Below are 57,029 nucleotides of genomic sequence, written 5' to 3'. Positions count from 1 at the left end.
GGGTGGCCCCTCCGGCGACGCGGAGGTCGGTGCGGGTGTGCGCGGCGGTGACCGCGATCTCCCGCAGGGCCCGGGCCACCGCGTCGGCAGGCAGCGACGGCTGGGCGCGGTCGACGACCTGCTCCGGCGCGTAGGGCACATGGACGAACCCGCCGCGCACGCCGGGCAGTTCGGTGGCGATGAGGTGGGCGAGGCCGTAGAAGACGTGGTTGCAGACGAAGGTGCCCGCGGTGTTGGAGACGGAGGCGGGCAGCCCGGCGGCGCGGACGGCCGCCACACATGCCTTGACCGGCAGGGTGGAGAAGTACGCTGCGGGGCCGCCGGGCACGATCGCCTCGTCGACCGGTTCGGCGCCCGAGACGTCGGGGATACGGGCGTCGTCGACGTTGATGGCGATGCGTTCGACGGTGATGTCGGGGCGGCCGCCCGCCTGGCCGACGCACACCACTATCTCGGGGCGGGTCTCCTCGATCGCGGCACGCAGCACCGCCACCGACGCTCCGTAGACGCAGGGCAGCTCGACGGCGAAGGCCTCGATGCCGGCGGGCGGTTCGTCCGCGGCGGCGCGTACCGCCTGCCAGGAGGGGTTGGTGGATTCGCCGTCGAAGGGTGCAAATCCGGTCAGCAGTACCCGGGTCATACGGTCATCCTCGGTGCGGTGCGTCCGGCGTCGGAGGCAGCGAGCAGTGGTCGGGGGCACCGTGCCGCGGAGTGCGGCACGGCGCCCGGAGCCGGTTCAGAAGGCGAACAGCGCCATGATCAGGATGTTGCAGCCGAGCAGTACCCCCGCGGTGGGCAGCTGCGCCTTGATGGGCCCGTACTGGTCCTTCAGTTCCAGCAGGGCCGCCGGAACGATGTTGAAGTTGGCGGCCATGGGCGTCACGAGGGTGCCGCAGAATCCGGCGAGCATGCCGATGGCCAGGACGGCGGCGGGGTTGCCGTCGAAGTGGCCTATCAGGACCGGCCAGCCGACGGCGGCGGTCATCACAGGGAAGGCGGCGAAGGCGTTGCCCATGATCATGGTGAACGCGAACATGCCCACGCAGTAGACGACGACCGCGATGTAGAGCGAGTCCTCGGGCAGTACGGAGGTGGCGAGCTTGCCGACCTGGGCGCCGACGCCGGAGACCTGGAAGATGGCGCCCAACGTGGCCAGCATCTGCGGCAGCAGCATCGCCCAGCCCATCGCCTCCAGCATGGAGCGGCCGGACTGCACGGGCACGGAGACCCGCTTCTCGCGGAGCATGATCATGCCGACGACGAGGGCGACGACGGCCCCGATCCCCAGGCCCAGAATGGTCTCGCTGCCCTCCTGGAGGACCGGCTCGCCCCCGAAGGACAGGTGCTTGACGCCGATGGCGCACGCCATGGCGACGGCCGGGATGGTGAGCGCCGGGATGAACAGCTTGTTGCCGAGCTTGGCTGCGCTGGCGGCGCGCTGCTCCGGGGTGGTGGTGCGCGGGGTGCCGCGTCCGGTGAAGCCGAAGCCGGCCAGGCAGGCCATGACGAGCACCGCGACGCCCAGCGGTTCGGCCGGCGCCTGCTTGGTGACGACCCAGCTGCTGTAGATGAAGCCGGCGCCGATCAGGCCCCAGAAGGCGCCGGTGCCGAAGCGCTTGGGGTTGCTGCGGTCGGTGACCATCTGGGAGGCCATCACCAGGAAGCTGAGGCCGACCAGCCAGTAGAACCACTCTGCCTTGATCACTGGGCGGCCTCCGCTGCGGCGGTGTTGTGGACGTTGGCGGTGAGCAGCTCGCGTTCCAACTGGCGGTCCAGGCGCAGCAGTCGCCAGCCGTGGACCACGAAGGCGCACAGCGCGGTGGGGATCGCCCACAGCGCGAGCTGCAGGGGTTCGAGGTGGGTCCCGTAGGTGGTGTTGACGAAGCCGGTGATCAGCAGGATCGAGCCGACGGCGAGAAAGACGTCCTCGCCGAAGAAGAGGCCGATGTTGTCCGCGCTGGCGGCGAACGACCTGACCTTCTCCCGTGTCCGGTCCGGGAGTTCGCCGTATTTGCGCTCGGCAGCTCCCTCGGCCATCGGGACGGCGAGCGGGCGGACCGTCTGGGCGTGGCCGAAGACATTGGTCAGCCCGACCGCGGCACCGATCTGCCGCAGACCGAGGTAGAGCGCCAGGAAGCGTCCCGTGGTGAGCCGGGCGAACCGGGCGATGAGGCGACGGGCCTGCTCCTGGAGGCCGTAGCGCTCCAGGAGGCCGATGACCGGAAGCGTGATCGCGAAGATCGTCACCGCCCGGCTGCCGGCGAAGCCGTCACCGAACGCCGCGAGCACCTTGCCCGGCGACAGCCCTCCGAGGAGGCCGGTCGCCATACCGGCCACCCCCACGACCAGCAAGGGGTTGCGTTTCGTGGCGAAGCCGATCACGACCACGAGCACGCCGAGGAGCACGATCATGGATCCGCCTTCCGCGTACGGGGACCCACTCGGGTCCGCGAGGAGATGAAGAGATTGCAGCGGAGGCTAGGCGATTGTTCAACGATCCGACAAGGGGTCTGCGGGGACGGATCTCAAGCTGCCCCCACGGCACCGCTCGTGGCGGACCTCGCGGCGACCCCCGCCGCGGATCTCACCCCTCCGCGATGCGCTGCGCGTACGCCCCCGACAGCTGACTGCGCGAGTCCTCCAGGTATGACAGCAACAGCCGCTCGGCCTCGGCGGCATCACCCGCCTGCAGCGCCTCGACAATCTGTCGATTACGTGTCAAATAGGGCGCATGGAAGCGCCGGGGGTCGGCCATGACATGGAAGACCAGCCGGAGTTCGGCGAGCACACCCCGCATCAGCTCATCCGTGCGCGGGCTGCCCGCCAGGGCCACGACTCCCTGGTGAAAACGAATATTGGCGGTGGCGAGCGCCTGCCACTCCCGGCCCCCGGAGGCGGCCTCGCCGGCCTGCACAGCGGCCTCGATCGCCGCGATGGCGTCGGTCGCACCGGTGTCGTAGGGCCCCTGCCCCAGGCCCCGTACCGCCGCACACTCGACGAGCATGCGCACCCGGTAGATGTCCTCCAGGTCCTCGACCGTCACCATCCGGACGAACACCCCGCGGTTGAGTTCGTGCACCAGCAGCCGCTCGTGCGTCAGCAGCCGGAACGCCTCCCGCAGCGTGTTGCGCGAGACGCCCAGCGCGCCGCCGATGCTCTCCTCCGAGAGCCGGGCGCCGGGCGGGAAGTAGCCCTCGGTGATCCGGTCGCGCAGGATGTCGGCGACCCGCTCGGCCGTGCTGGAGCGCCCCAGCAGGGCGCGGTCTCCCTCCAGATCCGCGACCTCGGTGAGCCGCCACTGATCGTTCTTCGCCGCTCCGCCCGCCATACCGCTCCCCGCTCTCGCGCCGTACCGGGCGGCGATCGAGGCCGTCCCGGTGTCGTGTGAGCGAGAGTCAATCCCAGATGAGGGAACAAAACAACGCATCCCCTCTCGGATGCAGTGCACCTCTTGTCGGATCGTTCAACGATCCCCTACGTTGTCCTCCATGCCGGTCGGCTCTAGTTGCCCTCGGGGGCGAGTCACTACGGATACGGGCCGGCCGGCCCGGAACGCCCCCGCCCGCCCCTGCCCGCGAACGGGCCGCCGCGCCTGCGCCTCACGCCCGCCCGGCACCGAGCACCTCTGGAACGGACACACATGAGCGAGCGCAGCGAGCAGCCCACCGTGGAAAGGTGCCCGCCGCGCGCATGCGGGGCCGAGCGGAGCGAGGTTCCGGCATGACCGGCGGCGCGGCGCCCCCTCCCGTCATCGACCTCAACGCCGACCTCGGGGAAGGCTTCGGCCGCTGGCAGCTCACCGACGACGAGGCCCTGCTCTCCGTCGTCACCAGCGCCAATGTCGCCTGCGGCTTCCACGCCGGCGACCCGGCCACGATGCGCCGGGTGTGCGAACTGGCCGCCGAGCGCGGCGTGGTCATCGGCGCCCAGGTCTCCTACCGCGACCTCGCCGGTTTCGGCCGCCGCACGATGGAGGTACCGCCGGACGAACTGTCCGCCGAGATCACCTACCAGATCGGTGCGCTGGAGATCTTCGCGCGCGCCGCCGGCGCCCGGGTCGGCTATGTCAAACCCCATGGCGCGCTCTACAACCGCTGTGTCCATGACGGGGAACAGGCCGGTGCCGTCATCGACGGCATCCTCGCCGCGGGCGGCGGACTGCCGGTCCTCGGCCTGCCCGGCTCGCGGCTGCACGAGGCCGCCCGGCGGGCCGGACTGCCCGTCGTCGGTGAGGCCTTCGCCGACCGCGCCTATACCGACGAGGGCACCCTCGTCCCCCGCCGTGAACCGGACGCGGTGATCCACGACGCCGACGCGGTCGTCAAGCGGGCCCTCGGCATGGCCCGCGACCACACCGTCACCTCCCGCGACGGCCGGCGCATCGGCATCACGGCCCGCTCGCTGTGCCTGCACGGCGACACCCCCGGCGCCGCGGACCTCGCCCGGCGCGTACGGTCCGAGCTGGCCGCGGCCGGCGTACATCTGCGGAGTTTTGCATGAGGCCGCTGCCCGTCGGTGAACACGGCCTGCTCATCGAGCTGGACAGCGCCGAGGAGGTCGAGGCGCTGCACGCCGAACTGCTGCGCCGGGCCGCCGACGGCGCCCTGCCGCCGCTGCGCGAGATCGTGCCGGCCGCCCGTACGGTGCTCCTGGACGGTCTCGCCGACCCCCGCGGGCTGATCGCCGAGCTCGCCGCCTGGGACATTCCCCCGCTCACCACCGGCGACCGGCCCGCCGTGGAGATCCCGGTCCGCTACGACGGCCCCGACCTCTCGGATGTCGCCGCCCTGTGGGACTGCACCCCCGACGAGGTGGTGCGGCGGCACTCCACCACGGAGTTCCATGTCGCCTTCTGCGGCTTCGCCCCCGGCTTCGGCTACCTGACCGGACTGCCCGAGCCGCTGCACGTACCGCGCCGGGACACTCCCCGTACCAAGGTCCCGGTCGGCTCGGTCGCCCTCGCCGGCCCGTACACCGGCGTCTACCCGCGCTCCTCCCCCGGCGGCTGGCAGTTGATCGGCACCACCGACACCGTCCTGTGGGACCCGCGCCGCGAACCCGCCGCGCTGCTCACACCCGGCACCCGTGTCCGTTTCGTCCCGCAGGAGACCACCCGATGACCGACCGCGCCTTCTCGGTCGTCCGGGCCGGTGCGCTCACCACCGTCCAGGACCTCGGCAGGCCCGGCCATGCCCACCTCGGTGTGCCGCGGGCAGGCGCCCTCGACGAACCCGCGCACCGCCTCGCCAACCGCCTGGTCGGCAACCATCGTTCCGCCGCCACCCTGGAGACGACCCTCACGGGCTGCGCCCTGCGCGTCCGTACCACCACCACCGTCGCCGTCACGGGCGCGCCCTGCCCGGTGACCGTCGACGGCCGCCCCGTCCCCTGGGGCGCACCGGTCCGCGTCCCGGCGGGCGCCGTCCTGGACGCGGGGCCGGCCACCCACGGACTGCGCTCCCACCTCGCCTTCGCCGGGGGCATCGACACCGAACCGGTCCTCGGCAGCCGCGCCGCCGATCTGCTCTCCGGCCTGGGCCCCGACCCGCTCACCGAGGGCACGGTCCTCCCGCTGGGCGACCCGCACGGCCCGCCGGCCACCGCCGATGCCATCCCGCACCGCGGCCCGGTGACGGAGCTCCTCCTGCCGTTCCTGCCCGGCCCCCGCGACGCCTGGTTCACCGACGCCGGTCTGCACACCCTCACCACCGGCCGCTTCCGCGTCTCCCCGGCCAGCAACCGCATCGGCCTGCGCACCGAAGGCCCGCCCCTGGAACGCGCCCGGACCGGCGAACTCCCCAGCGAGGGCATGCCCCTGGGCGCCCTCCAGGTCCCGCCCGACGGCCTGCCGGTCCTCTTCCTCCACGACCACCCCACGACCGGCGGCTACCCGGTCGTCGGTGTCGTCCCCGAGCGCTACCTGGCGCCGGCGGCCCAGGCCGTACCGGGGACACCGGTACGGTTCCTCCGGATGCGCTAGGGCGCGTCCGCAGCGACGCCCTGGCCAACCGGGGAACTCGCAAGGCGCACCGCGTTGTTCTGGACGCGGTGCAGCAACTCCCGCAGCTGATCGCGTTCAGCGGGGGTGAAGCCGTCGTACAAGCCGTCCTCGACGCGTTCCTGTACCGCCCACAGCGCGGCGATGGCCTGCTCCCCCTCGCGCGTGATCGTGACGTCGTCCTGGCCTTGCGTCACATAGCCGCGGTCGCACAGCGGTGCCAGCAGTGCCTGCAACTCGTCGGTGCCGACGCCGACATCGCGGCGCAGCTGCTCCAGCGGGGTGCTGCGCTCGCAGGCGAGCACCATCAGCAGCACCGCCTGGGAGCTGTCCAGGTCGCCGATCCGGCGCAGATGGGCATCGAATGCCTGTCGCACCAGGTGAGCGGCCGCGGTGAGGTTGCGGCCGAGGGTGTCGCGGATCCGGTCGGTCAGCATGGCCAGGATCGCCTTCATTCGTAGTTCGTAGATGCTGATGCCGGCGGCCACCCCGACGTTGAGTGATTCCACCGCACCGGCCATCGGGATCTGTACCACCAGATCGGCCGCGGCCAGCGTGGCCGCACTGACGCCGTCCGTCTCGTTCCCGACGACCAGCGCCACCTTGCGACCGCGCAGTGGGGCCATCGACTGGAGATGCGTTCCCCGGGGGCTGGTCACCACAATCTGGAAGCCGGACTCCCGCAAGGACGCCAACGCGCCGCCCGGATCGGCGAATCGGCGGACGCGGCAGCCGAGTACGGCACCTCGTGCCGCGTCCAGGACCCGCCGGGAGGACAGATCCGTCGTCTCATCGGTGAGCACGATGTCCCGCACGCCGAGCGCGCGTGCGGTCCGCACGATCGTCCCGAGATTTCCGGGGTCGGCGACCTGCTCGCACACCACGGCGAAGTCGCCGTAAGCGTCCGCCACCGGGGTTTCGGCCGGCAGCGCAGCCACCGCCAGCCAGTCGACGGGCTTCCCACCACCGGTGACCTTGCGCAGCAGCCCGTCCCGTACGGCGTGCACGCGCACCTCCGCAGCGGTCAGTTCCGCATGCAGCGCGGGATCGTCCGCACCCGCCGAGCGGAGTACGTATTCCGGAGCGGTCCCGGCGGCCAGGAGCTGCCGGATCAAGCCCGGACCTTCGATCAGGCAGCGTCCGGCGGCGATCCGTCCGGAGCGGGTGGCCAACGTCCGGGCGGCGGCAATCCGCACGTCCTTGATCGAATCGATGAGCTCCATGGCCGACCAGACTATCGAGGCGCCGCGCGGGGAGGATGCCCAGGCCCGCGCGGCCGGTCCGTCAGCCCGCGTCCGCCGCCCCGTATCCGCCGCCGCCCGGTGTACGCAGCACCAGCACATCGTCCACGCCGACGTCCGCCGTGTCGCAGCCCGCCAGCTCCTCACACGAACCGTCCGCCCGCTCGACGGAGTTGGCGCCCAGCGCACCCGGGGCGCCGCCCGCCATGCCGTACGGCGCGATTCTGCGGTGGTTGGTCAGCAGGGCGACGGTCATCGGCTCCAGGAAGCGCAGCCGGCGCTCGACGCCGCAGCCGCCGTGCCAGCGCCCCGTGCCGCCGCTGCCGGAGCGGATCGCGAAGCTGTCGACGCGGACGGGGTAGCGCCACTCCAGCACTTCGGGGTCGGTCAGCCGGGAGTTGGTCATATGGGTCTGCACGGCGTCCGCGCCGTCGAAGCCGTCGCCGGCGCCCGAGCCGCTGGCGACGGTCTCGTAATACTGCACCCGGTCGTTTCCGAAGGTGAGGTTGTTCATCGTGCCCGAGCCCTCGGCCTGGACACCGAGCGCGGCGTAGAGCGCACCGGTGACCGCCTGGGAGGTCTCCACATTGCCCGCGACGGTGGCGGCCGGAAAGACGGGGGCGAGCATCGAGCCCTCCGGGATGCGGACCTCCACGGGCTTGAGACAGCCGCTGTTGAGCGGGATGTCGTCGGCGACCAGGGTGCGGAAGACGTACAGGACGGCCGCCATCACCACCGAGCTGGGCGCATTGGCGTTGCCGGGTTGCTGGGGCGAGGTGCCGGCGAAGTCCAGTACGGCGCTGCGGGCGGCGCGGTCGACGGTCAGCGCGACCCTGATCTCCGCCCCGCTGTCGGTCTCGTAGCGGCAACTGCCGTCCGATAGCCGCGCGATGATCCGCCGCACCGATTCCTCGGCGTTGTCCTGGACGTGCCCCATATAGGCCTGGACGACGTCCATCCCGAACTGCTCGGTCATCCGCCGGAGTTCCTGGATTCCCTTCTCGTTGGCGGCGATCTGGGCGCGCAGATCGGCGAGGTTGGCGTCCGGTGCGCGGGACGGGTAGGGCCCGGCGGCGAGCAGTTCGCGGGTCGCGCGCTCGCGCAGCTCGCCGTCGCGCACCAGCAGCCAGTTGTCGAAGAGGATGCCCTCCTCCTGGATGGTGCTGCTGAAGGCGGGCATCGAGCCCGGGGTGATGCCGCCGATCTCGGCGTGGTGGCCGCGGGAGGCCACCAGAAACAGCAGCTCGCTCCCGTCGGTGTCGAAGACGGGGGTGACGACGGTGACGTCGGGGAGGTGGGTTCCCCCGTGGTACGGGTCGTTGATCGCATACACATCGCCCGGCCGCATCTCGCCGCTACGGCGCCGTAGCACCTCCTTGATGGACTCCCCCATCGAGCCAAGGTGCACGGGAATGTGCGGGGCGTTGGCGATCAGATTGCCGTCGGCGTCGAAGAGGGCACAGGAGAAGTCGAGGCGCTCCTTGATGTTGACGGAGTGTGCGGTGTTCTCCAGCCGGAGGCCCATCTGCTCGGCGATGGCCATGAAGAGGCTGTTGAAGACCTCCAGCATCACCGGGTCGGCCTCGGTGCCGACCGCGACCCGGTCGGTGCGCGGCCGGGCCCGGGTCAGCAGGAGGTGCCCGCCCTCACCCATGGCCGCCTGCCAGTCCGGGTCGAGGACCGTGGTCGCGTCCTCCTCGGCGATGACGGCCGGGCCGGTGAGGGTGTCGCCGGGGCGCAGGTCCGTACGGCGGTAGAGGCCGGTGTCCTGCCAGCCGCCTCCGGCATACATCCGTACCGTGGCGGCAGGCGCCAGCTCCCCTTCTCTGCCGCCGGACTGCGGCTCGTAGCCGCCCGCGCCGCCGGCCGCGCCCAGCGCCTCGACCGACACCGCCTCGGCCACCAGCGGTTTGTCCATGGTGAAGGCGTAGCGCTCGCGGTGTGCCCGGACGAATTCCGCGGTCATGGTGTCGGCGTCGGCCAGCGGGACGCCGATGGTGGAGTCGGTCCCGGCGTAGCGGATCAGTACCCGGGCGCGGGTGGTGACCGACGCGTCCGGCACCCCGTCGTCGAGGAGTTCGCGCCGGGTCTGTCCGGCGAGGCCGTCGCACACCTCGCGCAGCCGGCCGAGGGCCGCGGGGTCGGTGAACTCCGCCTCGACGGCCTGCTCGCGCATCGCGGTGGCGTCGGCGACGCCAATGCCGTACGCGGAGAGCACCCCGGCCAGCGGCGGGACGAGCACGGTGTTGATGCCCAGCGCGTCGGCGACCGCGCAGGCGTGCTGGCCGCCGGCGCCGCCGAAGCTGGTGAGGGCGTAGCGGGTGATGTCGTGACCGCGCTGGACGGAGATCTTCTTGACGGCATGGGCCATGTTCAGCACCGCGATGTCGAGGAAGCCGGCCGCGACCTCCTCGGGGCCGCGGTCGTCCCCGGTCTCGGCGGCGGTCCGCGCGGCCAGCTCCGCGAAGCGGGTGCGGACCACCTCGGCATCCAGCGGCCGGTCGCCGTCCGGCCCGAACACCGCCGGGAAGTGGGCGGGCTGGATGCGGCCGAGCATCACATTGGCGTCGGTGACGGTGAGCGGTCCGCCGCGCCGGTAGCAGGCCGGTCCCGGGTCCGCGCCGGCCGAGTCGGGGCCGACCCGGTAGCGGCGGCCGTCGAAGTGCAGTACGGAACCGCCGCCGGCCGCGACGGTGTGGATGTTCATCATGGGGGCGCGCATCCGTACGCCCGCGACCTCGTTGCCGAAGACCCGCTCGAACTCACCGGCGTAGTGCGACACATCGGTGGAGGTGCCGCCCATGTCGAAGCCGATCACCCGGTCGTGGCCGCCGCCCGCCTCGGCGGCCGTACGGACCATGCCGACGACGCCACCCGCGGGACCGGACAGCACCGCGTCCTTGCCGCGGAAGTGTGCGGCCTGCCGCAGTCCGCCGTTGGACTGCATGAACATCAGCCGGATACCGGGGAGCTGGGCCGCGATCTCGTCGACGTACCGGCCCAGGATCGGGGAGAGATAGGCGTCGACGACGGTGGTGTCGCCGCGCGGCACCAGCTTCATCAGGGGGCTGACCTCGTACGAGCAGCTGACCTGGGAGAACCCGGCCTGCCTGGCGAGCTCGGCGACGGCCCGTTCGTGGTCGGCGTGGCGGTAGCCGTGCAGCAGGACGACGGCGGCGCTGCGCAGGCCGTCCGCGCGGGCCCGGATCAGCGCCCGGCGGACCTCGTCGACGTCCAGCGGCCGGACGAGTTCGCCGCGGGCGCCGATCCGCTCCGGTACCTCGATCACCCGGTCGTAGAGCGCCTCGGGCAGCACGATCCGCCGGTCGAAGATCCGCGGCCGGTTCTGGTAGGCGATGCGCAGCGCGTCCCGGAACCCTGCGGTGGTCAGCAGGACGGTCGGCTCGCCCTTGCGCTCCAACAGGGCGTTGGTGGCGACGGTGGTGCCCATCTTGACGACGGAGACCCGCTCGGCGGGCACCGGTTCGTCCGGGCCCAGCCCCAGCATCATCCGGATGCCGGCCACCGCGGCGTCCCGATAGCGCTCCGGGCGGTGCGAGAGCAGCTTGCCGGTGACCAGCCGTCCGTCCGGTCTCCGGCCGACGACGTCCGTGAATGTGCCACCGCGGTCGATCCAGAACTCCCAGCGTCCGGTCATCCTGCCATTGTCGCAGCGCCCTTCACCGTCGCGGCGGCTTTCCTCGCCAGGGCGCCGTCCGGCTCGGTCAGGGCGGCGAGCGCGGCCCGCGTGGCGTGGTCGGCCGCGGCGTCCAGCAACCGTCCGGAACCCACCAGTCCGTGGCGGCACTCCTGGAGCGCCAGGCCGAGCAGGCCGGGCAGCAGATCCGTGCACCGGTCGGCGACCCAGCGGGTGCCGCGGGTCGCCATCCACCGGGCGGATCCGGCACGGGTCGGCGGCGGGCCGTCGAGGGTGAGCGCGGGCGGCGGTCCGACGGGCAGGCCGGCGGCGGCCAGCGTCGTGTGGAAGCCCCGGGCCAGCAGCCGGTGGCCGCGCTCGCTGGGGTGCAGCCGGTCCACGCTCCAGGAGGCGCGTTCGGCGACCCAGGGGTGCTCGGCGAGGTGCAGATGAACGCCCTGGTACCGCGCGGACACCGCATGGACGACGGTGTTCACGGCGCGCATCCGGCGGGCCAGCGGACGGGCCAGCGGCGCGGGCAGCCCCAGCATCCGGCCCGGATCGGGCAGACATGCCGTCAGCACCACGGCCCCGTCGGCGCTCAGTGCGCCGTGCGCCCGGTCCAGCGCGGCCGCGACCCGCTCGATGGTGAAGGCCGCGCGCAGGGTGTCGTTCGCCCCGATGACCAAAGAGGCGAAGCGCGGCCCGAGCTCGCGCGCCGCGGGCAGCTGCCGCTCGGCCAGCTCCGCCGCCAGCGCCCCGCTCCGTGCCAGGTTGACCAGCTCCACGCCGCCCGGCCGCTCGCCCAGCGCCCCGGCGAGCAGGGCCGCCCAGCCGCGCCAGCCGCCGCCCGGTACGGGGTCACCGAGCCCCTCGGTCAGCGAATCGCCGAGCGCGACAAAGCGGGCCGGGCAGCGGCCGCCGCCCGCAGTCCGCCCCGGTATCACCGCCCCCTCGGCACGCACCGTCACCACCCGCCCCGCGGGCCGGCCGGGGACGGCGAGAACGGGGCGGCGACCGGCCTGCCGAGCGGTGCGGACGCGTCGTGCGCCGCCAGGAAGGCCTCGACGGCGGGCTGCCAGCCGTAGCCCTCGGCACGGCGGCGGGCCGCGGCGCGCCGGGCGGGCTCGGGCCGGGCCAGGACCCGCTGGACCGCATCGGCGAACGAGGGCCCGTCGTCGAGCGCCGTATCACCCCCGCTGCCGACCAGCCCCGCCAGCGCCGACGCCGCACTGGCGACGACCGGCGTGCCGCAGGCGAGCGCCTCCAGGGCGGCCAGCCCGAACGTCTCGGCCGGGCCGGGCGCCAGCGCGACATCGGCAGCGGCCTGCAGCGCGACGAGCCGGGACCGGTCCGCGAGATGCCCGAGGAACGCCACGGGCAGCCGCTCGGTCCGCGCCCGGGCCTCCAGGCGTGCCCGCAGCGGCCCGTCACCGGCCACCACCAGCGTCGCGTCGACCCCGCGCCGCCGCAGCTCCGCCAGCGCGTCCAGCGCCCGCCCCGGCCGCTTCTCCTGCGACAGCCGGGAGCAGAGCAGCAGCAGAACCTCCGCCCGGCCCGCCCAGCGCCGCCGCAGCGCCGCGCTGTGGCAGTCCGGATGCCAGACGGCGAGGTCGACACCGAGCGGAGCGCGCACCACATTGCGCACACCGGCCCGGGTGAACTCCGCCGCCGCCCATTCGGTGGTGCACACGACCCGGCTGTAGGCGTGCGCCGTACGGCGGTTGAGCCGGTCGGCGGCGGCGCGGGCCAGCGGCCGGGGCACACCCCAGGTGCGCAGCACCCCGTCCACGCTCTCGTGCGAGACCATCACCGCGGGGATCCGTGCCCGGCGCGCCCACTCCCCCGTCCAGCGCAGCGTCGTCCGGTCGGAGACCTCCAGCCGGTCGGGGGCCAGCGAGTGCAGCAGCCGTTGGAGCCGGGCGCGGTCGGTCAGCATGCGGTAGCCGCCGCTGCCCGGCAGCTCCGGCCCCGGCAAGGTGATCACCCGCCCCTGCGCGGTGACTTCGTCGCGCAGGCCGGCCGTCCCGTCCGCCCCTGGCGGTCCGGGCACGATGAGCACCGGCTCGTGCCCGGCGGCCCGGTAGCCCGCGCCGAGTGCGCGCAGCGCGGTGCGCAGTCCGCCGGAGGCCGGAGTGACGAAGTTGGCGATCCGGACGATCCGCAGCCCCGCCCCGGGGGCGCGTCGCGCGTTCATGCCGCCACCGCCGTCCGGTCGCTGAGCACGGCCTCGTAGTGGCCCAGGAGCTGGTCGCCGACCGCCTCCCACGTACGGTCCGCGACGGCCCTGCGGGCCGCGGCGCCGTACCGGGCGCGCAGCTCGGCGCTGCCCGCGAGCAGGCGCACCGCGTCCCCGAACGCGCCGCCGTCGCCCGGTGTCACCAGCAGCCCCGTACGGCCGTGGTCGACCAGGTCGAGCGGACCGCCCGCCCGCGGCGCGACCACCGGCACACCGGAGGCCATCGCCTCCTGCACGGTCTGGCAGAAGGTCTCATACGGCCCGGTATGGACGAAGACGTCCAACGAGGCGTAGAGCCGGGCGAGTTCGTCACCCGTACGGCGGCCGAGGAAGCGGACCCCGGGCAGTGCGCTGCGCAGTCCGGCGGCGCTGGGGCCGTCGCCGATGACGACGGTGCGTACGCCCGGCAGCCGCGAGGTCTCGGCCAGCAGCCGGACGTCCTTCTCCGGTGCGAGCCGTCCCACGTATCCCACCAGTAGCTCCCGCCCCGCGGTCAACGAGCTGCGCAGCACCGCGTCGCGCCGCCCGGGATGGAACCGTTCGGAGTCGACGCCGCGCGGCCACAGATGGACCCGTGGCACCCCGTGCTCGGTCAGATCCAGCAGCGCCGCGCTGGAGGGCGCCAGGGTGCGGTCGGCGGCGGCGTGCACCGCCCGGATGCGCCGCCAGGCCGTGGCCGCACCACCGCCGAGGTAGGTGCGGGCGTAGCGGCCCAGATCGGTCTGGTAGACGGCGATCGCGGGCACCTGGCGGCGGGCGGCGGCCGCCATCCCCCGGGCGCCGAGCACAAACGGGCTGGCGAGGTGGACCAGATCGGGGCGGTGCCCGTCGAGCGCCGCGGACAGCCGGCGCCCGGGGAGCGCGATCCGCACCTGCGGATAGCCGGGCAGCGGCATCGAGGGCACCCGGACGACGGGGCAGGGACTCTCGTGCGTACCGGCGGCCGGCGACGCGCCTCCGAGCGGTGCGACAACGAGGGGATCGTGGCCGCGCCGGACGAGGTGCCGGGCGGTTTCCAGGGCGCAGTGGGAGACGCCGTTGACATCGGGCGGGAAGGATTCGGTGACGAGGACGACACGCATACCGCTGTTCTCGGCGCGCCGTGCGTGGAGGGGGCCAAGGGGATCTTTCCAGCCGGAGAACGTCCCATGAGCGTTCCCCTGCGTACGACGGATGGCGCCCCCGCACACGGCGTGTCCGGGCGGCCGGGCCACCCCGGTGCCAGGCTTGGGAGCGGACCGGGCGCCGGACCGGCAGGCGGCGCCGCACCGGAGCGGATGACGAGGAGAGCCCTGTGACGGCTGGCGACGCGGAGACCGGTGAACCGTCGGACGGCATCCCGCCGCGGATCGGCGCCCCGGCGCGCCGGGCTCTGGAGCGGGAGGGTTATCTGCGGCTGTCACAGTTGACGGCGGTCAGCGAGGCCGAACTGCGGCAGCTGCACGGGATGGGGCCCAAGGCGCTGGGCATTCTGCGGGATGCGCTGGCGGCTCAGGGAATGTCGTTCGCCGGGGAATGAGACGGAGCGGCCGGGGCGAGACCGGGGCGTCGGGCCTGGCAGGAGCGTCGGGCGGTCCGGGGCATCGGGCCGGTCCGGGGTGTCGGGCCGGTCCGAGGCATCGGGCCGGTCCGGGGCATCGGGCGCCGACCCGCCGGACAGCGGAAGCCCCTCAGGGCGCCCCCGTGAACCGGCGGCCCTGACCGCGTCCCGGCCTCACACCGCCGAGGCGTCCGGCCCGAACCTGCTGCGCACGGCCGTCTGTACCTCGGCCTCCTCGGCCGGATCGGCGGCGAGCCGGCGCAGCTGCTCGACGACCCGGTCGTCGCCGGTGGCGGCGTGCCGGGCGGCCAGTTCCCGGGTGGTCTCCTCGCAGTCCCACAGGCACTCGACGGCGAAGCCGGCCGCGAAACCGGGGTCGGTGGCGGCGAGCGCACCGGCGGCCCGGCCGCGGAGGTGGGAGGAGGACGTCTCGCGATAGATGTGCCGCAGGACGGGGGCGGCGCAGCCGACGCCGAGGCGTCCGGTGCCGTCGACCAGCTCCCACAGGCCGTCCGCGTCCGGCCCCTCCTCGCGGACGGTCCGGCGCAGCGCGGCCAGCACCGGTTCGGCGTCCCGCCGCCCGCCGCGGCGGGCCAGCATGCCGGCGGCGGACGCGCCCAGCCGGTCCGCGCGCGGCGCCCAGACCCTGGCCCGCGCGACGGCCGCCACACTGCGCATACGTGCGAAGGCGGCGAGCGCGGCGGCGGCGAGCTGCTCGGAGGAGAAGGGGTCGATGACCGCGTCCTCGATCAGATCGAGGGCGTCCGGATCGCCGCGCTCGGCGAGGTGGTGCAGTACGGCGGCGCGGGCCGCGTCCGGTGCGCTGCGCGCGGCGCGCAGCAGCTCGGGGCGGTCCTCGGGGCCGGCGACGGCGGCCAGGCAGCGGGCGGCGGCGATGTGCCGGTGCTCCTCGGCCGCCTGCTCCAGGCCCTGCTCGGCCCACTGAAGCACCTCGGTCACGCTCCAGCCGGGGCGCGGACCGCGGGGCCGCAGCTGTCGCTGCCAGCGGTCGAAGGAGCCCTGTTCCCCGGCGGCGGACAGTCGCGTGCCGTACCGGGGGTCCTCGGCCCACAGGCGCCAGGGCCGGGGCTCGAAGGCGTCGCGGACGGCGACGGCCAGCTCGGCCTCGCCCTCCTCGGTCTCCGGGAAGCGGGCGAGGACGGCGGGGGCGAGGGTCATCAGCCCGGCGTCGTCGTCACGCAGCGCAAGCTCGTCCAGGGCCCAGCGCCAGTTGCCGCCGTTCGCGGCGTAGCTGCGCAGCAGCAGACGGGCGGCGTCCCTGCCGTAGGCGGCGAGGTGGCCGAGGACCGCGAGGGCGAGGCCGGTGCGCTCCTCGCCGGTGTCGACGAGGTCGTCGGGGTGGAAGAGGTGGCGTTCGATCTCCTCGAGTCCGCCGTCGAGCTGCATGTAGAGGCGCGCGTAGTAGAGCGAGCGGTTCTCGACCTGCCAGTCGCGGCGGGGATCGCGCAGCACACTGTCGTTGAGTGCCGCGAGCGCCTCGGCCCGCGGCGCCGCGAGGGCATGCAGGGTCCCGTCGCCGCGGCCTCGCTGCAGGAGGCCGAGCAGGGTGCCACTGGGCGCTATGTCTGGATCGAACATGAGGTCAGCATCCGGTGCGGGGGACAGGCTGGCAACGGGATTTCCGCTGACCGGCATTCTTGCCGGTGACCGCGGGCCGTAAGCCTCGTTCCCACCATGGATCGGGGGGAAGCGCCTGCTGTACGGCGGCCGAAGCCTAGCTTGGAACCTGTCATTCCGCCGATTCGCCCCGGGATTGCCCCGGATAGCCGGGGGCATATGCCAGATGCACCACCGTATCGGGTAGTGCCAAATCCCTTACGGACGGTCGCCGCCTGTGCAACAGTCGTTACCGGCCCTTCAGCCCGGCGCCGCCTGATCACGGAGTACGTCATGCCGTCCCCTCTCTTCGCGGATCACCCAGCCGACCGGCCCCCCGAGCGCGACACGGTCGAGTCCCTCATCACGCAGGCCCGCCGCCTGCGCGGTGACCTCGATGCGGTGCGCAGGGAGTCCGCGGTGGACACCGGCCTCACCGCCGACCCGCAGCTGCGCTGGCAGCGGGCGCTGTGCGATCTCGCCGTGCATCACCTCGATGACCTCGGCGGGCATCTCGACCAGCTGAGAGAGGGCCTGCCCACCGACAGTGAGGACGAGCAGGCGCCGGAGGCCGAACTGCCGCCGGCTCCGCCGGAGCCCGCCGCCCACGAGCGCGGCTCGCTGCTGCGCCGGGTGGGCAGCGCCGAGTGGAATCTGCTCACCGACGAGGTCAGCTGGTCCGACGAGCTGTTCGCGATGTTCGGCAGGGCACCGTCCGACGGCCCGCTCACCCTCGACGAACTGCCGTCCCTGGTCCACCCCGACGACCAGGAGGGGCTGGCCACGATGGTCACCGACTGCCTGGTGGACGGCCGCCCGATCGACGGCGAATTCCGCATCGTGCGCCCGGACGCAAGTCTGCGCACGGTGCACATGGTGGGCGAGCCGGTGCTCGACGCCGATGGCAGTACCGCCTGCATGTGGGCCGTGCTGCGGGACGTCAGCGAGCTGCGCCGGAGCCAGCAGGCGGTACGCGAGACCCGTGACTCGCTGCACCGTGAGCGGCATATCGCGCAGACCGAGCACCGGCTTGCGGTCGAGCTGCAGGAAGCCGTGCTCCCCCCGTGGCGCGGCTCCCTGCGGTTCCCGCAAGGCGGCCCGGTCGCCCTCGACCTCGCCGGGCGCTATCTGCCGTCCGGCACTCGCGCCCTGATCGGCGGCGGCTGGTTCGACGCACTGCAACTCCCGGACGGGACCACGCTGTTGAGCGTCGGCGATCTCACCGGGCACGGCGCCACCGCCACGTCCGGGATGGCGATGGTGCTCGGCGCGCTGCGCGGTATGGCGGTCGCCGGACACCGGCCGGGACCCCTGATGTGCCTCCTCAACCAACTGCTGGACACCGCCGCCCAACCGGCGCTGGGCAGCGCGGTGTGTGGCCGGTTCGACCCCGCTGCACGGACCCTGGAGTGGGCCCAGGCCGGGCACCCCGCACCGCTGCTGTTCCGCGGCGGCACGGGGCGCGCGCTGGACCCGCCCCAGGGAGTCCTGCTCGGGGCGACCTCGGGTGCGGCCTACACCCAGCACACCGAGCAACTGGAGCCCGGTGACCTGCTCGTCCTGCACACCGATGGGCTCGTCCCCCGCCGTACGCCTCGCGCGCACGCCCCCCACGAGGGCACCGAGCGGCTCCTCGCCCTGGCACCGCGGTTCGCCGCGGCCCGCAGTGCGCAGGACAGCGTCCGCATCGTCGTCGAGGAGTTCGGCAGCGCCGAGCGCGAGGACGACGCCTGTGTACTGGTCGCCAGGGTGGGCGACTGACACACGCCGCGGCAGCCGAGGGCGGACCGGCGCATCCCGAGCCGGCCGCCCCGAAGGAGTCAGCGGGCACACCGTCGGTTGACGGGTGAGGCAGCGGAGCCGCGCAGGACGCCGCCCCTAGGAGTGACGCACCGTCACGCTCCCCGGATCTCCCCGCCTCAGGCCGAGAAGTTCTGCCCGAGTCCCGATCCGATGCCGGGGCCGAGACCCGAGGCCTTGGCCTTGGCCTTGGGCTTCGCCTTCGGCAGGACATGCTGGATCTCCTCGCGCAGGTCCTGGATCTTGGCGTAGCTCGCATACTGCCCCGTGAGCCGGAACATTTCGCGGAGCCGGTCCCAGGTGCGGTGCGAGGAGTTCTCCCCGATGGACACCAGCGCCAACCGGGCGTAGCGGTCGGCCTGTTCGGGGTCGTTTCCGATGAAGCAGGCCGATGCCATCGAGATGTAGTCGAAGATCTGCGACCGCTGGCGGCCGTTCTCCCGCAACTTCAGCGCCCGCTTGGCGTGATGCTGGGCGATCCTGGCGGCTGACGGATCGTGATCGGCGAGGGTACGGAACGCCAGCGCCTGCATGCCGTGCAGATCCGCCTCGTCGAACATCTGCATCCAGCTGGGCGGCGGCACATCGCCCTTGTCCGAGACGAAGAGGTCCTCCGCCTCGCCCAAGGTGCGGCGCATTGCCTGGCCGTGGCCCTTGGACGCCTGCGCCCAGGCCTCGATGGTGTGCAGCATGGCGCGGGTGCGCGGCAGGGTTTCCTCGCCGGAGCCGGACTTGGCCAGCTTCATCAGATCCAGCGCATCGTCGGGGCGGCCCAGATGCACCATCTGGCGGGCGGCACGGGAGAGTGCCTCGCCCGCGCGCGGTCGGTCGCCGCCCTCGCGCGCCGCATGGGCGGCGATGATGAAGTACTTCTGGGCGGTGGGCTCCAGGCCCACGTCATGGGACATCCAGCCGGCCAGCACCGCCAGATTGGCGGCCACCCCCCACAGCCTGCGCTGCAGATGATCGGGGTGGCGGTAGGCGAGCATGCCGCCCACTTCGTTGAGCTGGCCCACCACGGCCTTGCGCTGCAGCCCGCCCCCGCGGGCCGCGTCCCAAGCGCGGAACACCTCGACCGAGCGCTCCAGCGCGTCGATCTCCTGCGACCCCACGGGGGCCGCCTCGTAGCGGTCGAGGCCGATCTGGTCGAGTTCGTCGAAGGAGTCGGAGGCGAACATGGTGTCGTGGCGTGGGGCGCCGGCCGGGGCCGGGTCGGTGTGCAGCCAGTCGTACATGGCGCCGGTGAGTGCGGAGCCCGCGGCGAGCGCAGCGCCCGCACCCACCAAGCCGCGTCGGTTGAGCATGAGGTCCATTCCCGTGAATTCCGTGAGGACCGCAGCGGTCCGTTCGGGAGCCCACGGCAGACCGTCCATGGCCTGCCGCTTCCCCGAGCGGCCGGTTCTTGCGAACCCGAGGTCCTCGATGGTTACGACACGGCCGAGGCGCTCGGTGAACAGGGAAGCCAGAACCTTGGGCACCGGATCGCGCGGAGTCTCCCCCATGTCGATCCAGCGCCGCACTCGCGAGGTGTCGGTCGCCAGCTGCGGATGCCCCATGGCCGCCGCGTGCCGGTTGACCAGTCTCGCCAGCTCTCCTTTGGACCAGCCGGCCAGACCGAAAAGGTCCGCGAGACGGGTGTTCGGCTGCCTGTCCACGTCAAGCCCCCAGGTTCCTCGACTGAGTTGACAGTAACGGCCGCTGACATGGGCTGTGGGCATTCGCCAGGGTTCGCCAGGGTGCGCCAGATGGTCTGCCACCCGCAGCCGAGTGTTCTGTAGACATGCCGCCCCCGGCCTGGTGGCGGGACCGCATTCCCCAGGGTGCGCGCCCTTCACAGGGACCCTGGATCGGCCTCCTGCACGGGGCCCGTTCACGGGTTCCCACCACCGGGCCGGGAGCGCACGCAACTCGCCGGCGCACGAAGGGATCTGTTTCACCCATGTATGCAGCATCGTCCGCCGTGACCGCCCCCACCCGGCCGTACCGCCCGCACGCCTCCGGAAGCGGGCCGTATCTCGACCCCGCCCCTTCCGCCGGAGCGGTCACCGGTCTCGCCGGCGGCCGTACCCGGCGGATGCAGGGAACGGGCTCCCAACCGCTCAGCGGGAGACTCGACCTGTCCGGCCCCCAGGGCGCCCAGTTGCGCGCCGCCGTCGCCTCGGTGCACCGCATCTGTCCGGAGTTCAACCCGGTACAGGTTCTGCGCCGCAGCAGCAGGTCCGTCCTCCTCGTCGGCACGACGGGCCGTATGACGGCGGTGGCGAAGTGTTTACTGGACCAGTCCCCCGCATGGGCGGACAGGTTCCGGCAGGAAATAAGCGCATACCGCGCATTCGTCCGGCATCGTCCGCCGGTACGGGTGCCGCGTCTGGTGGCTGCCGATCCCGACAACTGCACGCTGGTCGTGGAGCGGATGCCCGGCCGGGTCGCGGCGCTGACCCGGCACCCGTCCGAGGCGCCGCCCCGTGCGGACGTACGGGCCGCGCTCAGCGCGATCTGCCGGATCAATCTCTGGCGTCCGCCGGCCGGGCTGTTCGACGCCCCGCTGGACTATGCGGGCCGGATCGGCCGCTACCACGACCTGGGGCTGCTCACCGACCGGGACCTCGGCGATCTGCAGAAGCTGATGCACGGTCTGTCGCACACCCAGGGCCAGTTCTGCCACGGTGATGCACTGCTGAACAACGTGCTGCTCTCCCCCGCGGGCCCGGTCCTGCTGGACTGGGACAGCGCGGGCTGGTATCTGCCGGGCTACGACCTGGCGACCCTGTGGTCGGTGCTTGGCGACGCGCCGGTGGCCCGCCGGCACATCAGCCAGCTCGCCCAGAACGCGGGACCGGCCTCGCGGGACGCCTTCCTGGTGAATCTGATGCTGGTCCTCACCCGCGAGATCCGACGTTATGAGACCGCGGTCCAACGGACCATGCGCGAACCCACGCCGACGGGGACACCGGGTCCGGGACAACCCGGCGTCCCCGCGGCGGGCGAGGAGCAGCGGCTGCTCCTCCGCCGGCTGCACGACGACTGCCAGATGGCACGTCGTGCGGTACGGGCGGCGGTCGGCACCCGCTGACCGCCGATGGGTGCCGGATATCGCCGGCACCGCAAGGGGGGACTGTGAGCGGCGCGCCCGGGTACGGGGTGCGCCGCTCACCCATGTGCGCCGGTCCGGCCTTCGCTCTTCTCCTCCGGCCGTCCGTCGGTGCGGCCCGCTCCCGCGTCCGGTCATTGGTCCATTCCACTGACGCCCCGCAGGCCGGGCACCCGTCCGGGAAGGCTCCTTGGGAGATGCCCTGACATGCGGAATCCCGATCCGGCACGGTGGTTGACGGACCCTCGGCAAACGTATAGCTCTAAGCCGACGGGGGCTCTAGTCTCGGGTCCCGCCCGTGCGGCCGTTTGCGCACCCACCGTCACACCGCCCCGGCTCGGGCCGGCTCGAGGAGGTTGCTTTGCGAGGATCCGCCCCGGAAGACGACAAGAGATTCCACCGCCCCGCCCTGCGCAGATCCGCCACCGCCGTCGCGGCGGCGGTGCTGCTGCTGCCGCTCTCGGGAGCGCCGTCCGCACATGCCGGCCAGCCCCGGGCGGACGATCTGCAGCGGGCCTTCACCGATGCCGCCGCCCGCTTCCATGTGCCGCGCAGTGTGCTGCTCGGCGTCTCGTATCTGGAGTCCCGCTGGGACACCCACGGCGGCGCGCCCAGCGTCTCCGGGGGCTACGGTCCGATGCATCTGACCGACGCCCGTACGGCCCTGACCCGGGCCCCGGAGTTCAGCGAGGACGACGCGGACGCCCGCGGCGACGGCGCGCGGCCCGCCAAGCAGGTGCCGGCCAAGGCGACGAAGCGGGCCGCGCTGCCCGCCCAACTCCCCGCCCGGCTGCGGACGTTGACGACGGCCGCCACGCTTACCGGCCTCCCGGCCGAGAGGCTGCGCACCGACCCCGCGGCCAATGTGCTCGGCGGGGCGGCGCTGCTCGCCGCGGAGCAGCGCAAGTTGGGGCATACCGCGGGCGGTGACCCGGCGCAGTGGTACGAAGCGGTGGCGCGCTACGGCGGCCAGGACAACATGCGCGGCGGCCGGGCCTTCGCGGACGAGGTCTACGACGTGATGCGCCACGGCCAGACACGTACGACGGACGCGGGGGCGCGGGTCACGCTGGCCGCCACGCCGGAGCTGACCCCCGACGCCGCGCAGCAGAAACGTCTCGGCAAGCCGGCCACGAAGGCATCGGCGCCGCAGGCCGACCGCGCGCTGGAGTGTCCGTGGAACGTCGCCTGCGAGTCGGTCCCGGCGCCGTACGAGGAGTTCGGCGACGGTGACTACGGCAACCACGACAAGGCGGACCGGCCCAAGGACCAGCGGGTCAGCACCATCGTCATCCATGACACCGAGGGGTCCTGGGAGACGACGCTCAAGCTCATCAAGGACCCGACCTATGTGTCCTGGCACTACACCATCCGTTCCTCGGACGGTCTGATCGCCCAGCATGTGCCGACCAAGGATGTCGGCTGGCACGCGGGCAACTGGTACATCAACTCGCACTCCGTCGGCATCGAGCACGAGGGCTTCCTCGCCTCGCCGGACGCCTGGTACACGGAGGCGATGTACCGCACCTCGGCACGGCTGGTGAAGTATCTGAGCCGCAAGTACGACGTACCGCTCGACCGGCAGCACATCCTGGGCCACGACAATGTGCCCGGCACGACCACGGCCACGATCCCCGGTATGCACACCGACCCCGGCCCGTACTGGGACTGGGCGCACTACTTCGCCCTGCTGGGCAAGCCGTTCAAGGCGACCGCGGGCTCGCACGGCGGGCTGGTCACCATCCGCCCCGGCTACGAGCGGAACAAGCCGGTCTACACGGGCTGCCAGAAGCCCGGCGACACCTGCGCGGCACACGGCTCCACGGCGGTCCGGCTGCACACCGCACCGACTAAGAGCGCACCACTGGTCAAGGACGTCGGGCTGCACTCGGACGGCAGCGACTCGACGACCGGGGTGAACGACACCGGTGCCCGCGCCTCGACGGGCCAGCGGTTCGCGGTGGCGGGCCGGTCCGGTGACTGGACGGCGATCTGGTACCTCGGGCAGAAGGCGTGGTTCCGCAATTCGCACCACGCGCCGACGGCGGTACCGGCCAAGGGGCTGATCGCCACGCCGAAGGACGACCGGGAGGAGATCCCGGTCTACGGCCGCGCGTACCCGGAGAAGGAGGCTTACCCGGCCGGGGTGCCCTACCAGGCGGTCTCCCCACTGCCGTACAAGCTTGCCGCCGGCCAGAAGTACGCCGTCGGGGACCGGATGGCGGGCGAGTACTTCTACGCCCCGACCTTCGATGTCTCCAAGCATGCGATCGTGCGCGGCGAGGACGTCTACTACGAGATCCAGCTCGGGCACCGGGTCGGCTATGTGCGGGCGGCCGACGTCGACGTGCGGAACTCGGGTTCCTAGGATCCCGCGCGCACCGATCGGGTGAGCGCGTCGCGCCCGGTGGACGGGGGTACCGTCCACCGGGCGCGACGGTGTCCGCTCCGGTACTGCGCGGAGGCTCAGCCCTGCTGGAAGAGCTCCGCCGGCAGCGGCTTGAGCAGCGCGTACAGATCGTCGGTGATGGGCCGGTCCCAGCTGGCGATGGTGACCAGCACACCGTCACTGCGGTCGAACTGAGCGCAGGAGATCCGGCTCTCGGAGCACTTGATGCGCTTGACGATCAGCAGGTTGTCCTCGTGCATCACGGGGGTGTCCTCGCTCTCGACAACCGTCACCGGCTCGTCGTTGCCGAGCGCCGCGAGCAGCTGTGCCACCTCGAAGGGCACCTGGTCGTCCTCCAGCTCGCGGGCCGGGGAGCCGTCGGGCAGATTGCCGATGATCATCGCGGGGCCGCGGCCGCCGAACAGGTCGTAGCGGAGGAAGACGCCCTGGCAGCTCCCGTCGGGCGCGGGCAGCAGCCCCGCTCCGAGATTGCCCGGCCAGTCCCCGGGGTCCATGGCGAGGACGTCGAAGTCAGGCCCGGCGGGCGTGGCTGCGCTGCGGCGGCGGAGGAAGGACATGCCGCCATCGTACGTGGCCCGGCCGGGCCCGCGGCGCGGACGTCGGCGTGAGCGGCGCCCGGTGCGCGGAGCCGCCGCCTCCTCTTGGTGTCGGCCGTCAGGCCTGGTCGGCCAGTGCGCGAAGCCGGCGCAGCGCCTCGTCGGTCGCGGCGTGCGGCACGAAGAGGTGATCGTGGTGGAAACCGGCGACGACATTGCAGCTGAGGCCGGCCTGGGCGAGTGCGGTGGCCACGGCGGCGGTCAGTCCGACGGCGTCCAGCGCGGAGTGCACCCGCAGGGTGATCCAGCCGGCGACATAGTCGTACGCCAGGCCCGCGCGGTCGGCCTCGTCCTGGTGGACGACGAGGGTGCGGCCTTCGGGCTCGGCGACGGTGACCACCGGCGTCAGCCCTTCGGGGACCGCGCCGGGCACACTCGTGAAGACAAAGCGGCCCTCGTTCCGCTCGGGACGCATCCCGCTCAGCAGGGCCCGGAGATCACGTTCGCCCGTCATGCCCTCACCCTACGGGGCACCGACCTGTCCTTCCCGGCGCCGCTCGTGGTGGCGAGCGACCCGGGCCCGGTTGCCGCAGGAGGGGGTGCACCACTCCTGGCGGGCGTGGTCCTTGACGAAGTAGCGCACACAGCGCGGGGCGGGGCAGGCCCGCAGCAGCAGCCGGTCGGGGCCGGTGAGGAAGACGAGGGCGGCGCGGGCCAGCGCGGCGACGATCCGGTCGGCGGGCGGCTGGGAGCCGGCCGGGTGGTGCCGCACGGCCGGCGGCTCGCCCGGCTCCCAGCTGAGCCGGGGTGCCGTGGGGACCAGGGCCGCGGCGGCGTTCAGCCGGCGGATCGCCTCTTCTTCCGGGAGCAGCCGGTGGGCATCGGCGGAGCTGGGCGGTCCCGGCCGGACGGCACGGGCGAACAGCGACCGGACGGCGGAGCGCAGTTCCCGCACGGCGGTGTGCAGCGCCTCGTCCGGAATGGCCGGGGCGGCCGGGCAGTCCAGCTGCGCGGCCCGCTCGCGCACCCACACCGCGAGCCCTTCCGGACCGGCCAGATCATCGGCGACGCCGCCGTGCCCGTCATGGCGGAGGGTGACGGCGAGTTCGAGTGCGAGCCGTGTGGCGGTCATGAGGCTAATGGTAGCGTCGTCATCAACCATTAACTATCTGAGGGGCGGTATGGCTGACATCCGTCAACTGCTGCGCGGTCTCCCGGTGTTCGCGGGCGAGCTGCCCGCATTCGATCCGCAGGAGACACCCGACGACCCGGTGGAACTCTTCACCGCCTGGCTCCTCGGCGCCGTACGGGCGCAGGTCCCCGAGCCGCATGCCATGACGGTCTCGACCGCAGGCGCCGACGGCAATCCGTCGGCCCGCACCCTGATCCTCAAGGACATCGACGCGGACGGCTGGCGGTTCGCCGCGCACCGCGACAGCACCAAGGGGCGCGAGCTGGCGGACCGCCCGTACGCCGCACTCACCTTCTACTGGCAGCCGCTCGCCCGCCAAGTGCGGGTCCGCGGACCGGTGGTGCAGGAGAGCGCGGAGCGCGCGGCCGCGGACTTCCTCGCGCGCGGCGCCGGCGCCCGGGCCGAGGCGCTGCTCGGGCGGCAGAGCCGCACCCTGAGCGGCCTGGCCGAACGGGACGCGGCGGTAGCGGCGTCGGCGGCCCGCCTCGCCCGCGAGCCCGGCCTCGTCGCGCCCGGATGGACGCTGCACACGGTGCGTGCGGAGTCGGTGGAGTTCTGGCAGGGCGACAAGGACCGCAAGCACACCCGGCTGGCCTACCAGCGGGCCGGCGACGCATGGACGAAGGGGCTCCTGTGGCCATGACGACGGAGCGGACACTTCCGGCCGAGGCGGTCCGCGCCGCGATCGAGGCGGGGCAGGAGCGGCTCCGAGTCCTGCTGCCCGCCCTGACCGATGACGGGGTGCGGGAGCCGAGCGAGCTGCCCGGCTGGTCCCGCGCCCATGTCCTCTCGCACATCGAGGGCGTCGCGCTGGCCCTGGCCCGGCAGGCCCGCTTTGCGCTGCGCGGTGAGCTGATCGAGCCGTACGACGGCGGGCACCCGGCGCGCGCGGCCGCCATCGAGGCCGGTGCGGTACGCGAGGCGGCGGCGCTCGGGCACGCCGTCCGGGCCGCCCTCGCCGAGGCGTCCGCGGCCTGGGCGGCGGTCGGTCCTGCCGACTGGACGCGGCCGGTGCGGCATCGCAACGGCGATCTGCGCTCCGTATTGCTGTGCTGGTGGCGGGAGTTGGAGATTCACACGGCGGACGCCCGGATCGGGCACGGGCCGCGGGACTGGCCCCGGGAGCTGTGCCACCACCTCCTGGACCATCTGGCACCTCGCGCACCGAAGGATCTGCACCTCGTCCTGACGGCCACGGACGACGCCCGCTCGCGGCGGTACGGCGGTGCCGGCGCGCCGGCGGTCACCGTCAGCGGTCCGCTCACCGACCTCGCGGCCTGGCTGGCCGGCCGCAATCCGACCCACCCGCTCGACTTCCGCGCGTCGGGCAGGGCCGTTCCACCGCCCGAGCTGCTGGACTGGCCGTAGCCCGCGCTCCCGGCACCGTCTTCCGGAAGGACACCACCCCCATGCCCCCTCCCGGGTCCGCCGCACCTCCGGTCCTCAACCTCTGGAAGGCGGGCCTCAGTTCGGTACCTGCCGAGGTGTGGCGGCGTGAGGACTGGGAGGTGCTGATCCTCGCCGACAACACCCTGACCGAGGTCCCGGCGGCGCTCGGCCGGCTGCGCGCGCTGCATACCCTCGACCTCGGCCACAACGCGCTGACCGCGGTCCCCGACGAGATCGGCGAGCTCGCCGGGCTGACCCGCTTCCTCTATCTGCACGACAACCGGCTCACCACCCTGCCGGACTCGCTCGGCAACCTGGACCGGCTCGGCTATCTCAACGTCGGCGAGAATCCGCTCGGTCGGCTGCCGGCCGCACTCGGCCGGATGGTCGGACTCGTCGAACTCCGGGCACAGAACGCCGAGTTGACCACTCTTCCCGAGACGCTGGGGCGACTCGGCCACCTCCGTGAGCTGTGGCTGGGCGGCAATGCGCTGACGGAGCTGCCCGAGAGCGTTGCGGCGCTGCACGAACTGAGGGTGCTGGAGCTCCGGGACAACGCCCTCCCCGGCGTCCCCGAAGCGCTGCGCACGCTGCCGCTGCTGCGCCGGATCGACCTGCGCGGCAACCGGATCGCGGTGCTGCCGCCGTGGATCGTGCGGCTGCCGTCGCTGGAGAAGCTGGACCTGCGCTGGAACACCGTGGACGACGGGGCGGAACCGGTCCTGGCGCTACGGCGGAGGGGGTGTGTGGTGCTCACCTGACGCTCCCGGGCCCACGTGGTGCACCGCGGGACAGCGGCATGACCGGCGCGTCGGGCGCCGGGCGCTGCTCCGCGCCGCCGTGTCCGATGCGTCGTGAGCGGTAGTCGCCTCACACGGCCTGCCGGACGGAACCCGGGCGGGTACGCGGGCCCGCGCTGATCCGACGGACACGCCTAGGTGAGATCGAATTCGCCGTCGCGGGCGTCGAGGACGAAGGCGCGCCACTCGGCGGGCGTGAAGATCAACGCCGGGATCTCCGGGCTGTGGCGGTTGCGCATCGCGATATACCCCTCGACGAAGGCGATCTGCACGCCGCCCACGCCCTGGCCGCTCGACTGCCACTCGGCCTGCGTCAGGTCGAGATCCGGCCTCGGCCCGCCCACGAGCCGCTGCTCGGTGATGCTGTCGGTCACGTGTTCCGCTCCTCCCGGTTCGTCGTCCGCGGTCAGCCTAACCACTGTGTCCGGGGACGGACAGGGGACGTGGCGAAGCGGTGGAGTGGTGGTCGGGGAAGGGGGCGCACCGTCTCGGCGCGCCCGCCCCCTGGGTGTCAGGTGACCGGCGCGTCGGCCCCTACCAGCCACATCGAGAAGAACTGGGAGCCGCCGCCGTACGCGTGCCCCAACGCCGTGCGGGCGCCGTCGACTTGATGCTCGCCGGCCTGACCGCGTACTTGGAGGGCGGCCTCCGCGAAGCGGATCATCCCGGAGGCGCCGATGGGATTGGTGGACAGCACCCCGCCGGACGGGTTGACCGGGAGATCACCCTCCAGTTCGGTGACGCCCGACTCGGTGAGCTTCCAGCCCTCGCCCTCCTCGGCGAAGCCCAGGTTCTCCAGCCACATCGGCTCGTACCAGCTGAAGGGGACATACATCTCCACCGCGTCGATCTGCCGGCGCGGATCGGTGATACCGGCCTGCCGGTAGACATCGGTGGCGCAGTCCTTGCCGGCCTGTGGGGAGACGAAGTCCTTGCCGGCGAAGAGGGTGGGTTCGCTGCGCATGGCCCCGCCGTGCACCCAGGCCGCCGGGTGGGGTGCGCGGGCGGCTCCGGTGCGGTCGGTGAGGATCATCGCGCAGGCGCCGTCGGAGGACGGGCAGGTCTCGGAGTAGCGGATCGGGTCCCAGAGCATCGGCGCGGCCTGGACCTTTTCGAGGGTGATGTCGTTCTCGTGGAGGTGGGCATAGGGGTTCTTGAGGGCGTTGCGGCGGTCCTTGTAGGCGACGAGGGAGCCGACGGTGTCCGGGGCGCCGGTGCGCCTCATGTAAGCGCGGACATGCGGGGCGAAGAAGCCGCCGGCGCCGGCCAGCAGGGGCTGCTGGAAAGGGATCGGCAGGGACAGGCCCCACATGGCGTTGGACTCGGACTGCTTCTCGAAGGCGAGGGTGAGGACGGTGCGGTGGACGCGGGCGGCGACCAGGCCGGCGGCGACCAGTGCGGTGGAGCCGCCCACCGAGCCGGCGGTGTGCACCCGCAGCATCGGTTTGCCGACGGCGCCCAGAGCGTCGGCCAGGTACAGCTCGGGCATCATCAGGCCCTCGAAGAAGTCGGGAGCCTTGCCGATCACCACGGCGTCGATGTCCGCCCAGGTCAACCCGGCGTCGTCGAGGGCGCGTCGGGCGGCCTCGCGGACGAGTCCGGCGAGGGAGACATCGCGGCGGGCGGCGACGTGTTTGGTCTGGCCGATGCCGATGACGGCCACGGGCTCCTTGCTCATCACTCACCCTCCAGGACGGCGACCAGGTTCTGCTGCAGGCACGGCCCCGAAGTGGCGTGCGCGAGGGCGCGGTCGGACTCGCCGCGCTGGATGCGGGCGGCCGCCTCGCCGAGGCGGATCAGGCCCGCGGCCATGACGGGATTGGCGGCCAGCGCGCCGCCGGACGGGTTGATACACACCGTGCTGTCCGGTGCGTCGAGTTTCAGGGCGCGGCGCAGTACGACCTCCTGGGAGGTGAAGGGGGCGTGCAGCTCGGCGGTGTCCACCATGGGGGCACCGCCCGTGCCCTGGCGACCGTGCGGGACCTCGAAGGCGCCGGCGCGCTCGGCGGCGAGCCGGGTGGACGGAGAGTCGGTGAGGTCGCGGACGCCCAGGCTGTGTGCCTCGATGCGGTGGTCGAGGCCGCGGATCCAGGCGGGGCGGTCGGTCAGCCGGCGGGCGGTGTCGCCGGCGGCGAGGATGACGGCGGCCGCGCCGTCGCCGATGGGCGGGCAGTCGCCGGTGCGCAGCGGGGCGACGAGCAGCTCGCCCGCGGGCACCTCGCCGCGCAGCTGGGCGTGCGGGTTGGAGCCGGCGGCCGCGCGGCCGCGGGCGGCGATACCGGCCAGTGCCCGCGCGTCGGTGAGTCCCGCGTCGATCAGGGCTTGGGCCTGGAGGGCGGCGAGTGCGACGGAGTCGGGCCACAGCGGGGCGACGTAGTACGGGTCGAGCTGGCGGGTGAGGACGTCGCGGACGTCGCCGGGCGAGGACTTGCCGTAGGCGTAGACGAGTGCGGTCTCCGCCTCGCCGGTGAGGATCTTCACCCAGGCCTCGTACAGCGCCCAGGCGCCGTCCATCTCGACATGGGATTCGGAGATCGGCGGCCAGGCGCCGACGCCGTCCAGTGCCATGGTGAAGGAGAAGGCCCGGCCGGCGAGGTAGTCGGACGAGCCGGAGCAGGTGAAGTCGATGTCCCGGGCCGCCAGGCCGGTCCGGTCCAGCACCTCGTGGAGTACCGGCATCAGCATCTCGACCTCGGAGGTCTCCGCACTGTCGCGGACGTGATCGCTCTGCCCGAAGGCGACGATGGCGACGTCGCGCATCAGATCAGCTCCTTGTAGCTGTCGTAGTCGGCATCGGGTTCGCCGGTGGGGCGGTAGTGGTCGGGAAAGCGGCCGTCCTCGGCCCAGACGGGTTCGACCCGCAGCCCCATGCGGACCTGGTCGTACGCGATGCCGCCGATGCGGGCATGCAGTGCCAGATCGGCGCCGTCCAGGGCGATATGGGCGTAGACGTAGGGGACCTCGATGTCGAGATTCCGGGCTTTGATGTTGACGATGCAGAAGGTGGTGACGGTGCCGCGGGGGCCGACCTCGACCTGGGTGTCGGTGGCGACGCCGCAGGTGGGGCAGGCGCCGCGGGGCGGGACATAGACCTTGCGGCAGGAGGGGCAGCGCTCGCCCACGGTCCGGTGGCCGGAGAGCGCCCGGAGGTAGCGGGACTGGGCGCGGCCGGGCGAGTAGGTGTAGTCGAGCCGGGCGGGGGTGGTGATCCCGGTGACCGGGTCCGCGAACTCCCCGCTGTGGGCAACTGGCCGGCCGTCACCGGCCGGGCCGTCGTCCCGCTCGAAGCAGGCGATGTCGGTGATCGCGCCGGTGCGCTGTGCGGCCCAGCGGACACGGACCCGCATACCGGTGCGTACGGCGTCGGGGCCGGGGGCGTCCAGCGCGTGCAGCAGCGCGGTGTCGGCGCCGTCGAGCCGGACCAGGACCCAGGCGAAGGGGGTGGTGAGCGGCTGGCCGCGGCGTGGGGCCGGGTTCCAAGCCCAGGTGGTGACGGTGCCGCCGGTGCCGACCTCGACCAGCTCGCGGATCTCCTCGGCGGTGACCGGGTCGTATTCGGTGGGCGGTACGACCACCCGGCCGTCGCTCGCCGTGACACCGAGGACGGTGCGCTCGCGCAGCCCGGTCAGAAAGGCGCTCTGGACGGGCCCGAGCGAGCGGGTGAAGGGGAATTCCACGACGAGGGGCGCCGTGAGGACCTCTGGCATGCATGGCTCCTTGGGTCAGGCGCGCCGGTAGACGGGTGGGCGCTTCTCGGCGAAGGCCCGGGAGCCCTCTTTGGCGTCGGCGGTGTCGAAGAGGGGCCAGCCACGGGCGAGTTCGGCCTGCAGCCCGTCGGTCTCGGTCATCTCGGCGGTCTCGTAGACGGACGCCTTGACGGCTTCGACGGCCAGCGGTCCGCAGGCGTTGATCAGCTCGGCGATCTCCAGGGCCTTCTCCAGCGCGGTCCCCTCGGGCACGACATGGCCGATCAGCCCGATGCGTTCGGCCTCGCGCGCGGGGTAGGGCCGGCCGGTGAGCAGCATCTCCAGGGCGTGGGTGCGGGGAATCTGGCGGGCGAGACGGACGGTGGAGCCGCCGATCGGGAACAGTCCGCGCCGGACCTCGAAGAGCCCGAAGGTGGCGCTCTCGCCGGCGACGCGGATGTCGGTGCCCTGGAGGATCTCCGTCCCGCCCGCGACACAGTGGCCCTCGACGGCGGCGATCACGGGTTTGCGGGGGCGGTGGTGCCGCAGCATCGCCTTCCAGTGCAGATCGGGGTCGTCGCGCAGCCGGTGGCGGTACTGCTCGCCGGCCATGCCGTCGCCCGCGAGGGCCTTGAGGTCCATTCCGGCACAGAAGGTGCCGCCGGCGCCGGTGAGGACGATGGAGCGGATCTCGTCGTCCTCGTCTGCGGCGGTCCAGCCGTCGTACAGGCCCACCAGCATCGGCAGCGAGAGCGCGTTCTTCGCCTCCGGCCGGTTGAGGGTGAGCACCAGTGTCGCGCCGATGCGCTCCACCGACAGATGTTCCGTGCTGCCCATTCCGTCCTCCCGTCTCACGACGTAGAACAGGTTGCAGTAGCCGCACACCGACTTCAAGACCTTTCTGACAGGTAGTCAGATTTCTTCGCCGTGGCCCTTCCCTACTCCTTCCGGCGGCGCTGTAATGACCGCCAAGCCGACGCCCGCCCGGTCTGGAGGAGACGTGGAGTACAACCTTGCCGACCTCTTCGAGTCGATCGTCGACACGGTCCCCGACCGCGAGGCACTGGTGTACATCGACCATCCGGGGACCGGCAGCGAACGGCGGCTGACCTACGCCGAGCTGGACCGCGCCGCCAACCGCCTGGCTCACCACCTCGGCGACCGCGGCATCGGCCCCGGTCAGCACGTCGGACTGCACCTCTACAACGGCGTCGAATACCTCCAGGCCGTCTACGCCTGCCTGAAGATCCGGGCCGTCCCGGTGAACGTCAACTACCGCTATGTCGAAGAGGAGTTGGTCTACCTCTACCGGGATGCCGACCTGGCGGCGCTGGTCTTCGACGCGGAGTTCACCGCGCGGGTGGCCGCCGCCCTCCCGCAGGCACCCGGGCTACGGCATCTCGTACGGGTCGGCACTCCGCCCGCCGGCGCCCCCGAACCACGGATCGCGCCCGTCGCGCTCGTCGACGCCGAGGCCGCCGGCTCCCCCGCGCGCGGCTTCGGGCCGCGCTCCGCCGACGACCAGGTCGTGATCTACACCGGCGGCACCACCGGTATGCCCAAGGGCGTGATGTGGCGCCACGAGGACCTCTTCTTCGCCGGGATGGGCGGCGGGGCACCGACCGGTGAGCCGGTGCAGCGGCCGCAGGAGCTGGCCGAGCGGGTCGCGGCCGGCGGCGACGGGATCGTCTTCTTCCCCACTCCCCCGCTGATGCACGGCACCTCCACCCTCACCGCGTTCATCGCCTTCCACTTCGGCCAGAAGGTCGTCATCCACCGCAAATACGTGCCCGAGGAGGTGCTGCGGACCATCGAGCGGGAGCGGGTCACCAGCGTGTCGCTGGTCGGCGATGCGATGCTGCGCCCGCTCGTCGATGCGCTGGGCGGGCCGCTCAAGGGCACCGACTGCTCCTCGCTGTTCAGCGTCAGCAGCTCCGGCGCGATCCTCTCCGAGACCGTACGCGCCCAGTTCAGTGCGCTGGCCCCGCACGTCATGCTGCTCAACAACTTCGGCTCGTCCGAATCCGGGTTCAACGGCACCGCCACCGACGACTCGGGCCCCGCCAAGGGATTCCGGCTGCACGTCAACTCCCGTACGGCGGTGGTGGATCCGGCGACCTACGAGCCGGTTCCGGCCGGCGAGGTGGGCCGAATCGCGCTGCGCGGGCATGTCCCGCTGGGCTACTACAACGACCCGAGGAAGACCGCCGAGACCTTCTTCGAGGCGCACGGTGACCGGTGGGTGCTGCTGGGCGATATGGCGACCGTCGACGAGGCGGGCATCGTCACCGTTCTCGGCCGGGGCTCGCAGTGCATCAACTCCGGTGGCGAGAAGGTCTATCCGGAGGAGGTCGAGCAGGCGCTGAAGGCGCATCCGGACGTCTATGACGCGCTGGTGGCGGGCGTGCCGGACGAGCGGTGGGGCAACCGTGTCGCGGCCGTGGTCCAACTGCGCCCCGGCGCGGCACCCTTGGACCTGGAAGGCCTGCAGCTCCACTGCCGGACCCGGTTGGCGGGGTACAAGATTCCGCGCGCCGTCGTCTTCACCGACCGCATCCAGCGCTCGCCCAGCGGCAAGGCGGACTACCGCTGGGCGAAGGCGATGGCGGCGGGCGAGCGGACGGGCTGAGCCGGTCGGACGGGGCGGGCCGAGCCCGACGGGCCGAGCCGGGCGGGCCGCCGGGCCCCGCCATGGGTCAGGTTCGGGCGCAGACCGACCGCAGCGAGCGGGCCAGTGCCACCGTGTGCAGCCCGTCCAGGTGCCGCTCATGGCGTACCTGCGCGGCAGCCGCGGTCAGCAGCGGAGCGCAGTACGGCGCCGAGCGGGCGTGCGGGGAGCCGGCCAGGGCCCGCACCAGCGCGCCGTTGATGCGGTTGATCTCCTTGCGTACCTCCTTGAGGTCCGGCCGCCCGGTCGGTGCCTGCGCGGGGTCCGCGTCCCACCTGCGGTGCAGCCCACGCTGCACGATCTTGCCGGCCTCGATCTGATCCCGGAAGATCCGCACCGTCGCCGCCGGATCGGCGCCCAGCTGCCGGGCCTGTTCGGCCACCGTGTTCAGCACCTCCTGCTCACGGGCCGGGTCGTCGATGGGGGTGCCGGTGCCCCACTTCGCCGCGGCCACCAGGTCGCCGGTGGCCAGCCGCTCCGCGGACAGCCCGGCGAGCGGCCGGAGTTGGCCGTACGGGGAGTGCCCGCCGGCGGCCGACGGTGCGGCCGTGGCCGGCGGGGCGGCGGGTGCCGCGGCGGCCGCGCCGGTTCCGGTGAACAGGACGGCCGCGGCCGCGCCGGCGGCCAGGGCGCTCCGGATCGAGGGGGTCAGGTGCACGGTCGGCGGCCTTTCTCGAACCCCGGGAAAACCCCGGGGAGTTCAGGGGACGGCGTACGGCCGTGAGCCTAAGGGAACCGGGCGGCCGGGCGCAGCGGGCCGCCCGGCCGCCTATGAGTGCGGCGCGAGGAACGAGTTGACCGCGGCGAGGAATTCTCCGGGGCGCTCCTCGTGGACGAGATGACCGGCACCCTCCACCGTCACCAGGCGGGCATCGGGGATCCGCTCCACCAGCTCGGCGAGGTGTTCCTGAGGGATGTGGCCGGACTCGCCGCCGGCGATGACCAGGGTCGGTGCGGTGATCTTCTCCAGCGCTTCCCACCACACGGGGTCGGGCGCATTGCGCTCCGCCACCACCGCGATCTTGGCCTGCCAGTCGAACGGCTGCGGACCGGCCGGCTGCTCCGGCGCCTGCTGCGGCGGGTCGGCGGGCAGCGGCGGAACCGCTTCCTCCAGGACCAGCCGGTCCACCAGCTCGGGCCGCTCCGCGGCCAGCAGCAGTGCGGCCACCGCGCCCAGTGAGTGCCCGACGAGGACCACCCGCTCCAGGCCGAGCGCCTGCAGGAAGCCGATCGCGTCGTCCCGCCACCGTTCGAAGCCGTACTCACCGGGCCAGTCGCTGAGCCCATGGCCCCGCTGGTCGACGGCGTAGACCCGATGGGTGCCGGCGAGCCGGCCGACGACACCGCGCCAGTCCTCGCCGTCCTCCCCGAGGCAGTGCAACAGCACGGCCGGGGGCGCGTCCTCCTCTCCCCACACCCGGTACGCCAGCTGGACCTCACCGACCTGCACGTTCTGGACGTCACTCATGTGCCGGACGCTACCCGGGAGGTGTCTGCGCCACGCCCCTTGACGTGTTCGCCGCGCGCTGATTACTTGGATCAGCATGTGGCTACCGAATGATCGGTAGGGAAACGAGGCGGTGAACTCCATGCCGGAAACGGCTACGGGCAGTGAAACGTTCGATGAGGCGGAACGACTCTCCGCGGACGCGTTGCACGCCCTGCAACTGACCCGACTGCGCGCCTCGTTGCAGCATGCCTACGACCACGTCCCGTTCTACCGGGAGTCCTTCGACCGGGCCGGGATGCATCCGCAGGACTGCCGCTCGCTCGGCGATCTCGCCCGCTTCCCGTTCACCGTCAAGGATGATCTGCGCGCCCAGTACCCCTTCGGGATGTTCGCCGTCCCGAAGGAGAAGGTGCGGCGTATTCATGCCTCCAGCGGCACCACGGGCCGCCCGACGGTCGTCGGCTACACCGAGCGCGATCTGTCGCACTGGGCGGATGTCGTCGCCCGCTCCCTCCATGCGGCCGGCGGGCGCCCTGGCCACACCGTCCATATCGCGTACGGATACGGCCTGTTCACCGGCGGTCTGGGCGCCCACTACGGCGCGGAGCGGCTCGGCTGCACGGTCGTCCCGGCATCCGGCGGGATGACCAGCCGGCAGGTGCAGATCATCCAGGACCTCCGGCCCGAGATCATCATGGTCACGCCGTCCTACATGCTCACCCTGCTCGACGAGTTCGAGCGGCAGGGCATCGATCCCCGTACGACCTCGCTCCAGGTGGGCGTCTTCGGCGCCGAGCCCTGGACGCAGGAGATGCGCCGCGAGATCGAGGAGCGGTTCGCGATCGACGCCGTGGACATCTACGGCCTGTCGGAGGTGATGGGCCCCGGCGTGGCGCAGGAGTGTGTGGAGACCAAGGACGGGCTCCATATCTGGGAGGACCACTTCTATCCGGAGGTGGTCGACCCGATCACCGGTGAAGTGCTGCCGGACGGTGCGCACGGCGAGCTGGTGTTCACCTCGCTCACCAAGGAAGCGATGCCGGTCATCCGTTATCGCACCCGTGATCTGACCCGGCTGCTGCCCGGTACCGCACGCGCCGCCTTCCGCCGGATGGAGAAGATCACCGGACGCAGCGACGACATGATCATTCTGCGTGGGGTCAATCTCTTCCCCGCGCAGATCGAGGAAATCGTGCTGCGGACGCCCGGCGTCGCCCCGCACTTCCAGCTGAAGCTGACCCGGGAGGCCCGGATGGACCGGCTGACCGTGCGCGCCGAGGCCCGGCCGGGCGCGACCCCTGAGGTGCGCACGGTCGCCGCCGGACTGATCGCACGCGGCGTCAAGGACGGGATCGGGGTCTCGGTCGCCGTCGAGATCGTCGACCCGGAGACCCTGGAGCGCTCGGTCGGCAAGATCAAACGCATTGTGGACGCCCGGCCGCGGGACAAGGCGTAGGAGCAAGGCCGGGCGTCCTCCGCGGCCCGTTCGCCGGAGGATGGAGGCCGGAATCCCGCGGGCGGTACGGCGGGGCAGGGCACGGCCGATGGGCTGCTCAGCCCGCCGGGTCCGGTCGGCCGGCGAGGTCGGCGAGGTCGGCGAGGTCGGCGAAGGCCGCCCGGACGGCCTCGGGGTTCTCGATCCAGGGGAAATGGCCGGCTTCCGCGATGGGGCGGTGCAGGATGTGCGGCCCGTGGAACCCCGGCTCGTCCTGCCAGAGCCCCTGGTCGACGATGTGGTCCCGGTCGCCGCTGACGATCAGGGTCGGCAGGGCCCGTGGTGTCCAGCGGGCCCGGTAGCTGTCGTCGAAATGGGCCGCCGCCACCAGGCCGAGCAGCGACTCGGAGCCCAGTCCTGGTCCGCCGGGCACGAAGAGCCAGTTCCCGCGCCCGTCACCGGAGGTGACCTGGCGCAGCCGGACTCCCGAAGCCGTCCACCGCTCCTGCCGCTCCGCTCCCACCGCGTCCGCGCTCCGTCCTGCGGTCATGCGTCCCTCATGCTTCCCTCATCCGTCCCACTGTTCCGGGGGACGATAGGCGCTGGTGACCGTTGCGGGCCCGGCATTTTTGGCTGCGCGGTGCGGGGAACCTGCCGCGCCGACGCGACGGCTCGCGGCCTGTGCGAGCCGGCGGGCGGGCCCAACCCGGCGGGCAGACGGGCAGGCGCGGCCCCCTCGCGGCCGGGCGCCGCCGACTCGCCGCACCAGCGAGGCACCGGCCGGACGCGGGGTCGGCTCAGCTCATCGTCGGGTCTCCCTTGATCAGCGCGAACGGGGCTCCTGCCGGGTCCTTGAGCATGGCCAGCCGGCCGACGCCCGGGGCATCGGTGGGCGGGATGAGGGTCGTGGCGCCGTGGTCGGTGGCCGCGGCGAAGGTGGCGTCGCAGTCGGTCACACCGAAATACGGGTGCCACTCCGATGTCGAACCGGCCTGCAGATTCTCCTTCGGCAGCTGCATGATGCCGCCGTGCCCGGTGTCGTCGCCCTTGCCGCCGCCCGGCGCGGAGATGACGGAGTAGATCAGGTCACCGCCCATCGGCATGTCCTGACAGCTCCAGGAGAAGACCGAGCCGTAGAACTCCTTCGCCGCGGCCGCTTCGGTGGTGTACAGCTCCGTCCAGCACAGCGTGTTCGGCTCCATGACCGTCTCCAGGCCCTTGACGTCGCCCGGCTGCCAGACGGCGAAATCGGCGCCGGTCGAGTCGGTGAAGGCGGCCAGCCGGCCCGCGGTGAAGACATCCATCGGCGGGACGCGTACCGACCCGCCGGCCTGCTCCACCGCCTTGACCGTGGCGTCCGCGTCGGGGGTCTGGAAATACACCGTCCAGGCGGAGCGCGCGCCCTCGTCCATCAGCGGGCCGACGGCGCCGACCGTCTTGCCGTCGAGCTGGAAGAAGCCGTACCCGCCGGCGTCCGGGCCGGCCGACTGGAAGGTCCAGCCGAACACGGCGCTGTAGAAGGAGACGGCGTCGTCGATATCGGGGGCCCCGAGGTCGAGCCAGTTCGGTGTGCCCGGGACGTAGTTGGTCGTCAGCATGGGTGGTCCTCCGTCGCACGGATCGTGAACGTTCACGGCTGTTTCCCGCCGTTTCTCAGCATGGCAGGGGGCACTGACAACCGCCCTTCACGCACGCCGTGCCGGGCCCGGCTCAGGGCGCGCCGAACCGTGCGCGCAGCTCACGCTTGAGGACCTTGCCGCTGGCATTGCGCGGCAGCGCGTCCACGAACATCACCCGTTTGGGCGCCTTGAACGGCGCAAGGCGGGCGCGGGCCGCCGCGATCAGCTCCTGCTCCCCCACCGCCTCGCCGCCGTCCTCGCCCCCGGCACCGCCCGTGCCGTCCGTACGCCGTACGACCACCGCGGTCACCGCCTCGATCCAGCGCGCGTCCGGCAGCCCGATGACCGCGACCTCGGCCACCTGGGGATGCTCGTAGAGCACATCCTCGACCTGGCGCGAGGCGACCAGTACGCCGCCGGAGTTGATGACGTCCTTGACCCGGTCGACCACCGTGAAATAGCCCTCCGCGTCACGGACGGCGAGGTCCCCGGAGTGGAACCAGCCGTCCCGGAACGCCTCGGCCGTCTCCTCCGGCTTGTCCCAGTAGCCGGTGCACAGCTGCGGGGAGCGGTAGACGACCTCGCCCCGGGTGCCGTCCGCCACTTCCCGGCCCTCCTCGTCCACCACCCGCGCCTCGACGAACAGCACCGGGCGCCCGCAGGAGTCCATCCGGCCGTCGTGTTCGCCGGGGCCGAGCACGGTGGCCAGCGGCCCGATCTCGCTCTGCCCGAAGCAGTTGTAGAAGGCGAGCCCGGGCAGCCGGGCGCGGAGCCGCTCCAGGACCGGCACCGGCATGATCGAGGCACCGTAGTAGGCCTTGCGCAGCCCGCTCAGCTCCCGGGCGGTCAAGTCGGGGTGGTTCGAGAGCGCGATCCACACGGTCGGCGGCGCGAACAGGCTGTCGGCCAGGCCCTTTTCCACCAGGTCGAAGATCCGTCCCGGGTCGGGCCCGTCCAGGATGGTGTTCTCCGCGCCCACCGCCAGGTAGGGCAGCAGGAAGACATGCATCTGCGCGGAGTGGTAGAGCGGGAGCGAGTGCAGCGGCCGGTCCGTCTCCTTCAGGTCGAGGGCGACGACCGCGCTGGTGTACTCGTGCACCAGGGCACGGTGCGTCATCATCGCGCCCTTGGGCAACGCGGTGGTCCCCGAGGTGTAGAGAAGCTGGACGAGGGCCTCGTCGGACACCTCGGCCGCCGGCTCGGTGTCGGCCGGCTCGTCGTGGGCCGCGAGCCGCTCCAACAGCCCGTCGGGCGCCCCGTACAGAGGCATGGTGCGTACGGAGTCCGGCAGCCGGTGTGCGAGCGCGGCGTCGGTGAGCACCAGTGAGCTGCCCGACTGCTCCACGAGGTAGCGCAGATCCTCGCCGGTGAGGCTGTGGTTGACCGGCACATGCACCAGTCCGGCGCGGGCGCAGGCCAGGAAACCGATCAGATACGCGTCCGAGTTGTGGCCGTAGGAGGCCACCCGGTCTCCGGGCCGGAGGCCGGCCGCCCGCAGTACCCCCGCCGCGGCGGTCACCGCGTCGTCCAGCTCGCGATAGGTCCAGGCCCGGTCCGCGTACCGCACCGCAGTCCGCCCGGGCACCCGGCGGGCGCTGCGCCGCAGGACTCCGTCGACCGTATTGCTCCGCGCTTGCGTCATGGCGCGATCCTCGGCCGCCCCTCATCGCCGGTCAAGCCACCCGACCGGAGTTCGGGGACGGCGGCCGCCCGCGGGCGTGTTGCCCGCCGACTGTCCGGGCACCGGGCCCCGGGCATCGGCTCCCGGCCCCGGGCACCCGCTACACGGCGCGCTCCCGCCCCTCCCAGTACGGGTCACGCAGCCGGCGCTTGTAGAGCTTGCCGTTGGGGTCGCGTGGCATGACGGTGATGAAGTCGACCGTCTTCGGCCTTTTGTAGCCGGCCAGTTGCCGCGCACAGTGGGCCAGGATCTCGGCGGCCAGCCCGGGCCCGGGCACCTGGCCCTCGGCGGGTTCCACGACGGCCTTGACCTCCTCGCCCCAGTCGTCGTGCGGGATGCCGAAGGCGGCGGCGTCGGCGACCGCGGGGTGGCCGAGCAGGGCGGATTCGATCTCGGCGGGGTAAATGTTCACCCCACCCGAGATGATCATGTCGATCTTGCGGTCGCGGAGGAAGAGATATCCGTCCGCGTCCAGGTACCCGAGGTCGCCGACGGTGAAGAAGTCACCGATCCGGTTCTTCTTCGTCTTGCCCTCGTCCTTGTGGTAGCGGAAGCCGCCGGTGCTCATCTTCATGTAGACGGTGCCGAGTTCGCCCGCGGGCAGCCGGTTTCCGTCGTCGTCGAAGACCGCCAGTTCGCTGATCGGCCAGGCCTTGCCGACCGTCCCGGGCTTCTTGAGCCAGTCCTCGGCGGTCGCGAAGGCGCCACCGCCCTCGCTGGCCGCGTAATACTCCTCGACGCAGTCCCCCCACCAGTCGATCATCGCGCGCTTGACGTGGTCGGGGCAGGGTGCGGCGCCGTGCAGGGCGTGCCGCATCGAGCTCACGTCGTATGCCGCGCGGGTCTCCTCGGGCAGCGCGAGCAGCCGGTGGAACTGGGTGGGGACCATATGGGTGTGGGTGCAGCGGTGCGCGTCGATCAGCGCCAGCATGCCCTGCGGCGTCCACTTGTCCATCAGGACGAGGCGATGGCCGAGGTGCAGCGAGGCACCGGCGAACTGCAGGACGGCGGTGTGGTAGAGCGGCGAGCAGACCAGATGGACATTGTCGTCGAACGGGGTGATGCCGAAGATGACGAGGAATCCGCCGAGGTAGGCGTCCTCGGGCGCGGTGCCGGGCAGCGGGCGGCGGATGCCGCGCGGGCGTCCAGTGGTGCCCGAGGTGTAGTTCATGACCCAGCCCAGTGTGCGGTCCCCGGGTGCGGACTCCGGCTGCCCGTCGAGGAGTTGGGTGTACGACCGGAAACCGTCGATGTGACCGACGGCATGGCGGTGGGACGCCGGCAGCCCTGCCTCGTCCGCGGCGTGCCGGGCCGCCTCGGCGAACCGCTCGTGCGCGATCAGCACCTTCGCCCCGGAGTCGGCGACGATCCAGGCGATCTCCGGGCCGACCAGGTGGTGGTTGACGGGGACGAGATAGAAACCGGCCTGGGACGCGGCGAGATACGCGGTGAAGAACTCGACGCCGTTGGGGAGGACCACGGCGAAGGCGTCACCGCGCCGCAGCCCCGCCGCGCGCAGCCCGTGGACCAGTCGGTTGCTCGCGGCGTGCAGCCGGCCCGCGGTCCACTCCTCGCCGTCCGGGGCAATCAGGACGGTACGGTCCGGGTCGGCGGTGGCCTGCGCCCAGAAGCCGTTGGGCGGTGGGGAGTCTTGGGTCATTCGCTGTCCTCCTCGGGATCAGGCGCGTCCGGCAATGCGGTTGATGCGGTCGATGGCCCGCTCGAAGCCACGGGTGAGGTCGTCGAAGACGGCCTGTACGCTGCGTTCGCTGTTCATCCGGCCGACGATCTGGCCGACCGGGGTGCCGAGCAGCGGCTCGACCTCGTGCCGCTGGATACGGGAGTTGGCCTCGGCGACCAGCAGCCCCTGCAGCGGCATCGGCAGGGGGCCGGGACCGTTCGGTTCGTCCCAGGCGTCGGTCCATGCGGTGCGCAGCTGGCGGGCGGGTTTGCCGGTCAGGGCGCGGGAGCGGACGGTGTCGCCCGGACCTGCGGCGAGCAGTTTCGCGGTCAGCCGCCGGGAGTGCAGATCGGCTTCCTCGGTGGTCAGCCAGAGCGAGCCCAGCCAGACGCCCTGTGCGCCGAGGGCGAGCCCGGCGGCGATCTGCTCACCGGTGCCGATACCGCCCGCCGCGAGCACCGGCAGCGGGTCGACGGCGGCCACCACCTCCGGGGTGAGGACCATGGTGGCGATCTCGCCGGTGTGCCCGCCCGCCTCGTAGCCCTGGGCGACGACGATGTCGATTCCGGCGGCCTTGTGGTGCAGAGCGTGCCGCGGACTGCCGGCCAGCGCGGCGACGAGGATGCCGTGGTCGTGGGCGCGCCGGATGATGTCGGGCGGCGGGGAGCCGAGGGCGTTGGCCAGCAGCTTGACCGGATAGTCGAAGGCCACATCGAGCTGGCTGCGGGCGACCTGCTCCATCCACCCGGTGATCCGCCAGCCGGACGCCTCGCCCTCCGCGAGCTGCGGCACCTGGTGTGTGTCGAGGAGCTCGGTAACGAAGCGGCGGTGCCCCTCCGGGATCATCGCCTCGACCTCGGCCTCGGTGACGCCCTCCACCTTCTTGGCGGGCATCACCACATCGAGCCCGTACGGGAGCCCTTCGGTGTGCTCCTGCATCCAGTCCAGGTCGCGCGCCAGCTCGTCCGGCGCGGTGTAGCGGACCGCGCCGAGCACCCCGAACCCGCCGGCCCGGGTGATCGCCGCGGCGACCGCGGGGAAGGGCGTGAACCCGAAGACGGCGTGCTCGACTCCCAGCGTGTTGCTCAGCTCCGTCTGCATGGGGCGAAGGATGCCGCAGCGGGCCGTACGAGGGAAGAGAGTTTCTGATGCAGCGTCAGAAACCTGGCGCCGGGCCCCGGGACGGGCGGCAGCGACCCCCGGCCGTCCCGGGACGCCGGGGCGGCCGGCCCCCGCCCCTCACCCCTCCTCCAGCACCGCCATCGCCGCGTTGTGCCCCGGGATACCGCTCACTCCCCCGCCGCGTACCGCGCCGGCACCGCACAGGAGAACGTTGGGGTGGGTGGTCGCCACCCCCCAGCGGGCCGGGGCGGACAGGGCATCGCCGAGGGCCTCGTCCGAGGGGTCCGCGTACGGAAAGGCCAGATCGCGGTGGAAGATATTGCCGCCCGGCAGGCCGAGTTCGCGGTCCAGGTCGAGGGGGGACCGGGCCTCGATGCAGGGGCGGCCGTCGGCGTCGTGGGCCAGGCAGTCGGCGAGCGGTTCGGCGAGGTGGCGCTCCAGTTCGGCGAGGGTGGCCGTCAGGAGGCGGTCGCGGGTGGTGTCGTTGTCGGCGGTGAACAGGCTCGCGGGGGCGTGCAGCCCGAACAGGGTGAGCGTCTGGTAGCCCTGGCGGACCAGGTCGGCGCCGAGGATCGAGGGGTCGGTGAGGGAGTGACAGTAGATCTCGGACGGCGGGGAGGCGGGCAGGGTGCCGGACGCCGCCTGCTGGTAGGCGCTCTCCAGCTGGCCGTAGCCCTCGGCGATATGGAACGTGCCGGAGAACGCCTCCCGTGGATCCACGCGGGTGTCACGCAGCCGCGGCAGCCGGGTCAGCAGCATGTTGACCTTGAGCTGGGCGCCCTCGGCGGGCGGCGGCGGGGCCTCGCCCAGGAGGCGGGCCAGCTCGCGCGGGGCGGCGTTGACGAGGACCCGGCGGGCGCCGACGGTGCCCTGGTCGCAGGTCACCTCCGCGGTCCGGCCGTCCGTGGCGATACCGGTCACCTCGCAGTCGGTGACGATCTCCGCCCCGGCCTCGCGGGCGACGTCGGCCAGTGCGTCGGTGAGGGCGCCCATCCCGCCGATGGGGACGTCCCAGTCGCCGGTGCCGCCGCCGATGACGTGGTAGAGGAAACAGCGGTTCTGACGCAGGGACGGATCGTGGGCGGTGGCGAAGGTGCCGATGAGGGCATCGGTGAGCACCACACCGCGGACCAGGTCGTCGGTGAAGGTCTCCTCGACCACCTCCCCCAGGGGACGCTCGAACAGGGCGTGCCAGGTGGCGTCGTCGTCGACCGTGGCGCGGAGCGCGGCACGGGTGGGGAGGGGCTCGGTCAGGGTGGGGAAGACGCGTTCGGCGAGGCGCGCTGTGGTGCCGTAGAAGCGCTGCCATGCGGTGAACTCCCGGTCGGAACCGGTGAGTTCGGCGAAGGCGGTACGGGTCCGGTCCTCGCCGCCGCCGACGAGGAGACCGGTGGGGCGGCCGTCGCGGACGACGGGGGTGTAGGAGGAGACGGTGCGTTTGCGGACCGCGAAGCGCAGACCGAGGTCCCGCACGATCTTCGGCGGCAGCAGGCTGACGAGGTAGGAGTAACGGGACAGCCGGGCGTCGACCCCGGCGAACGCCCGGGTCGACACGGCGGCACCACCGGTGTGGTCCAGCCGCTCCAGCACCAGCACGCTGCGCCCTGCGCGTGCGAGATAGGCGGCGGCCACCAGTCCGTTGTGCCCGCCACCGACGATCACCGCGTCATACGAAGTCCGTTCCGGCATGCCCCTTGGTAGCACGCGGTGATCTCGGTCGCCAGGTGCAGGCGGCTGAAACCTTCGCCCAGGTCGGTGCGGCTTCTTGACCGGGCAGGGGGCTGCTCCTAGCGTCCGGCCGTGCTCCGCCCCGGCACCGCGCCCGCCGTCCTCTCCTCAGGCCGTCCCGCCCACCCGTGAGGTGACCCGTGTCCCACTCGTCGGTACCCCGCATCGGCCGCACCTTCGCCGGACTCACCGCCGTCGCCGCCTGCTCGGCCGGGCTGCTCGCGTCCCCCGCGCCCGCCTCCGCCGCCCCCGGCACGGGCCGTGCGCCCGGCGCCCGGCACGCCGCCGGGGCGTATCCGAATCTGGCCCCCAGACCCCCGATGGGCTGGAACAACTGGTCCTACTACATGTGCGACATCAACGAGAAGACCGTCCTCGACAATGCGCGCGCACTGGTCCGTTCGGGGCTGGCGCGGCGCGGCTACCGCACCGTCACCGTCGACGACTGCTGGATGGGCAGACAGCGCGGCCCCCAGGGCGAGCTGACGGCGGACCGGGCGAAGTTCCCGCACGGCATGGCCTACCTCGGGCGGCAGCTGCACGAGCTGGGGCTGAAGTTCGGGATCTATGAGGATGTCGGCACCCTCACCTGTGAGAAATACCCGGGCAGTCTTGGCCATTTTCAGCAGGACGCTGAGCTGTTCGCCCGTTGGAAGGTCGACTACGTCAAGGCGGACGGCTGCAATGTGCCCGTCGCGTCGGGGCACACCAAGGAGGAGACCTACCGGGATCTGTACGGGCAGATGAGCCGTGCGCTGCGGGCCACCGGCCGCCCGATCACCTTCTCGGTGTCCGCGCCGGCCTACTTCCAGTTCGACGGCGACAGCGTCTGGCACCGGGTCATCGACTGGTCGGCCGAGCTCGGCAATCTGTGGCGGGGCGGGCGGGATGTGGCGCTGCAGAAGAGCACACCGGAGGCGAAGTGGTCCTCCATCGTCTACAACTTCCGCTACAACGCGCGGCTGGCCGGCCTCCAGCGTCCGGGCCGCTGGAACGACCCGGACTTCCTGCTGGCCGGCGACACCGGCCTGACGCAGCGGGAGATGCAGAGCCAGATGTCGCTGTGGGCGATGATGGCCGCTCCGCTGATCTCCAGCACGGATCTGGACCACCTGTCCCCGGCGGCGCGCAAGGTGCTCGGGAACAAGAAGGTCATCGCCGTCGACCAGGACACGCTCGGCGTCCAGGGAACCGTCGTACAGCAGGACGACGGCTCCGCGGTACTGGCCAAGCCGCTGAAGAACGGCGACCGGGCGATCGCCCTGTTCAACTCGGGCGACGCGCCACGGACGCTGTCGGTCACGGCCGACGCGGCCGGACTGCCGGAGGCGGACTCCTACCGGCTGCACGATCTGGTCAGCGGCCGTCGTAGCCGCGGCGGCGAGACGATCGTGGCGCGCGAGGTGCCGCCGCACAGCACGGTGCTCTACCGCGTCACCCCGGACTGACCGGGTCACCGCGGACCGCCCCGGCGCATCCGGTGAACCGCGAGCCGCCCCCTACCGCCGGCGTTCGGCGCGCTCCTGGCGCAGTGCCGCGCCCCGGCGGTGGAGGGCGGCCGCCTCGTCCGCACGGTCCAGTTGCTCCAGACACTGGGCCAAGTCGGCGTAGCTGGCGAGCGCGTCGAGATGGGCGGCGCCCAGGACCCGTTCGCGGGCGTCCGCGACCTCGCGGTAGAGGTCCAGCGCCTCGTCCCAGCGGCCGAGCCAGCCGAGCGCCACGGCGGTCTCCCGGCGGCTGACCAGGGTGTCGGGGTGGTCGGGACCGAGCACCCGCTCACGTGCCGCGGCGACCTCACGGGCCTCCACGAGCGCCTCCTGCCAGCGGTTCTGCCGTCCGAGGTTGACGCCCAGGCCGTGCCGGGCGCGCAGCGTCTCCGGATCGTCCGCGCCCTGGGCACGGGTGCAGGCCGCGGTCAGGTCCCGGTAGAGCTCCAGCGCTTCGGCGTTCCGGCCGAGCCGCCCGAGGCTGATGCCGACCTCGTAGCGGGCGGCGAGGGTGTCGGGGTGGTCGGGGCCGAGCGAGGCGGTGCGCGCGACCGCGACGTCCCGGTAGGTGTGCAGCGCCTCCGTCCACCCGCCCAACTTGCCCATCATATGGGCGAGTTCACAACAGGTGGCCAGGGTGTCGGCGTGGTGTGCGCCGAGCACCCGAGCGCGGGCCTCGGCCACCTCCCGGGCCATGGCACGGCAGTCCTCCAGCCGTCCCAGCCGACCGAGGTTCAGCGCGACATGGTGGCGGCAGCTCAGCGAGTCGGGGTGGTCGGGGCCCAGGGCACGTTCACGGCCCGCCAGCACCTCGGCGTAGATCTGGTGCGCCTCGAAGCTCCGGCCGAGACGGCTCAGGGCATGGCCGGCCTCCAGACGGCTGGTGAGGGTGTCGGGGTGGTCGGGGCCGAGGAGCCGCTCGCGTTCCGCGGCGAGCGCTCGGTGCGCCTCGCCCGCCTCCTCCCAGCGGCCCAGCCGGCCGAGGTTCAGCGCGGCGGTGTGCCGGCCGGTCAGCGCGGCGAGGGTGGCGCGGCGGTCGTCCGGCGGAGCCGGGCTGGCGATGCCGGCGGCTGGGGACGCGTCGCCGCGCTGTGGCTCTCTCCCGCCGGTCCAGGTGTCGGTCAGGACCGTGGCGGCCCGGTCCGACGGGTACCCGTGCGGCCACCGGGCGGGGCCGGCCGGGGAGCCGGCGGTCATGCCGCGGGTCCAGGAGGGCAGCCGCCGGGCGGGGACCGTCAGATCGTCCGGGCGGGCCGCGGCGCCCGGCCCGGGGAGCGGATGGCGGCCGTCGGCGAGGCGTTTGCCCAGCTCGTCGGCGTCCCTGGGGCGGTCGTCGGGGTCCTTGGCGAGCAGTTCGAGGATGATGCGCTCGTAGGCCTCGGGAAGGTCGGGGCGGAGCGTACGGGGCGGCTTCGGCTCCAGATCGCGATGCCCGACGAGCACCGCCCAGGCATCGCCCAGGTCGAACGGCGGCACACCGGTGGCGATCTCGTACAGCACACAGCCGAAGGAGTAGAGATCGCTGCGGTGGTCGACGCCGTGGGCGCCGATCTGTTCGGGCGACATGTAGTGCGGACTGCCCATGGCGATGCCGGTGCCGGTGAGGCGGGCGGTGAAGCCGATGTCGTGGCCGAGCCTGGCGATACCGAAGTCGCAGATCTTGACCGTGCCGTCGGCGGTCCGGACGATGTTCGCCGGCTTCAGATCGCGGTGCACGATGGCTTGTTCGTGGGTGTAGGCGAGCGCGGCGGTGACCTGCTCGGCGATCTCGACGAGGTCCGGAATCGGCAGCGGCTGGCGGCGGTTGTCGTCCAGCAGCTGGCTGAGGTTACGGCCGCTGAGCAGCTCCATGACGATGAAGAGGGTGCCGTCGTCCTCACCGAAGTCGTGGACGACGGTGATGCCGCGGTGCTGGAGCGCGGCGGCGACGCGGGCCTCGCGGCGGAACCGTTCGCGCAGCACCTGCAGGAACGACGGTTCGTGCCGCGGCCCCATGGGCTTGAGGCATTTGACCGCGACCTGCCGGCCCAGCGACTCGTCGCGGGCCCGCCACACCTCCCCCATGCCGCCCCGCCCGATGGTGTCGAGCAGCCGGTACCGCTGTTGGATCAGTCTGTTTTCCACCACCATGTATCGCCGCCCCCGTCCCCCGTGGTCAGCCGCGCAGTTCCCCCTGCGTGTCCTGCCCGTCCAGTATGGCGGCGGAACCGCGGAGCTTGTAGGGCGCTGGGCGGGTATCGGGGCCGAGTCGTGCGACGGCGTGCGGGATGTGCCGGGGCGGGAGCTGCCAGCGGACCGTGGGGGGAATGGCGCGAAGGAGGCGGCCGGTGGCGCGGAGCCGACGGGTGACGGTTGCGGACGGGGGCGCGGGGCGCCCGTACAGCTCATGGGCATACGCCGGGAGTGCGCCGTAGGCGAGCCGTGCCACCCGCTGCCAGAGCAGGGCGCGGGCCGGCACCAGAGGCGCCGGGACCGGCGGCCTGCGCAGAAAATCGTCCACCTCGCGGGCCTCGGGGGTCAGCGCCAACTCGGGCCGTACGCGGGCGAAGTAGGCGGCGAGCGCGGCCCGGCTGCCGGGCACGCCGGCCGGGTCGAGGCCGACGAGCCGGGCGCTCTCGCGCTGCTCGCGGAGGTAGGCGTCGGCGTGGGCGTCGCTGACGGGGTAGCCGGAGCGGCGCAGGACGTGCAGGTAGGAGTCCACCTCGGCGCAGTGCACCCACAGCAGCAGATCCGGCTGGTCGACGCCGTAGCGCTCGCCGGTGGCCGGGTCGGCGGCGGACAGCCGGCGGTGGATACGGCGGACCCTGGTACCGGCCTGTTCGGCGGCGTCGGTGGTGCCGTAGGTGAGGGTGCCGACGAAACGGGCGGTCCGCATCAGCCGGCCCCAGGCGTCCCTCCGGAAGTCCGAGTTCTCGACGACACCGCGCACCGCACGGGGGTGCAGCGCCTGGAGGTACAGCGCACGGACACCCGCGACCCACATCATCGGATCGCTGTGCATCTGCCAGGTCACGGAGCGGGGCCCGAAGAGCCCCGGGTCGCCTGCCACTGACCACACCTCCCGCTGCCGGATGCGACGCCTGACCGTAGCCGTCCCCGGAACACCTCGATGACCTGCACTGACGCCGGGTGCCTCAGGGTCCGGCGGGCTGCGGCCCGCCCTCTCCTCGACGTGCTCCCATTCTCGACCCGGCAACGGCTCATCTGCATCATGCGCTCGCCACCCTGCCGTACGAAAGACCCGGTCCGGCCGTCGGCCGGTGGGCAGGGCGCGCTGAGCGCCGTGGCGCCGCGCCGGCCCGGGAGCCCGGACCGGCGCGGCACTCGGTCAGCTGGTCAACTCGACCTCGGGCCGGCCGGGTGAGTGGTCCGCCGTGTGCGTGAGGACGGTGCCGTCGGCCATGAGGGCGGCTTCGTGCGGGGCGGGCGCGACGGTGCGCCCGGACTGCGGAAGCGGGGCGGGGCTCAGGTCCTCGGTGCCGAGGAATATCCGGCGGACCACCCGCTCGGCGGCGTGGCCGTCGTCCCACGTGCAAAAACGCGCGCGGAACGCGGCACGCAGCTCGGTGGCTTCGGCGCCCTTCCAGCGGCCGCTGACGAACGCCTCGATCAGCTCGTCCTCATGGGTGGCGGTGATGCCGGGGGTCTCTCCCGGCTTTCCCGAGAGCAGATCGAAGGTGACGCCCCGCGAGCGGACGTAAGTCTCCCAGTCAACGGCGTAGTTGATGATCGGCCGGTCGAGGTTGGCATAGTCGAACATGATCGACGAGTAGTCGGTGACCAGCGCATCCGCGGCGAGGCACAGCTCCTCCACCGAAGGGTGCCGGGAGACATCGATCAGCGCACCCTGCTCCTGGAGCTTCTGCAGGTGCGGGTCCTGGTCGTAGAAGTAGTGCGTGCGGACCAGCAGGACGAAGTCCGGGCCCAGCTCCCTGGTGATCTTCTCCAAGTCCAGCTGCGGCACATAGCCGACTTGGTAGTCGCGCACCGTCGGGGCGTAAAGGACCGCTGTGCTGCCGGGCGCGATCCCCAGCCGCGCACGGATGTCGAGCACCTCCTGGGCACCCGCCCGGAAGAAGACGTCATTGCGCGGGTAGCCGGCGTCGATCGACTCGAAGCTGCAGGGGTAGACCCGCTCCCACTGCTCGGTGGTGTGCTGGTTGGACGAGAGCGACAGGTCCCAGCGGTCGGCGCGTTCGAGCAGCTTGCTCATGCTCATTCCCTTGGCGGCGGCCGGGTACTTCTGCTGGTCGATCCCCATGCGCTTGAGCGGGGTGCCGTGGTGGGTCTGGAGATGGACCTGGCCCTTGCGCTTGACCACGTTGTCGGCGAAGTTGACGTTGTTGACGAAGTACTTCGCGCGCGCCATCACCTCCCAGTACCGCTGGGTATTGACGACGACGTGGTCCATGCCGTCCGGCACGGTGTCCACGAGGTCCTCGCGCACGACCCACACCCCGTGCAGGTGCGGAACCAGTTCCTTGGCCTTTTCGTAGATCGCGAGCGGATTGCAGGCCGGGGTGCGGTTCCAATACGCGCTGAAGACCGCGAGGTCGGGGTCGAGGGGACGGCTCAGCTGCATCCGGTAGAAGGCCGACGAGGCACGCTTGCTCATGGCGCGTTGGGCCTTGCGCCAGCGCTGCTCACCGCTCTTCCGGGTACGGCTCATCAGATTCAGGGCCTGGAAAGCGCGGTAGGAGCCGCGTTCCAGTGCCTGGAACTGAAGGGCGTCGACCTCCTCGGGCGGGGTGAATCCGGCGGGCTTGTGCCGCCGGTACATCGCTGCGGCGCGACGGAAGAACTCCGGCCGGTCCTCGACGAGGACCCGGCTCTCCCGCGCGCCGGTGAAGAGGACGTGGCTGACCATTCGCTCGAAGAAGAGCGGCCGCAGGTGGTCCAGGTCCGGGCGGCTGTCGAGAAACTCGAAGAGCCGCTGGTACTGCTCGAATATGGTGAAGTGCTTGCGGCCCGGCGTCTTCATGGAATTGCCGTGGCGGCGCTGGCGGTATTCGACGCAGGCATGCTCCAGGCACACCGCACGCTCGGCGGTGAGCATGGTGGTATAGACCATGAGGGCGTCCTCGTAGAGCCCGTCGGTGTACCGGAATCCGTTGTCCACGAAGAAGTCGCGCCGGAACGCCCGGTTCCACACCACCGCGAACATCTGCAGGAACTCGGTGCGCTCAGCGGGCTTGAACACCTCCGCCCCGGCCTCCGAGAGGAGTTCGCGAGCGGCACTCGGCTTGACCGCGTGCCACCAATACGTACGCACATGGTCGAAGAGCAGGAGGTCCGGGTCCTCGGATGCGCCCAGGCGGTCGGCCATGGCCCGCAGCGCGCCCGGAGTGAGGGTGTCGTCGCTGTCGAGGAACAACAGATAGTCCCCGCCGGCGCGTTCCACTCCCGTGTTGCGGGCCGCGCCGATGCCACGGTTCTCCTCATGGCGCACGGTGATCACCCGCGGGTCGCGGGCAGCGTACTCCGCCAGGATGTCACCGCTCCGATCCGGCGAGTGGTCATCGACCGCGATGACCTCGAAGTCGGTGAAGTCCTGCCCCAGCAACGAGTTCAGGCAGGCGCGAAGAAAGCCCTGCACGTTGTACACGGGAACGATGATGCTGAAGCGCGGGGCGGATCTGAGGCCCGTCTCGGGCATGGCGGGGTTGCTCCTAGAAGGTGTCGGCCTCAAGACGAGGGCCTGAATTTTTTGCGACCATGGGTGGGACAACCGGTAGCGCGGAAAGGTTGCGCCCGGCCTGCGTTGATTCCCTGTTGTGCCCATCACACTCCGGGGCATCGGTGGGACGGTCGCGTAGGGCCTGTCGGGAAAGTGGAACCTGGCCGGGCCGGAGCTTCCCGGCTGTTGGCCTTGAAGTGGGGAGGGAACCGTGACTGCTCGTGTGCAGACCCGGGTATCGGCATACGCGATCGCCATCGAGGACGAGCGGCTCCTGCTGACTCGCCTGTCGGAGGCTTCGCCGATCTTCACTCCAGGGCTGTGGCACTTGCCCGGCGGGGGGATCGACTACGGCGAGCAACCCGTGGAGGGACTCGCGCGTGAGCTTCATGAGGAGACGGGACTTGAGCTCCTTGATGCCCGGCTGCTCGACGTACGGTCGTACGCCGTTCCACGGCACGAGGTGAACTGGCACCTCGTGGCGCTGTTCTACGCCGTTGATCTGAAGGCAGGACCGCCGGCGGTAACGGAGGTCGACGGCTCGACCGACGCGACGCGGTGGATACCCCTGTCCGAGCTGCAGGACTCCGCGCTCTCACCGGCCGCTGCTGATGGCCTTCGCCTTCTGGACGGTCCGGCACCCGGCTCGGAGCGCCACCCCATCACAGGCTGAAACTCAGATGCCGGGGGCCAAAGGGCCGGTCACAGCCACTCGTTGAGGACCGCGAGCAGTACGGTCGCCGGCTCCGGCCGGGCCACTGGCCATGCGTCAGCACGTTGCCAGGCGTCTGTCGACATGTTGCCATGAGGCGCTGCTCAGCCCCGCGGTCTTCGCCGCCACCGACGTCTGCCGGGAGGCCGGCCTCACGCTTCCCGATGCAACCGTCCGCCCGGTGTCCGAGGACGACGTCTGGGACTTCACCGACGTCGCCGGCCTGCCCGTCCCACTCGCGCTCTGCACCCGCCGCTTCGACTTCACCGCCATCGCCGACGACGATGCCGGCTGGTCGCCAAGGAACTGGTCCTGGCCATGCTCGCCCCCGGCACCCGGCGGTCGCTCCGCTGCCCCGGGCACATCGCACCACCCTGCACCTGACCAGCTGCGCGGGCCGACCGGACGAGCTCACCCGGTTCTGCCGGTGGCGCATCGACCACCAGATCGCCACCCCGAGCCTGGCCGCCCGCGCCGCCAAGTCCCTCGTCGAGCGGGCCGCGACGCACGCCGAGCGGTGGTCGGTCGGACCACGCGCCGGTGACGGTGGAGTACGACCACACGGTCTGACGCCGCGTCGCTTGTCGGTATCGCCGGGCTGTGCCGGGCCGGGCGGGGCCGTCGGTAATGGTGCGCAGCTCGGCGGACTCCCGACGGGAGTGCCCCGCTCGGCGGTTGGCACACAGCGGTCCCTGCCGGCAGGGCGGACACCTGCCGGCAGGGACCGGTGACGGACGGTTCCCGTATTCACTTCCACTGCATGCTGCTCCGCGGTCTCAGGAGCCCGGCTGTGTCCCGGCAGCCTCGCCACGGGTACGTCGCGAGCCTTCACGGTGCCCGGCGGGCGGCGCGAGCCACCCGCCGGTGCTGCCCGTGCGGGACGACCACTCCGGCTCCTACTCCTACTCCGCTACCGCGAGCAGGTTCTCTCCCCTCGTTCGCCGGTCGATCCGGTCAGCCCACCATGTCCAGCAGCGCCTGCAGACGGGAGCGGGCGAAGCCGCGCAGCTTCTCATCGAGGTCCCCGTCCTTCCCGAGGGCCGTCTCCAACCTGGCGAGCTGCTCGACGATGTCCTCGTCAGCGGGCGCCCAGGCGTCACCGAACTCTTCGAGCAGGAACCGGGCGAGCTCGTCCGGTGCCCGGTAGTCGAAGACCAGGGTGGCGGGGAGGGTGAGGCCGGTCTCGGTCGCGAGCCGGTTGCGGAGCTCCAGCGCGGTCAGGGAGTCGATCCCCATGTCGCGGAAGGGCCGCTGGGAGTCGATGTCCCCGCGGCGGGTGTGGCCCAGGACAACGGCGGCGGCAGCCCGGATGACCTCCAGGAGTTCCTGCTCGCGCTCGGCAGGACTGAGCGCGGCCAACCGGGCCGCCAAGCCAACCGCACCCGTGTCCGCAGCAGCAGCCGCAGCCGCGGTCGGGCGGGCGGGGACGGCAGCGGCCAGACCGCGCAGCAGCGGAAGCAGCGGTCGTCCCGGGCGTGACAGTGCCGTCAGGTCCAACAGAGCCGGGACCGCCAACGACGCACCCAACGCGGCGGCGGCGTCGAAGAGCGCCAGGCCCTGCTCCGTCGTCAGCGGCTCGATGCCACCACGGCGCAGGCGGGACATACCGGTGCCGTTGAGATGCCCGGTCATCTCCGAGGTCTGAGCCCACAGGCCCCAGGCCAGCGACTGACCGGCCAGGTGCCGTTCCCGGCGGTAGGCAGCGAGCGCGTCCAGGAACGCGTTGGCGGCGGAATAGCCGGCCTGTCCCGGATTGCCCACGATGGCTGCGGCCGAGGAGTACAGGACGAAGCCGGCCAGGCCCGCGCCCTCGGTCAGCTCGTGCAGGTTCCACGCCGCGTCGGCCTTGGCGGCCAGGACGGTCGCGATCCGCTGGGGTGTCAGCGACTCCACGGTGGCGTCGTCGATCACACCGGCGGCATGCACCACCGCGGTCAACGGCCGCTCGACCGCGATCCGCGCCAGCACAGAGGCGAGAGCGTCGCGGTCGGCGGCATCGCCGGCCTGCACCCGCACCTCCGCACCCGCCTGTGCCAACTCCGCTGCCAGGCGGGCCACGCCCGGTGCGGCGGGGCCGCGCCGGGACATCAGGACCAGGTGCCGCATGCCGCGGACGTTGACCAGGTGCCGGGCCAGCTCTCCGCCCAGCGTTCCGGTCCCGCCGGTGACCAGGACGGTGCCCTGCGGGTCCCACTCGGCGGGGACGTTCAGTACGACCTTGCCCAGGTGCCGGGCGGCCTGCAGGTACCGCAGCGCCGCCACAGCCTGGGACAGCTCGAAGCTCGTTACCGGCGGCGGGGTCAGGGTGCCCGCCTCGAACATCGCCCCGAGTTCGGCCAGCATCTCCGCGACTCGCGGCACACCGGCATCCATCAGGTCGAACGCCTGGTAGACGACCCCGGGGTAGGCCTGGGCGACCTGCTCGGGGTTCCGGATATCGGTCTTGCCCATCTCGACGAACCGGCCGCCGCGCGGCAGCAGCCGCAGCGACGCGTCCGTGAACTCCCCGGCCAGGGCGTTGACGACCACGTCCACGCCCTCGCCGCCGGTCACGGCCAAGAACCGCTCACAGAAAGCCAGATCACGGGTGGAGGCGATGTGACTCTCGTCCACGCCCATCGCCCGCAAGGCCTGCTGCTTGGCCGGGCTGGCGGTCGCGAAGACCTCCAAGCCCCATTCCTTGGCGAGCTGCACCGCAGCCGTACCCACACCACCGGTCCCGGCGTGGATGAGGACTCGCTGACCGGGACGACTCTGGGCCAGATCCCGCAACGCGTAGAACGCGGTGAGGAACCCTACCGGCACTGCCGCGGCCTGCTGGAAGGACCAGCCCTGCGGGATCGGGGCGAGCAGTCGGCCGTCGACAACCCCGACCGGCCCCCAGTTCGGCACCAGACCCATCACCGGCTGCCCCACAGTCAGACCGGTTACTCCGGGCCCGGTCTCCAGGACGATCCCCGCGCCTTCTCCGCCGAGGACCCGGCCGTCGGAGACCATCCCCAGCCCGGCGACGACGTCGCGGAAGTTCACGCCCGCCGCACGCAGACCAACCCGGACCTGACCCGCCGACAACTCGGCGCCCGCCTCGGGAGCGTCGACAACAGCGGCACTGCCCAGGTCACCCGGCTGGGCGACCTCAACCCGCCACCCCGAACCACCAGGAAGCACCAACTCACCGGACGCACCGGCCCGGGCCAGCCGTCGACCGAAGGCCGCGACTCCCCCGCCGTCAGTAGCGGGACGGATGCGGACCTCGAACTCGTCGGCATCCAGCACCGCGGCCAGAACGGTCTCCACGTCGGCGTCGTGAGTGGGGTCCAGGCCGGCTGACGGGTCGACATCGACCAGCAGCAGACGCCCCGGGTGCTCAGACTGCGTCGAGCGGATCAGGCCCGTCACCGCCGCGCCGGCCAGATCCTGCCCGGCGGCCGCGCCCTGGGTCCAGATCAGCAACCGCGAACCGTCGGTCTCGGGGTCGGCCAGCCACTGCTGCACCCAACCCAACACCGTCGCGGCAGCCTGCTGGGCCGCCTGCGGGGCCGAAGCTCCGGGGGCGGCAGTCGGCACTGCCGCAACAACCACCGGAGGCACCTCGGAGCCGACCGACTGGCAGTGCCGCACCCATTGCACTGCGGCGGCCGGGACCTGCGGCAGCGGAACCCAGTCCACCGTGAACAGCGACTGCCAGGCTTGCCGACCAAGCCCAGCGAACTGACCGGCCGAGGCCTCACGCAGCACCAACGACCGGGCCTGCAAGACCGGCTGGCCGGCACCATCGAACGCCGTGACCGAGATCCCACCGGGCCCAGGGGCCAGCACCACTCGCAGGTGGCGGGCACCGCCGGCCAGCAGCCGCACCCCCGACCACACGAACGGCAGTCCCGTCCCCCCACCGTTGCCGCTGCTGTTGCTGTTGCTGTTGCTGTTGCTGTTTCCGGCGGCCAGGAGACCGTGCAGGGCAGCGTCGAGCAGGGCGGGGTGCAGGCCGAACCCGGCAACATCCGCTTCCGCGGCCTGGGGCAGCTCGACCTCGGCATAGACGGTGTCCTCGGCACGCCACACCTGACGCAGCCCCTGGAACGCCGGCCCATAGCCGTAGCCCTGCCGAGCGAGCCTGTCGTAGGCGTCATCGACCGGGACCGACTCCGCGCCGGCCGGAGGCCAGACATCCAGCGGGGCGGGGACGGGCTCACTGCCAGCAGGAGCCAGCACACCAACGGCGTGCCGCACCCAACTCCCCTCCCCCTCGCGCGACGAGACGGTGACCGTTCGCCGACCACTGTCGCCGTCACTGTCACCGACCTGGATCTGCAGCTGCACGCCACCGGAACCGGGAAGGACCAGCGGCTCCTGGAGCGTCAACTCCTCCAGGGCGCTGCACCCGGCCAGGTCCCCGGCGTGGACCGTCAGGTCCACGAACGCCGTGCCCGGCAGCAGGACCGTGCCGTGGACCGCGTGGTCGGCCAGCCACGGCATCGCGGCCAGCGACAGACGACCGGTCAACACCAGACCGTCACCCTCGGCCAACCACACCGCCGCCGCCAACAACGGATGCCCGACCCGCTGCTGACCAGCCGACGAAGCATCCCCACG

45 protein-coding genes and 1 pseudogene (1 of these 46 running past the window's edge) are annotated in these 57,029 nt (G+C 72.3%); 15 read left to right on the top strand and 31 right to left on the bottom strand.

Going from position 1 to position 57,029, the window contains the following annotated elements; translation table 11 throughout:
- The 4 genes from pcp to ACGFWI_RS33125 all read right to left on the bottom strand — a co-directional run.
- Window positions 1-640: the 5' portion of a pyroglutamyl-peptidase I gene (pcp, locus tag ACGFWI_RS33140; protein WP_393909748.1), read on the bottom strand. 5 nt of this gene lie to the left of the window's left edge; only the first 640 of its 645 coding nucleotides appear in the window; it begins with the start codon at window positions 638-640; its stop codon lies off the left edge, out of view.
- A gap of 96 nt (window positions 641-736) precedes the next feature.
- On the bottom strand, window positions 737-1,705 hold the full coding sequence (locus tag ACGFWI_RS33135; protein ID WP_393909747.1) for a DUF979 domain-containing protein: 969 nt from the start codon (window positions 1,703-1,705) through the stop codon (window positions 737-739).
- Entirely contained in the window at window positions 1,702-2,412 is a 711-nt protein-coding gene (locus tag ACGFWI_RS33130) for a DUF969 domain-containing protein (protein ID WP_393909746.1), read from the bottom strand. The genes ACGFWI_RS33135 and ACGFWI_RS33130 overlap by 4 nt, the downstream gene beginning before the upstream one ends.
- A gap of 172 nt (window positions 2,413-2,584) precedes the next feature.
- Complete coding sequence (locus ACGFWI_RS33125) at window positions 2,585-3,328, bottom strand: GntR family transcriptional regulator (protein WP_393909745.1); 744 nt, start codon at window positions 3,326-3,328, stop codon at window positions 2,585-2,587.
- A gap of 392 nt (window positions 3,329-3,720) precedes the next feature.
- Between ACGFWI_RS33125 and ACGFWI_RS33120 the strand changes: the two genes are divergently transcribed.
- The 3 genes from ACGFWI_RS33120 to ACGFWI_RS33110 are packed head-to-tail and all read left to right on the top strand — an operon-like array spanning window position 3,721 to window position 5,980.
- Window positions 3,721-4,500: a LamB/YcsF family protein gene (locus ACGFWI_RS33120; protein ID WP_393909744.1), complete on the top strand. Its 780-nt coding sequence runs from the start codon at window positions 3,721-3,723 to the stop codon at window positions 4,498-4,500.
- Window positions 4,497-5,120 carry a 5-oxoprolinase subunit PxpB gene (gene pxpB, locus ACGFWI_RS33115; RefSeq protein WP_393909743.1) on the top strand — a complete coding sequence of 208 codons (624 nt, stop codon included), beginning with the start codon at window positions 4,497-4,499 and terminating at the stop codon, window positions 5,118-5,120. Before ACGFWI_RS33120 ends, pxpB begins: the two co-directional genes overlap by 4 nt.
- Window positions 5,117-5,980, top strand: a complete 864-nt coding sequence (locus ACGFWI_RS33110; protein WP_393909742.1) for a biotin-dependent carboxyltransferase family protein — start codon at window positions 5,117-5,119, stop codon at window positions 5,978-5,980. The genes pxpB and ACGFWI_RS33110 overlap by 4 nt, the downstream gene beginning before the upstream one ends.
- Here ACGFWI_RS33110 and ACGFWI_RS33105 read toward each other — a convergent pair.
- The 5 genes from ACGFWI_RS33105 to ACGFWI_RS33085 all read right to left on the bottom strand — a co-directional run bounded on the left by ACGFWI_RS33105 (window position 5,977) and on the right by ACGFWI_RS33085 (window position 14,197).
- Entirely contained in the window at window positions 5,977-7,221 is a 1,245-nt protein-coding gene (locus tag ACGFWI_RS33105) for a TrmH family RNA methyltransferase (protein WP_393909741.1), read from the bottom strand. The genes ACGFWI_RS33110 and ACGFWI_RS33105 overlap by 4 nt on opposite strands.
- 61 nt (window positions 7,222-7,282) lie before the next feature.
- Window positions 7,283-10,897 (bottom strand): hydantoinase B/oxoprolinase family protein, encoded by a 3,615-nt coding sequence (locus ACGFWI_RS33100; RefSeq protein WP_393909740.1) that lies wholly within the window; start codon window positions 10,895-10,897, stop codon window positions 7,283-7,285.
- On the bottom strand, window positions 10,894-11,820 hold the full coding sequence (locus ACGFWI_RS33095) for an SGNH/GDSL hydrolase family protein (protein ID WP_393909780.1): 927 nt from the start codon (window positions 11,818-11,820) through the stop codon (window positions 10,894-10,896). The genes ACGFWI_RS33100 and ACGFWI_RS33095 overlap by 4 nt, the downstream gene beginning before the upstream one ends.
- A 23-nt stretch (window positions 11,821-11,843) precedes the next feature.
- On the bottom strand, window positions 11,844-13,073 hold the full coding sequence (locus ACGFWI_RS33090; protein WP_393909739.1) for a glycosyltransferase: 1,230 nt from the start codon (window positions 13,071-13,073) through the stop codon (window positions 11,844-11,846).
- Window positions 13,070-14,197, bottom strand: a complete 1,128-nt coding sequence (locus ACGFWI_RS33085) for a glycosyltransferase family 4 protein (RefSeq protein WP_393909738.1) — start codon at window positions 14,195-14,197, stop codon at window positions 13,070-13,072. The genes ACGFWI_RS33090 and ACGFWI_RS33085 overlap by 4 nt, the downstream gene beginning before the upstream one ends.
- Window positions 14,198-14,409: 212 nt before the next feature.
- On the opposite strand from ACGFWI_RS33085, the gene ACGFWI_RS33080 reads away from it, so the two are divergent.
- A complete protein-coding gene (locus ACGFWI_RS33080; protein WP_393909737.1) occupies window positions 14,410-14,634 on the top strand; it encodes a DNA-binding protein in 225 nt (74 codons plus the stop codon).
- 195 nt (window positions 14,635-14,829) lie between these two features.
- Here the strand turns inward: ACGFWI_RS33080 and ACGFWI_RS33075 are convergent, their stop codons facing one another.
- A complete protein-coding gene (locus tag ACGFWI_RS33075; RefSeq protein ID WP_393909736.1) occupies window positions 14,830-16,254 on the bottom strand; it encodes a HEAT repeat domain-containing protein in 1,425 nt (474 codons plus the stop codon).
- 312 nt (window positions 16,255-16,566) lie between these two features.
- On the opposite strand from ACGFWI_RS33075, the gene ACGFWI_RS33070 reads away from it, so the two are divergent.
- A complete protein-coding gene (locus tag ACGFWI_RS33070) occupies window positions 16,567-18,033 on the top strand; it encodes a PP2C family protein-serine/threonine phosphatase (protein WP_393909735.1) in 1,467 nt (488 codons plus the stop codon).
- Window positions 18,034-18,191: 158 nt separating this feature from the next.
- Here the strand turns inward: ACGFWI_RS33070 and ACGFWI_RS33065 are convergent, their stop codons facing one another.
- Entirely contained in the window at window positions 18,192-19,727 is a 1,536-nt protein-coding gene (locus ACGFWI_RS33065) for a hypothetical protein (RefSeq protein WP_393909734.1), read from the bottom strand.
- A 284-nt stretch (window positions 19,728-20,011) separates the two neighbouring features.
- Here ACGFWI_RS33065 and ACGFWI_RS33060 point away from each other — a divergent pair, with 284 nt between their 5' ends.
- A complete protein-coding gene (locus ACGFWI_RS33060) occupies window positions 20,012-21,145 on the top strand; it encodes an aminoglycoside phosphotransferase family protein (protein WP_393909733.1) in 1,134 nt (377 codons plus the stop codon).
- A 379-nt stretch (window positions 21,146-21,524) separates the two neighbouring features.
- Window positions 21,525-23,531 (top strand): N-acetylmuramoyl-L-alanine amidase, encoded by a 2,007-nt coding sequence (locus tag ACGFWI_RS33055; RefSeq protein WP_393909732.1) that lies wholly within the window; start codon window positions 21,525-21,527, stop codon window positions 23,529-23,531.
- A 98-nt stretch (window positions 23,532-23,629) separates the two neighbouring features.
- Here the strand turns inward: ACGFWI_RS33055 and ACGFWI_RS33050 are convergent, their stop codons facing one another.
- The 3 genes from ACGFWI_RS33050 to ACGFWI_RS33040 all read right to left on the bottom strand — a co-directional run bounded on the left by ACGFWI_RS33050 (window position 23,630) and on the right by ACGFWI_RS33040 (window position 25,241).
- Entirely contained in the window at window positions 23,630-24,130 is a 501-nt protein-coding gene (locus ACGFWI_RS33050) for a hypothetical protein (protein WP_392378172.1), read from the bottom strand.
- A gap of 97 nt (window positions 24,131-24,227) precedes the next feature.
- Entirely contained in the window at window positions 24,228-24,623 is a 396-nt protein-coding gene (locus ACGFWI_RS33045; protein ID WP_393909731.1) for an ACT domain-containing protein, read from the bottom strand.
- A gap of 9 nt (window positions 24,624-24,632) precedes the next feature.
- Window positions 24,633-25,241 carry a CGNR zinc finger domain-containing protein gene (locus tag ACGFWI_RS33040; protein ID WP_393909730.1) on the bottom strand — a complete coding sequence of 203 codons (609 nt, stop codon included), beginning with the start codon at window positions 25,239-25,241 and terminating at the stop codon, window positions 24,633-24,635.
- A 49-nt stretch (window positions 25,242-25,290) separates the two neighbouring features.
- Here ACGFWI_RS33040 and ACGFWI_RS33035 point away from each other — a divergent pair, with 49 nt between their 5' ends.
- Genes ACGFWI_RS33035 through ACGFWI_RS33025 form a run of 3 tightly spaced genes read left to right on the top strand, consistent with a single transcriptional unit; the run spans window position 25,291 to window position 27,451 of the window.
- Window positions 25,291-25,944 carry a pyridoxal 5'-phosphate synthase gene (locus tag ACGFWI_RS33035; protein ID WP_393909729.1) on the top strand — a complete coding sequence of 218 codons (654 nt, stop codon included), beginning with the start codon at window positions 25,291-25,293 and terminating at the stop codon, window positions 25,942-25,944.
- Window positions 25,941-26,669 carry a maleylpyruvate isomerase family mycothiol-dependent enzyme gene (locus tag ACGFWI_RS33030; protein WP_393909779.1) on the top strand — a complete coding sequence of 243 codons (729 nt, stop codon included), beginning with the start codon at window positions 25,941-25,943 and terminating at the stop codon, window positions 26,667-26,669. Before ACGFWI_RS33035 ends, ACGFWI_RS33030 begins: the two co-directional genes overlap by 4 nt.
- 41 nt (window positions 26,670-26,710) lie before the next feature.
- Window positions 26,711-27,451: a leucine-rich repeat domain-containing protein gene (locus ACGFWI_RS33025; RefSeq protein WP_393909728.1), complete on the top strand. Its 741-nt coding sequence runs from the start codon at window positions 26,711-26,713 to the stop codon at window positions 27,449-27,451.
- A 173-nt stretch (window positions 27,452-27,624) separates the two neighbouring features.
- On the opposite strand, the gene ACGFWI_RS33020 is transcribed toward ACGFWI_RS33025, so the two are convergent.
- From ACGFWI_RS33020 to ACGFWI_RS33000, 5 genes are all read right to left on the bottom strand, one after another.
- Window positions 27,625-27,864 carry a DUF397 domain-containing protein gene (locus ACGFWI_RS33020; RefSeq protein WP_393909727.1) on the bottom strand — a complete coding sequence of 80 codons (240 nt, stop codon included), beginning with the start codon at window positions 27,862-27,864 and terminating at the stop codon, window positions 27,625-27,627.
- A 137-nt stretch (window positions 27,865-28,001) separates the two neighbouring features.
- The gene (locus ACGFWI_RS33015; protein ID WP_393909726.1) at window positions 28,002-29,168 is read right to left on the bottom strand and encodes a thiolase domain-containing protein; all 1,167 of its coding nucleotides are present in this window, start codon (window positions 29,166-29,168) and stop codon (window positions 28,002-28,004) included.
- The gene (locus ACGFWI_RS33010) at window positions 29,168-30,250 is read right to left on the bottom strand and encodes a thiolase domain-containing protein (protein ID WP_393909725.1); all 1,083 of its coding nucleotides are present in this window, start codon (window positions 30,248-30,250) and stop codon (window positions 29,168-29,170) included. The genes ACGFWI_RS33015 and ACGFWI_RS33010 overlap by 1 nt, the downstream gene beginning before the upstream one ends.
- Window positions 30,250-31,197, bottom strand: a complete 948-nt coding sequence (locus ACGFWI_RS33005) for a Zn-ribbon domain-containing OB-fold protein (protein ID WP_393909724.1) — start codon at window positions 31,195-31,197, stop codon at window positions 30,250-30,252. The genes ACGFWI_RS33010 and ACGFWI_RS33005 overlap by 1 nt, the downstream gene beginning before the upstream one ends.
- Before the next feature lie 15 nt (window positions 31,198-31,212).
- Window positions 31,213-32,013, bottom strand: a complete 801-nt coding sequence (locus ACGFWI_RS33000; protein WP_393909723.1) for a crotonase/enoyl-CoA hydratase family protein — start codon at window positions 32,011-32,013, stop codon at window positions 31,213-31,215.
- A 163-nt stretch (window positions 32,014-32,176) separates the two neighbouring features.
- Here ACGFWI_RS33000 and ACGFWI_RS32995 point away from each other — a divergent pair, with 163 nt between their 5' ends.
- Entirely contained in the window at window positions 32,177-33,805 is a 1,629-nt protein-coding gene (locus ACGFWI_RS32995; RefSeq protein ID WP_393909722.1) for an acyl-CoA synthetase, read from the top strand.
- A 67-nt stretch (window positions 33,806-33,872) separates the two neighbouring features.
- Here ACGFWI_RS32995 and ACGFWI_RS32990 read toward each other — a convergent pair whose 3' ends face one another.
- Window positions 33,873-34,502: a chorismate mutase gene (locus ACGFWI_RS32990; protein WP_393909721.1), complete on the bottom strand. Its 630-nt coding sequence runs from the start codon at window positions 34,500-34,502 to the stop codon at window positions 33,873-33,875.
- 111 nt (window positions 34,503-34,613) lie between these two features.
- A complete protein-coding gene (locus tag ACGFWI_RS32985; RefSeq protein WP_393909720.1) occupies window positions 34,614-35,312 on the bottom strand; it encodes an alpha/beta fold hydrolase in 699 nt (232 codons plus the stop codon).
- A gap of 121 nt (window positions 35,313-35,433) precedes the next feature.
- Between ACGFWI_RS32985 and paaK the strand changes: the two genes are divergently transcribed.
- Window positions 35,434-36,750 carry a phenylacetate--CoA ligase PaaK gene (gene paaK, locus ACGFWI_RS32980; RefSeq protein ID WP_393909778.1) on the top strand — a complete coding sequence of 439 codons (1,317 nt, stop codon included), beginning with the start codon at window positions 35,434-35,436 and terminating at the stop codon, window positions 36,748-36,750.
- 97 nt (window positions 36,751-36,847) lie between these two features.
- Here the strand turns inward: paaK and ACGFWI_RS32975 are convergent, their stop codons facing one another.
- The 6 genes from ACGFWI_RS32975 to ACGFWI_RS32950 all read right to left on the bottom strand — a co-directional run bounded on the left by ACGFWI_RS32975 (window position 36,848) and on the right by ACGFWI_RS32950 (window position 44,521).
- Window positions 36,848-37,279, bottom strand: coding sequence for an alpha/beta fold hydrolase (locus tag ACGFWI_RS32975; RefSeq protein WP_393909719.1), 432 nt, complete (start codon window positions 37,277-37,279; stop codon window positions 36,848-36,850).
- A gap of 247 nt (window positions 37,280-37,526) precedes the next feature.
- On the bottom strand, window positions 37,527-38,327 hold the full coding sequence (locus tag ACGFWI_RS32970; RefSeq protein ID WP_393909718.1) for a VOC family protein: 801 nt from the start codon (window positions 38,325-38,327) through the stop codon (window positions 37,527-37,529).
- A gap of 112 nt (window positions 38,328-38,439) precedes the next feature.
- Window positions 38,440-39,990 (bottom strand): fatty acyl-CoA synthetase, encoded by a 1,551-nt coding sequence (locus ACGFWI_RS32965; RefSeq protein WP_393909717.1) that lies wholly within the window; start codon window positions 39,988-39,990, stop codon window positions 38,440-38,442.
- 139 nt (window positions 39,991-40,129) lie between these two features.
- Window positions 40,130-41,689, bottom strand: a complete 1,560-nt coding sequence (locus ACGFWI_RS32960; protein WP_393909716.1) for an acyl-CoA synthetase — start codon at window positions 41,687-41,689, stop codon at window positions 40,130-40,132.
- Window positions 41,690-41,707: 18 nt separating this feature from the next.
- A complete protein-coding gene (locus tag ACGFWI_RS32955) occupies window positions 41,708-42,811 on the bottom strand; it encodes an NAD(P)H-dependent flavin oxidoreductase (protein WP_393909715.1) in 1,104 nt (367 codons plus the stop codon).
- 138 nt (window positions 42,812-42,949) lie between these two features.
- Window positions 42,950-44,521, bottom strand: coding sequence for a phytoene desaturase family protein (locus ACGFWI_RS32950; RefSeq protein WP_393909714.1), 1,572 nt, complete (start codon window positions 44,519-44,521; stop codon window positions 42,950-42,952).
- A 179-nt stretch (window positions 44,522-44,700) separates the two neighbouring features.
- Here ACGFWI_RS32950 and ACGFWI_RS32945 point away from each other — a divergent pair, with 179 nt between their 5' ends.
- Window positions 44,701-46,008 carry a glycoside hydrolase family 27 protein gene (locus ACGFWI_RS32945; RefSeq protein ID WP_393909713.1) on the top strand — a complete coding sequence of 436 codons (1,308 nt, stop codon included), beginning with the start codon at window positions 44,701-44,703 and terminating at the stop codon, window positions 46,006-46,008.
- A 51-nt stretch (window positions 46,009-46,059) separates the two neighbouring features.
- On the opposite strand, the gene ACGFWI_RS32940 is transcribed toward ACGFWI_RS32945, so the two are convergent.
- The 3 genes from ACGFWI_RS32940 to ACGFWI_RS32930 form a co-directional block, all read right to left on the bottom strand.
- The gene (locus ACGFWI_RS32940; protein WP_393909777.1) at window positions 46,060-48,174 is read right to left on the bottom strand and encodes a tetratricopeptide repeat protein; all 2,115 of its coding nucleotides are present in this window, start codon (window positions 48,172-48,174) and stop codon (window positions 46,060-46,062) included.
- 28 nt (window positions 48,175-48,202) lie between these two features.
- Window positions 48,203-49,048, bottom strand: coding sequence for an oxygenase MpaB family protein (locus ACGFWI_RS32935; protein WP_393909776.1), 846 nt, complete (start codon window positions 49,046-49,048; stop codon window positions 48,203-48,205).
- A gap of 327 nt (window positions 49,049-49,375) precedes the next feature.
- Window positions 49,376-51,703 (bottom strand): CDP-glycerol glycerophosphotransferase family protein, encoded by a 2,328-nt coding sequence (locus ACGFWI_RS32930; protein WP_393909712.1) that lies wholly within the window; start codon window positions 51,701-51,703, stop codon window positions 49,376-49,378.
- A 232-nt stretch (window positions 51,704-51,935) separates the two neighbouring features.
- Here ACGFWI_RS32930 and ACGFWI_RS32925 point away from each other — a divergent pair, with 232 nt between their 5' ends.
- Complete coding sequence (locus tag ACGFWI_RS32925; RefSeq protein WP_393909711.1) at window positions 51,936-52,397, top strand: NUDIX domain-containing protein; 462 nt, start codon at window positions 51,936-51,938, stop codon at window positions 52,395-52,397.
- A 467-nt stretch (window positions 52,398-52,864) separates the two neighbouring features.
- Window positions 52,865-53,006: pseudogene (locus ACGFWI_RS32920) on the top strand (exodeoxyribonuclease III); the annotation flags it as partial.
- A gap of 384 nt (window positions 53,007-53,390) precedes the next feature.
- Here the strand turns inward: ACGFWI_RS32920 and ACGFWI_RS32915 are convergent.
- Complete coding sequence (locus tag ACGFWI_RS32915) at window positions 53,391-56,981, bottom strand: SDR family NAD(P)-dependent oxidoreductase (protein WP_393909775.1); 3,591 nt, start codon at window positions 56,979-56,981, stop codon at window positions 53,391-53,393.
- Between the last annotated feature and the right edge of the window lie 48 nt (window positions 56,982-57,029).

The sequence above is a fragment of the Streptomyces sp. NPDC048434 genome (assembly GCF_043200375.1).
GTDB lineage: Bacteria > Actinomycetota > Actinomycetes > Streptomycetales > Streptomycetaceae > Streptomyces.
This window is presented reverse-complemented; position numbering and strand designations above follow the sequence as displayed.

What these genes read in the sequence shown, in the direction of transcription:
- ACGFWI_RS33130 (WP_393909746.1), bottom strand. Translation starts at nt 2,412, where the DNA reads ATGATCGTGCTCCTCGGCGTGCTCGTGGTCGTGATCGGCTTCGCCACG.
- ACGFWI_RS33125 (WP_393909745.1), bottom strand. Translation starts at nt 3,328, where the DNA reads ATGGCGGGCGGAGCGGCGAAGAACGATCAGTGGCGGCTCACCGAGGTC.
- ACGFWI_RS33120 (WP_393909744.1), top strand. Translation starts at nt 3,721, where the DNA reads ATGACCGGCGGCGCGGCGCCCCCTCCCGTCATCGACCTCAACGCCGAC.
- pxpB (WP_393909743.1), top strand. Translation starts at nt 4,497, where the DNA reads ATGAGGCCGCTGCCCGTCGGTGAACACGGCCTGCTCATCGAGCTGGAC.
- ACGFWI_RS33110 (WP_393909742.1), top strand. Translation starts at nt 5,117, where the DNA reads ATGACCGACCGCGCCTTCTCGGTCGTCCGGGCCGGTGCGCTCACCACC.
- ACGFWI_RS33105 (WP_393909741.1), bottom strand. Translation starts at nt 7,221, where the DNA reads ATGGAGCTCATCGATTCGATCAAGGACGTGCGGATTGCCGCCGCCCGG.
- ACGFWI_RS33100 (WP_393909740.1), bottom strand. Translation starts at nt 10,897, where the DNA reads ATGACCGGACGCTGGGAGTTCTGGATCGACCGCGGTGGCACATTCACG.
- ACGFWI_RS33090 (WP_393909739.1), bottom strand. Translation starts at nt 13,073, where the DNA reads ATGAACGCGCGACGCGCCCCCGGGGCGGGGCTGCGGATCGTCCGGATC.
- ACGFWI_RS33085 (WP_393909738.1), bottom strand. Translation starts at nt 14,197, where the DNA reads ATGCGTGTCGTCCTCGTCACCGAATCCTTCCCGCCCGATGTCAACGGC.
- ACGFWI_RS33075 (WP_393909736.1), bottom strand. Translation starts at nt 16,254, where the DNA reads ATGTTCGATCCAGACATAGCGCCCAGTGGCACCCTGCTCGGCCTCCTG.
- ACGFWI_RS33070 (WP_393909735.1), top strand. Translation starts at nt 16,567, where the DNA reads ATGCCGTCCCCTCTCTTCGCGGATCACCCAGCCGACCGGCCCCCCGAG.
- ACGFWI_RS33060 (WP_393909733.1), top strand. Translation starts at nt 20,012, where the DNA reads ATGTATGCAGCATCGTCCGCCGTGACCGCCCCCACCCGGCCGTACCGC.
- ACGFWI_RS33050 (WP_392378172.1), bottom strand. Translation starts at nt 24,130, where the DNA reads ATGTCCTTCCTCCGCCGCCGCAGCGCAGCCACGCCCGCCGGGCCTGAC.
- ACGFWI_RS33045 (WP_393909731.1), bottom strand. Translation starts at nt 24,623, where the DNA reads ATGACGGGCGAACGTGATCTCCGGGCCCTGCTGAGCGGGATGCGTCCC.
- ACGFWI_RS33040 (WP_393909730.1), bottom strand. Translation starts at nt 25,241, where the DNA reads ATGACCGCCACACGGCTCGCACTCGAACTCGCCGTCACCCTCCGCCAT.
- ACGFWI_RS33035 (WP_393909729.1), top strand. Translation starts at nt 25,291, where the DNA reads ATGGCTGACATCCGTCAACTGCTGCGCGGTCTCCCGGTGTTCGCGGGC.
- ACGFWI_RS33030 (WP_393909779.1), top strand. Translation starts at nt 25,941, where the DNA reads ATGACGACGGAGCGGACACTTCCGGCCGAGGCGGTCCGCGCCGCGATC.
- ACGFWI_RS33025 (WP_393909728.1), top strand. Translation starts at nt 26,711, where the DNA reads ATGCCCCCTCCCGGGTCCGCCGCACCTCCGGTCCTCAACCTCTGGAAG.
- ACGFWI_RS33015 (WP_393909726.1), bottom strand. Translation starts at nt 29,168, where the DNA reads ATGAGCAAGGAGCCCGTGGCCGTCATCGGCATCGGCCAGACCAAACAC.
- ACGFWI_RS33010 (WP_393909725.1), bottom strand. Translation starts at nt 30,250, where the DNA reads ATGCGCGACGTCGCCATCGTCGCCTTCGGGCAGAGCGATCACGTCCGC.
- ACGFWI_RS33005 (WP_393909724.1), bottom strand. Translation starts at nt 31,197, where the DNA reads ATGCCAGAGGTCCTCACGGCGCCCCTCGTCGTGGAATTCCCCTTCACC.
- ACGFWI_RS33000 (WP_393909723.1), bottom strand. Translation starts at nt 32,013, where the DNA reads ATGGGCAGCACGGAACATCTGTCGGTGGAGCGCATCGGCGCGACACTG.
- ACGFWI_RS32985 (WP_393909720.1), bottom strand. Translation starts at nt 35,312, where the DNA reads ATGAGTGACGTCCAGAACGTGCAGGTCGGTGAGGTCCAGCTGGCGTAC.
- paaK (WP_393909778.1), top strand. Translation starts at nt 35,434, where the DNA reads ATGCCGGAAACGGCTACGGGCAGTGAAACGTTCGATGAGGCGGAACGA.
- ACGFWI_RS32975 (WP_393909719.1), bottom strand. Translation starts at nt 37,279, where the DNA reads ATGACCGCAGGACGGAGCGCGGACGCGGTGGGAGCGGAGCGGCAGGAG.
- ACGFWI_RS32970 (WP_393909718.1), bottom strand. Translation starts at nt 38,327, where the DNA reads ATGCTGACGACCAACTACGTCCCGGGCACACCGAACTGGCTCGACCTC.
- ACGFWI_RS32965 (WP_393909717.1), bottom strand. Translation starts at nt 39,990, where the DNA reads ATGACGCAAGCGCGGAGCAATACGGTCGACGGAGTCCTGCGGCGCAGC.
- ACGFWI_RS32960 (WP_393909716.1), bottom strand. Translation starts at nt 41,689, where the DNA reads ATGACCCAAGACTCCCCACCGCCCAACGGCTTCTGGGCGCAGGCCACC.
- ACGFWI_RS32955 (WP_393909715.1), bottom strand. Translation starts at nt 42,811, where the DNA reads ATGCAGACGGAGCTGAGCAACACGCTGGGAGTCGAGCACGCCGTCTTC.
- ACGFWI_RS32950 (WP_393909714.1), bottom strand. Translation starts at nt 44,521, where the DNA reads ATGCCGGAACGGACTTCGTATGACGCGGTGATCGTCGGTGGCGGGCAC.
- ACGFWI_RS32935 (WP_393909776.1), bottom strand. Translation starts at nt 49,048, where the DNA reads ATGCACAGCGATCCGATGATGTGGGTCGCGGGTGTCCGTGCGCTGTAC.
- ACGFWI_RS32930 (WP_393909712.1), bottom strand. Translation starts at nt 51,703, where the DNA reads ATGCCCGAGACGGGCCTCAGATCCGCCCCGCGCTTCAGCATCATCGTT.